The following is a 57,243-nucleotide window of genomic DNA, read 5'->3' as shown; positions in this document are numbered from 1 at the left end:
TGCGAACTACAGGTCTCGGTCATCCCGAGCTGTGCCACCCGCAACGACGGATCGGGCGTGCGTCGCTCCGGTGCCAGCAGCACCTGTTGGTAGCCCTCACGCAGACTCGACAGGTCGGTCGACGCGAAGTCGGGGTGATTGACCAGAGCCGGACCGATATGGGGGAATCCCGTTGTGTAGGTGGCTTGTTCGCTTTCCAGAAGCCGCAACACCGTGCCCGCGTCGAACTTGTGTTCCGTGAGGATCGTCGCGCCGACCTGCATCGGGCCGAGAAATCCGAAGACCAACCCCGCGACCCAGAAGAACACCATCGGCACGTAGATGCGGTCGCTGTGGTCCCAGTCGTGGGCCGTGGCGATGAACCGGGAATGCGTGATCGTCGTGCCGTGGGTGTGGATGATCCCCTTTGGATTTGCCGTGCTGCCCGACGTGTAGATGACAAGCAGATCGTCCGCGGTACGTACCGTCGCTTCACAAGCTCTTAGAAAGCTCTGCGGTACCGGGTCAGGCCAGGTGCTCGGCCATTCGCGGTGGGTGCCACCGAGCGGAAAGACGTTGCGCAACTGCGGTAGTCGTTCGATGCGCAGTTGTCGATCGACCACCTGCCAATCGCCGGCGGCGGTCGTGATCAGGTCGAGCACGTCGCGGCCGAGCAGCGTCTCGACGGCCAGCAGGGTGTGGATGTCGGCGTCGCGCAGCACCCAGTGCAACTCGGCGGGCTGGAAGAAGGTGTTGATCGGTACCGCGACGGCGCCGATGCGGGCGACGGCCAAGAACGCCGTGACGAAGTCGGCACCGTTGGGTGCGAGAATTCCGACTCGCACTCCCTTGGTGACTCCCGCGGCGAGCAGTCGCGCCGCCATGTCCGCGGCACGTATCTCGGCTTCGGCGTAGGTGATTCGTTCCACGGCGCCGTCCGCGGTCGCGGTGACCACGAGGTCGTTCGCGCCGTGCACGCCGGCCACCGCGGCCAGCATCGCGGGTAACACCGCATCATAGGGGAGCGGGTTGTATCGAAATACCGGTGTGGTCAACGGCATCGACGTCATTCGACCACCCAGCACGGTTCCCGCTTCTCGGCGAACGCGACCATTCCCTCGCGATAGTCGGGGTGGGTCATCTGGTGCTGCAGCACGTAGCGGTAGGCCACGTCGTGCGCGGCGTGCAGGCCGACGTCCAGGCTCGTCCACATCGCCTTGATCGACGCCTGCACGGTCGCCGGTGACAACTTGGTGATGGCCAACGCGATCTCGCGGGCCCGCTCCTGCAGTCGGTCCGTGGGCACCACCTCGTTGATCAGACCGATTTCGTAGCCACGCTGCGCGGTGATGCGGCCGTCCTTGGTCAGCAGCGCCAGTTGCATCACCATCGACAGCGGCATGCGCCGCAGCAGCACCGCGGGTTCGAGCGCGAACACGTTTCCGACCTGCAGATGCGTGTCGATCAGTTCGGCATGCTCGGCAGCGATGATCAGGTCGGCATCGGCCACCTGATGCAACGCCCCACCGACCGCCATCCCGTTGAGGGCGCAGATCACCGGCTTCCACACGTTGTGGTGCAGCCGAGACCCGGGGACCTTGTTGCGGATTCCGCCTTCGGCGGTCGCGCGGATGTCCTGTCCTGCGCAGAACGCCTTTTCGCCTGCGCCCGTAATGATCGCCACCCGGATGTCGGGGTTGTCCCGCACCTGCCCCCACGCCCATGCGAGCTCCGAGCGGGCCAGGTCGTCGGTGGCGTTGAGCCGCTCGGGGCGGTTGAGGGTGATCGTGGCGACGTGGTCGCTGACGTCGAACAGAATCCTCTTCAGATCCATCGAATCCCCTGGGCTCGAACCGCATGCGGTGATGAACAGGCTAGCAGTTTGTGTCTCATCGTTCGGTCGTTGGCGACTACGGCATCCATTGTCCGCCCGAGACCGAGATGAGCTGACCGGTGAGGTGTTTGGCCTCGGCCGAGCACAGGAACGCCACCGTGTGCGCGACGTCCTGCGGTTCACCGAGACGTCCCAGCAGAGTCGAGCCGCGCATGGCGTCGAGTTCCTCGTCGGTCTTACGGGACAGTAGCCACGGCGTGGCGGTGGTGCCGACGACCACCGTGTTGACCCTGATGCCCAGCGGACCCAACTGAACCGCCATCAGACGGCTGAGTCCCTCCACGGCCGCTTTCGCCGCCGCGTACGCCGGCGGGCCGGTCCGCACACCGTGTGCCGACACCGAACTGACGTTGACGATCGACCCCGTCTTCTCCTGCACCATGTGACGGGCCACCGCCTGCGACATCACGAACGTGCCTTTGAGGTTGACGTCGACGATGCGGTCCCAGTCGTCGTCGGTCTGATCGAGAAAGGTGCCGGGCAGCGTCATTCCGGCGTTGTTGACCAGGGCGCGGATCGGCCCATGCGCGGTGGCCAGCTCGCCCATCGCCCGCTCGACCGCCCGCCGGTCGGTGATCGACAGCTGCAGCGGGATCAGCCCGCCGTCGCGCGCGGCGTCTGAGGCTTGTGCGCGCGCGATCGCCTTCTCGTTCACGTCGATGACAGCCGTGCGGTAGCCGGCTTCGATCAGCGCCCCGGCGATCGCTTCCCCGATGCCACGCGCGCCTCCGGTGACGACCGCGACCGGCCGCATCTCATCCGACACGACGGTTCCGAATGTTCCTGGGGTTCTGCTCGATTCGGTCGACGGTCGGACGAACCAGGCCTACGGCCTCCGCCATCATCGCGACCAGATCGCCCACCCCTCCGCCAGATACCCAGAGGTCGATCGCGGCCCGGTTTGCGCCGTTGATCACGGTGGCCGCCAGGCGCGGCCGCACATCGACCGCCGGATCGGCCTTCAGCCACCGCGCAACTTCTGATGTCATCTGGTCGATCCAGTCGTCGTTGATCCGCAGCATCGTGGCGCGTAGCGCAGGTAGATCGCCGTACATCCTGGCCCGGACCAAGAAGATTCCGGGGTTATCGGTGATCGCCGTGGCCACCGCTTCGGAGGTCTCAGCGAGTGCGTCCCCCAACGAACCGCTGCTAACGGCGCGAAATCGACGGGTGGCTTCCGCGAGGCGCTCGGCATAGCCGTGAAAGAGGATGTCATCCTTTGCGGCGAAGTGGTGAAAGAACGTCCTCGGTGATACGCCTGCCAACTCGGCGATCTGTTCGACAGTGGTCTGCTCGTAACCGTTGGTGGTGAACAGTTCGATTGCGGCTGCGATGAGCGCCTCGCGGTTTCGCTGACCTCGCGCGCGACGTTGGTCCATGCTCAGCATCCTGCCAACGTCGCGGTCCCGGAACTGAGGGAAACGACATCGCCCTGCAGGGTCTGGAACCGAACCGGTCCGGCGCCGTCGCGCCAGATCTCCGTGCGCAGTTCGGACGCGAGCCCCACCGGTTTGGTGAAGCGGCAGCTGATCGAGGTGAGCGCCGACGGATCGCCGCCGCCGGCAACGTTGATCAGCGCCCTGGCCGCAAAGCCCAGCGTGCACAAACCGTGCAGGAACACATCGTCGAAGCCGAACCTGCGGGCCGCAGCCGGGTCGATGTGCAACGGGTTGCGATCTCCGCTCAGCCGGTAGATCGCCGCCTGCTCGGGACGAACCTCGTCGGTATAGATCCCGTCGGGAGCGCCGGCGGGCACCGGAGCGGTCGAGGCCGGACGCGTCCCGCCGAAGCCACCCTCGCCGAGCACCATCGTCTGCGAGGAGGCCTGAAAGAGGGGGCCGTCCGCGTCAGTGCCGGTCGATGTCACTTCGATGACCGCATGCTTGCCGGTGTCCCACAGCGCGGTCACCTCCGCTGACACGGAGATTTCGCCGCTGGCACCCAGTGGACGCTCGAGGTTCAAGGACTGCGCCGCATGCACGATGGGCGTCGTGCCGAGGTCGAGTATCGCGCGCAGATCCTTGACCGCCCACCAGTTGGCAACCAACGCGTAGGTCGGCAACACGGCGGGGCCGACATGTTCGTCGAGCAGATGGCGCTCCACCGGCGGACGTGCTCCGACACCGAGGGCGTAGAGGATGACATCGGTGGGCGTCCAGCGATGTGTCGTCGGGGGCAGCGCGATGCCGACCACGGCGGGGGAGAGGGTCGCACGTGCAGTCACGCGGCCTCCAGTGAGAGAACGGATTGACGATATTTGTTCAATCGTGCAATATAGTCGCAGTAACTGCAACTATATTCTCGGCGGAGGTAGCGGCGTGCGGTTCGGCGTATTCATCCTCGGTGACAAACCCAACCACCTCAGCCATGCTGAGGTGTTCGCCAACGTGCTCGAGGAGGCGCGCTGGGCCGAGGAATTCGGTTACGACGAGGTCTGGTTGGCCGAACACCACTTCTCGCCGTATGGCGCCCTGGCCGACCTTCCGCTGGTTGCGGCGGCGATCGCCGCGCAGACCGATCGGATCCGCATCGGCACCGCTTGCATGGTCGCACCATTTCACGACCCCATCCATCTCGCCGAACGAATCGCCATGGCGGACAATCTCAGCGAAGGCCGATTCGATGCCGGTTTCGGGCGTGGCTATCAGGCCCACGAGTTCAAGGGGTTCGGAATCCCGATGGACGAGGCCACCGCTCGGTATCAGGAATGCGTCGAGATCGTCAACCGATTGCTCACCGAGGAAAACGTCACATACGACGGAAAGTATTGGCAGCTGCAGGATGTCACTGTTCATCCCCGGCCGGTGCAACGGCCGATTCCGGTATGGGGTACGGTGATGAAGACACCGTCGAGCTTTGAATGGTTGGCGGACAAGGGATTTGGTGCCATCATCGGCAACCCGTACCAGGTCGATCCAGACCTGCAGGGTGCATTGGACATCTATCTGGAGACACAGGAGAAGAAGGGGCTCACCGCGGCCACCGGCAATGTCTGGGCGCTGCTGAATGCGTTCTGCCATGAAGACGACGGGTTCGCCCGGACATACCCGCGCGAGAGCGTCGAGCTGTCCATCGTGACGCACCGCAAGTATTCGAGTCCTTTCGAGCGCGGCGGGGACATCCCAGCCGATTACAAGGCGTACTCCGACTGGTTCGAGAAGCACGACAAGCAGAGCTACGAGCAGGTGCTCAACTCTCATCTCACCCTGATGGGCAATCCGGACCGAATCATCGAGAAGATGCGCACCGTCATCGACATGGGATGGCGCAACATCATATTGCGGATGTCGCGGGGCGGGGCGATGGATCGTGCGAAAGTCCGCGAATCCATGAAGCTGTTCGCCGAAGAGGTGATCCCTGCGGCGACCGAACTCGCGGCAGCGTCGGCTTGAGTCATCAGCTTCCGACCCGGATCCGTGCCGTACTGGCACTGGATCCGGCGGCAGAAGCCATCGAGTACCGGGGAGTCTGGACCGACTGGGAAACGATTGCCGACATCGCGACTGCCGTCGAAAGCCAGTTGACCGCCGCCGGGTTGGGCGCCGGTTCGCCGGTCGGTCTGATTTTGCGCAACCATCCGGCCATGGTGGCGGCGCTGCTCGGGGTGCTGCTCGTCAATGGCTGCGTCGTCACCATCAATGCCGGCAGTGGGGACGCCCGGTTGATCGCCGATCTCGAGGAGCTTCGGCTGCCCGCGGTGATCGCACTCGGCGCGGACTGGCGGCGACCGCCCGTCGTCACAGCGGTGACGGGCGCGCTCGGTCTTCACGTGGCCAGCGACCCGGCTTCGGTGCAGACAGTCGCCGGGCTCGAGCGCCGCGGCCCGGGCCCGTTCCGTTCGGCGCAGGATGGTGTGGCGGTCGAGATGCTCACCAGCGGCACCACCGGCCCACCGAAACGGGTTTCGTTGTCTTATAGGGCATTTGAGCACACTGTGGAGGCGGCGGGAGCCCACTACGGCGCCGGCGACGCCGGCCGTGTTCGGCTGCGGTCGGGTGTAGCGATCATCAGCTCACCGCTGGTCCACATGTCCGGGCTGTTCCGCACCCTGCTGAACATCTGTGAGGGGCGCAGGATCGCGCTCCTGGAGCGCTTTCGGGTGGACGAGTTCGTCGACCTCGTCGTGCGGCACCGCCCGAAGGCGGTCAGCCTGGTGCCGTCGGCGCTGGCGATGGTGCTCGACGCCGCGGTGCCGCCGGACGTCTTCTCCAGTGTGCAGGTCGTCACCTCCGGCACGGCGCCGCTGCCGGTCGACCTACAGGAAGCCTTCGAGGCCCGTTACGACGTCGCGGTGTTGCCGTCCTACGGGGCCACCGAGTTCGCCGGCGGCGTCGCAGGCTGGAATCTGGCGCTGCACCGCGAGTGGGCAAAGACCAAGCGCGGCAGCGTCGGCCGCCCGCAGCGTGGCCGCGAGGTTCGCATCGTCTCCCCGGATGACGGCAACCAGATGCCGATCGGAGCGCAGGGGCTGATCGAGGTGCGCACCCGCGGCGGCGGGTGGGTGCGCACAACGGACCTCGGCCGCCTCGACGAGGACGGCTTCCTTTACGTCGACGGGCGCACCGACGACGCAATCATCCGCGGAGGCTTCAAGGTCTCCCCGGCCGACGTCGTCGACGCATTGCGCAGCCATTCCGCGGTGCGCGACGCCGGCGTCACCGGACTCCCGGATGCGCGGCTGGGTGCGGTGCCGGTCGCCGCGGTGGAGCTCGCCGACGGCGCGGATGTCGAACCCGACGAACTGCTGGGTTACCTTCGTCAGCGGCTCACCCGATATCAGATGCCTGCACGGTTGTTGGTGGTCGACGAACTCCCGCGCACCCCGTCTCTGAAGGTGAGCCAGCCCGCACTGCGTGAACTGTTCGGACAGGAGCAGACGTGAATAACAACAACATTCGCGGTGCCGCTGCCATCGTCGGTGTCGCCGACGAGGTGTCGTCGTCCGGCGTCATCGACGTACCGCTACGAGAGCTCGAGGCCCGCGTGATCAGTGCGGCGATCGCGGACGCCGGCCTGTCGCTCAGCGACGTGGACGGCCTGTGCACATGCACCGGCGGCACCCTGATGCACTCGGTCGAACTGGCCGAATACCTCGGCATCACCCCGAGATTCACCGACGCCACACAGACCGGCGGCGCGAGCTACGGGCTGTACATCGAACACGCCGCCGCCGCGATCGCCGCCGGTCTCGCCGAGACCGTCGTCATCGTTTACGCGTCGACCCCACGGGCGGCCCGCAAGCGCGGCGAGAAGGGTCTCGGGGTGTTCGCCACACCCGAACGGCTGGAATGGGAGACCCCGTTCGGCGTCATGCTGCCGCTCAGCGCGTACGCGCTTGCCGCCAGCCGGCACATGGCGGTCTACGGGACCACCGCCGAACAGCTCGCGCAGATTGCGGTAGACACCCGGGCATGGGCGGCCCGCAATCCCCGTGCCAATCAACGTGATCCGATCACCGTCGACGACGTCTTGAATTCCGGCTACCTCGCCGAACCCATCCACAAGCTGGAGTGTTGCCTGGTCACCGACGGCGCCGCCGCGGTCGTGGTCACCAGTGCCGCGCGTGCTCGCGATCTCGGCAGGCCGGTTTACGTGTTGGGGGCGGCCTCGGCGGCATCGCACGCGATGATCACGCAGATGCCCGACCTGACCGTCACCCCGGGTGCGGTGTCGGGTCGCGCGGCGTTCGCCACCGCGGGCCTGAGTCCCGACGACATCGACGTCGTGCAGTTGTACGACTCGTTCACCATCACCGTGCTGCTCGCGCTGGAGGACCTCGGGTTCTGCAAGAAGGGCGAGGGCGGGCCGTTCGTCGGGGAGGGGGTGCTCGCGCCCGGCGGCGCGCTGCCCGGCCAGACCAGCGGGGGAGGGCTCGCCTACACGCATCCGGGGGCGTTCGGCGCGTTCCTGCTGGCCGAGGCGACCCGCCAGCTTCGCGGCGAATGCGGCGACCGACAGGTGGTCGACGCCCAGACCGCCCTTGCGCACGGCACCGGGGGCGTGTTGTCCGCGACCTCGACGGTAATTCTCGGTACGGAGGCGACACTGTGAGCAACGGAATGCCGGTGCCCGAACCCAGCACGGTTTCGGCGCCGTTCTGGGACGCGACCCGTAAGCACCAACTGATCATGCAGCGCTGCGCAGAGTGCCGTCACCTGGTCTGGTACCCCCGGCATGTGTGCCCGCACTGCGGAGAGTTCTCGCTGCAGTGGGAACAGCTGAGCGGGCAGGGCGTCGTCCACGCGGTCAGCGTGCACCACCGCGCCGCGCATCCGGCGTTTGCCGACCGGGTGCCGTACTCGGTCGTCCTGGTCGACCTGGACGAAGGTGCTCGGATCATGTCGAACGTGTTCGGATCACCGCCGTCGGTGGGCGACGACGTGTCCGTCGCCTGGATGCCGCTCGACGACGGGCGCAACCTTCCGGTGTTCGAGCCCCGATGAACAGCGCCGACGTGCGGCGAATCCGCGAAGAGATCGTGCTGCGCCACGTCGCAGGCGAGAACGCTCGCGATCTTGAGGCGGTCATGGCCACCTTCGCCCACCCGCGATACGAAATTGTGCCCAGTGCAACCGTTTACGACGGTGACACCGCCGTCCGGAAGATGATCCTGCGGCAGTGGGAGGAGCTGCCGTGGCTGCACTACTCGGCGGAGGCCATCTACCACGGTCCCGACGGCCTGGCGGTGGAGACGAGGACGACCTGCCCCGGTGCCGACTTCGACACGCTCAGCATGAATGTCTTCGGTTTCGACGGCGCCGGGCTGATCTTGGAGAGATGTTATTTCGACCGAATGCTGTTCGCTGAACAACTGAAAGGCGTCATAAAACGGAACGACTGAACATATTTCGTCATGTTGTAGAATCGCCGCAGCCGAAGTGCGCGGGCAAGGAGATTCAATGGCCACCCAGTTGGACACCGAGGCACAGTCATCGACCAATGATCGCGCGATCGAGTTGTACCGCCTGATGAGCAAGGTGCATCACGCCGATCAACGGGTCCGAAAAGGTCTGTCTTCAGGTGAGATCGCGATGAGCTATTGGCCGGTCGACGGTCAGGAGGCGATGTCGGCCGGTGCCGCGCTGGCGCTGTCCGACACCGATCAGCTCGTCAGCACCTACCGGGGCCTGGGCGATGTCGTCGCCAAGGGCATCGACCTGGCCGGCTATTTCGGCGAGATCCTCGGTCGAAACACCGGGCTGTCTCGAGGTAAGGCCGGTGCCATGGGAATCTCCGATCCCGACCACGGCATCGCGTGGACGACGGGCATCGTGGGGGCGGGTCCGCTGATCGCGAACGGCATCGCACTGGCCGCGTCGGTCCGCGGCACCGGGCAGGTGGTATTGGTCAGCTTCGGCGACGGCGCGACCAGCATCGGCTACGTGCACGAGGCGATGAACATGGCGGCGCTGTGGTCCCTGCCGGTGGTGTTCTTCTGCCAGAACAACGCGTGGGCGGAGTGCACGGCGATGTCGCGGTACACCCGGACCGCCAGGCTGTCGGACCGGGCCGCCGGATACGACATGCCGGGCATCACGGTCGACGGCACCGATCCGCAAGCCGTGCACGGTGCCGTGTCAGAGGCGGTCGCGCGCGCACGATCGGGCGACGGTCCCACGTTCGTCGAGGCGGTCGCCTACCGGCTGCAGGGCCACTACTTCGGTGACGGCATGGCCTACGCCGATCCCGACGAGCTGGCGGCCAAACGCGCCGACCCGCCGTTCGATCGCTACCGGCGGCGACTGGTCGACGAGGGGATCGCCACCGCCGACGACCTCGATCGGATCGACGCCCAAGTGTCGGATGAGATCGAATCCGCGTTCGCCGCCGCCCGCGACGCCGAGTCACTCGACACCGAGGAACTCACGCGCGATGTGTTCGCGGACAACGGGTTTGAGTTGGCCGCGGGCACAACGGCGCGTATGTCGCTGCCCGACGGTGAGACCGAGGACCTCGGGCTGGTGCAGGCGATTCATCGCACCCTCGACCGAGCGATGGCCGCCGACGACTCGATCATCCTGCTGGGCGAGGACATCGGCGATCGCTCCGGCGGCGGCATGTTCAAGATCACCGCGGGGCTCTCGGCCAAGTACGGCGAGCAGCGGGTGCGCGACACCCCGATCGCGGAGTCGTCGATCATCGGGGCCGCCCTCGGCGCATCGCTCGCCGGTCTGCGCCCGGTCGCGGAGTTGATGTTCATGGATTTCCTCGGTGTGGCGATGGACCAAATCGCCAACCACGCGGCGAAGGTCCGCTACATGTCCGGCGGCCGTCGAGGCGCGCCGTTGGTGATCCGGACAATGGTGGGAACCGGTGCCGGCCCCCAGCATTCGCAAGCCGTCGAGGCCTGGGCGATGCACACCCCGGGGCTCAAGGTCGTCTGGCCCAGCACCGCAGCGGACGCCGCAGGTCTGCTCAATGCGTGCCTGCGGGAAGACGACCCGTGCCTGTTCATCGAATCGATGAAGCTCTACTACGGCGGCGGCAAGGGGCCGGTTCCGGTGGCCGACTACGTCATTCCGCTCGGACAGGCCGATGTCAAGCGCGCCGGTAGCGACGTCACCATCTGCACGTACGGCGTGATGGTGCACGCGGCCCTGGAGGCGGCGACCACACTGGAAGGCGAGGGCATTTCGGTCGAAGTCGTCGATCTGCGGACCCTCGTCCCGCTGGACCTCCAAGCCGTTCTGGACTCGGTGCGCAAGACCAAACGCCTTGTCGTCGCGCATGAATCGGTCGGCTTCTGCGGCCCCGGCGCCGAGATCGCCGCCGCCGTCGGCACCGAGCTCTTCGGTGAGCTCGTGGCGCCGATCCAGCGCGTGGCGGGCACCTATACCCCGGTTCCGCGGGCCGCGACGTTGGAGGCGGCCTGCCGCCCCGACGCCGGGAAGCTCAGCGACGCCGTCAGGAGGATCATGTGACCGAGATACGAATTCCCAAGCCGGGCGACGCAATTACGGAAGCCGAACTGACCGAGATTCACGTCCCCGACGGCGGAACGGTCACCGAGGGTGAGCCGCTGTACGCAATCGCCACCGACAAGGTGGAAATGGATATCGAGGCCCCGGTGTCCGGTGTGGTGACCTGGAAGGTCGAGGTCGGCCGCACCTACAGCGTCGGCGAACTCGTTGCCGTGATCGCATGACCGGGCTGCCCGAGTCGCTGAGCGTCGATCTGGGTGCGCCAGAGCTGATCGGCGAAATCGTCGGCGACACACTGACCGTCACCATCAATCGTCCGGAGAAGCGCAACGCGGTCACCGCCGACGGTTACCACGGGATCAAGCGGGCTGCGATGATCGTCGCGGATGAACGAGCGCTGCAGTTCCTGGTGATCACCGGAACCGACGACGTGTTCTGCGCCGGCGGTGACATGAATGCGGTGGGGAACCCCGATCGTGACTGGGATGCGTTCACCGAGGCGTACGACGCGACGCCTTTCGAAGTGCTCGGCAAGATCCCCAAGATCGTGGTGTGCGCGGTCAACGGCATCGCGATGGGCGGCGGCCTGGTGATGACGCTGTTCGCCGACCTCGTGATCGCGTCGGACCGGGCCCGACTGCGGGTCCCCGACCTGACCCGCGGCGTCTACGAGGCGTACGTCGCCGCGCGCCTTCCGCAGCGCATCGGAACGTTGCGCGCCAATCACATGATCTATGGAAACGACTGGCTCGACGCCGTCGACGCCGAGCGTTACGGGCTGGTCGGCACGGTCGTGCCCCACGACAGCCTGGCCGCAGAGACACAGGCGCTACTGGACCGGGTCCGCAACACCGGCCCCGCAGCGCGCGCGGCGATGAAGCGCGAGATGGCACGTGCCCTGCCCGCGGTCGACGTCAGCGGCTACTGGTCGTCGATCGGAACCTCCGAGCAGATCGAGGCGTTCTCCGCCTTCCTCGAAAAGCGTTCGCCGCGGTGGTCGATCGACTCCGACCGCGACGCGTTCGTGCAGACCCGTCGGTCGGCGTGGATGCCGTCTGACTCCGGAAAGGAATAGCTGCCGTTGACAGATCTGCCGATCGGCTCTTCTGAACTCACTGGATGTGATGAAATCCTCGTCGCCAGTGACGGTCCCGTCCGGATAGTCACACTGAACAACCCCGGTGATGCCAATGCGGTCAACAACGCGATGCATGGCGCGTTCGCCCGGCTGTGGACCACGCTGGGCGAGGACTCCGAGGCCCGTGCCGTGCTCATCACCGGCACGGGTGACTACTTCTCGGCGGGCGGCAACCTGGTGGAGTGGCTGGAGACGCATGTCAACAATCCGGTCACCCGTCGCGAGGGGATGCGCGACGCCCGCCGGATCGTGCGGGACATGGTCGATTTTCAGCTGCCGATCGTGGCCGCCGTGAACGGTCCAGCGGTCGGATTCGGTTGCAGCATAGCGGTTTTGTGTGACATCACCTTGATGTCCGACCGGGCGTTCCTGGCCGACACCCACGTCGCCAGTGGACTGGTCGCCGGTGATGGTGGCTCGGTGCTCTGGCCGCTGATGATGAGCCTGATGAAGGCGAAGGAATACCTCCTGCTGGGTGAACGCATTCCGGCGGCCAAGGCCGTCGAGCTCGGGTTGGCCAACCGGGTGGTGCCGCACGAGTCGATCAAGCAGGAGGGGTTTGCGCTGGCGCACCGGCTGGCGGCCCTGCCCCCGCGTGCGGTCCAGGACACCAAGCGGACGTTGAACCTGCACGCCGAGCGCGCGGTGACGGCTATTCTGGACTACGGGATCTCCGCGGAAACGGAGTGTTTCACCACCGAAGAGCACCGGGCCGCGATCGACAAGTTTCTCAATCGGTGACTTGATGTCCGATAGCAGCACACCGCTGGTGGTACGCGAGGATAGAGGCGCCGTCGGGCTGCTGTTGCTGAACCGCCCGGCGCAGCGCAACGCATTGCGTTACGAGTCGTGGACCGAGTTGTCCGAGCAGCTGACGTCGGTGGCTACCGACCCCGATGTACGTGGCGTCGTGCTGGCCGGCGCAGCCGGATTCTTCTGTGCCGGCGGGGATTTGAAGAGCGGTCCGGCGCACGGTGCGGGTCCGCTCGGGCCCGCGGGCCGGGTCGAGCATGCACAGCGAGTCATGGATCAGCTCAAGGCCGTTCCGGTGCCGACCGTAGCCGCCGTGGAGGGCGCCGCGGTGGGCCTCGGGTGGAGCCTGGCGCTGTCATGTGATTTCATCGTCGCCGCGTCCGACGCCTTCTTCAGCGCTCCGTTCGTCGCGCGTGCCGTCGTTCCGGACGGCGGCCTGGCCTGGCGGCTGACCCATCAACTCGGCAGGCAGCGTGCCGCCGCATTGCTGCTGCGCGGGAACCGGCTTCGGGCGCCCAACGCCGCAGACGCCGACCTCGTCACCGACCTCGCCGAGCCCGGCAGCGCCGTCGACCGTGCGCTCGCCATCCTCGACGAACTCGCACAGGCTGATTCGGCGGCGGTGGAGATGACCAAGCGCCTGATCAACTCGGTTGAGGCCGCACAGCTGGCCGCCTTCCACCCGTTGGAGCTGGCGATGGCGACCGTCGCCCAGCAGCGGTCCGCTAGCGCGGCAGCCCGAGACCAGTGGTAGAGATCAGGTCCCGCTGAATCTCGCTGGTGCCGCCGCCGATGGTGTGCAGCAGCGACAGCAGCAGACCTTCCGAGAAGTGACCGTGCAGCACGGCCTCGGGGTCGTCGGGCATCAGCGCGCCCGCGGGGCCCAGGATTTGGGCGCCGAGTGCGCGAAGCTCGGCAGTCCGTTCCGAGTGGTACAGCTTGGACAGCGACGGCAGCGCCGGATCCAGCGATCCCGCCGCCTGTAGATGTGCGATCCGGTAGGACAGAATCCGTCCCACCTCCACCCGCTCGACCGCCCGTGCCAGCGCCAGCCGGTTGGTCGGATCCGCCAGCGGGTCATGGGGTTTCCCGCGCTGCGCATGGCACCAGTCGACGAGCTCGTCGAGATAGCGCTGCGCCTGCGCGGCACGGGTCACGTTCGATCGTTCGGCGTTCAGCAGGGCCTTGGCGACCTTCCACCCGTCACCCTCCGCGCCGACCAGGTTCGTCGCGGGCACCCGCACATCGTCGAAGAACTCCTCGGCGAACGTCGGGTAGCCCGTCATCGATCTGATGGGCCGGCGGGTGATGCCCGGGCTGAACAAGTCGACGAGGAAGAACGAGATCCCGGCCTGCCGTTTCTCGCCCACGGGCGAGGTCCTGGCGAGCACGAAGATCCAGTCGGCCAGCACGCCGTTGCTCGTCCACGTCTTCTGCCCGTTGAGCACGTAGTGATCGCCGTCGCGACGCGCGGTCATCCGCAACGCGGCCAGATCGGATCCGGCTTCGGGTTCGGAGTACCCCTGTGCCCACATCCGCTCCGAGCGCGCGATCAGCGGCAGGTGCTCCTGCTGTTGTTCGGGGGTACCGAAGCGAAAAAGCACCGGCGCCAGCATGTTCACCCCGTTGGTGTTGACCAGCGGCGCCCCCGCGTATGCGAGTTCCTCCCTGATCACCACCTGTTCGGCGACGCCGAGGCCGCCGCCCTCGTACTTCGCGGGCCAGTGCGGAACGAACCAGCCCTGGGCGTGCAGCTTGCGACAGAATGCCACCGCCCGTTCGTGGCCTTCCCGGGCCAAGTAGTCAGGGTTGGCGGCGGTGCGGCGGAACTCGTCAGGCAAGTTGTCGGCCAGCCAGTTGCGGACCGACTCGCGCAACCGCTCGACGTGTTCCCCGCCGCCGAACCGCACGATCGGCTTGAGCGGCACGCTCAGACCCGGTCGGCGGGTTTGGCCGCCCTTGTCATCAGCTCCCGCATGTACTCCTGGAACTCCTTCGACCCGGTGACCACCGCCTGCAGGTCGTTGGTGGCCTGCTGGTGGATGCGAAAGCCCATGGTCTCCCAGGCGCGCATGATGCCCGCCTTCGTGGCCTGCAGCGTGATCAACGGCGCCTTGGCGATCCTGGTGGCCAGTTCCTCTACCGTGCTCTCCAATTCATCGGCCGGCACGACGCGGTTGACCAACCCGAACTCGAGGGCCTGCTCGGCCGAGATCTTCTGCGCGGTATAGAGGTACTCCGCGGCACGCTTGTAGTTCATGAACACCCAGGGCTCGAACATCGTCTCGGCCCCCGGCAGCCCGAACCCTGGCACCAGCGGCATCTGGAACCAGGCGTCGTCGGAACAGACGGTGATCTCGGGCAGCAACGCCCAGGTGGTGCCGCCGCCGATCGCGTATCCGTGCACCTGAGCGATGACCGGTTTCGGGAACTCCCACAGCTTCAACACCGGCCACAAGAACAGTTGTGCAGCGGAGCGCCACACTTTGCCCGAGGCGTCCAGTTCGGCCTTGAACTCCGGGTAGCTGCCGTCGGGTACATGACCCGAGCAGAAGCCTTTTCCGTTGGCCTTGATGATGACTACCTTGATGTCATAGTCGTACTGCGCGTCGTCGAGCGCCTCGTTGACGCTGTGCACCATCTGGGAGGTCTGGGCGTTGGCACGTTCGGGATTGTTCAGAATGATCCGGGCGATCGGACCGTCCTTCTCATAGATGACATGGTCCAGGGTCCGCGTTTCCAACCTGCCCGTCCCTCCTCGACTTCCTTGTTGTACAGAATTACGCGGAGTGTACCATTGTTTAACGCCTGTCCACCCAGGAAAGGACCAGCCGATGGTGACAGCGGAGTTGCGCTGGGATCCGTTCGACCGTGCCCTGCACAAGAATCCCTACGAGGTGTGGCGACGACTGCGCGATGAGGCGCCTGTCTACTACAACGAGCAGTACGACTTTTACGCATTGAGCCGGTTCGACGACGTGTTGTCGGCCTCCCTGGACACCGAGACGTTCTCGTCGGAGCACGGCATCACCCTGGACGGAATCACCCCCGAGCCGTGGCCGTCGCCGAAGGCGATGATCATGATGGACCCGCCCGACCACACCGCGATGCGAAAAATGGTCAATCGCACCTTTTTTCGTAGCAAGATCGCCGAGCTCGAGGACCGGGTGCGCATGCTATGCCGCGGATATCTGGATCCCCATGTCGGCAGCGGGGGGTTCGACTACGTCCGCGACTTCTCGATGAAGCTGCCGGTCATGGTGATCAGTTCGCTGTTGGGCTTCCCGGAAGAAGACCATGACAATCTGCGCGAGTGGACGGATTTACAGCTCCACCGCGAGGAGGGCACGGCGGAGCTCAGCGAATTGGGCCAACAGGCCAACGAGAAGCTCTTCGGGTATTACAAAGAACAAATTCAGAAGCGCCGTGTGAACAGCACCAGCGATATCGTCAGTAACCTGATGGATTCCGACCTAGTGCAGCCTGGCCGAGCAACTCGTCGTCTCGACGACGGCGAAGTACTGTTCTTCATCGCGCTCATCAACGTCGCGGGCAACGAGACCGTCGCGCGACTGCTCGGCTGGACAGCGTTGACACTCGCGCGCTTTCCGGGTGAACGCGCAAAGCTCGTCGAGAACCCCGGCCTCATCGGCGGCGCGGTCGAGGAACTACTGCGATACGAGGCACCGTCGCCCGTGCAGGGCCGCTTCACGCTGCACGACACCACCTTTCACGACACCGTCATACCGGCCGGCTCCAAGGTCGCGCTGTTGACGGGCTCGGCCGGGCGTGACGAACGCCAGTATCCGAACCCGGAAGTCTTCGACGTCAACCGGACCGGCATCCGCCACGTCAGCTTCGGCCACGGCGCGCACTTCTGCCTGGGCGCCGCGCTCGCCCGACTGGAGGCCAGAGTGGCCATCGAGGAGACCCTGGCCCGCTTCCCGACGTGGGAGGTGGACGAGGACGCCGTCGAATATGTCCACACCAACTCGGTGCGCGGTCCGGCGAGCGTGCCGATCCTGCTGTGAGCGCCACCGGACTGACCTTGCGCACCGAGGACGGGGTCCGGTGGTTGGTGCTGGACCGCCCGGACGTCGGCAACTCCGTGACCCGGGCGATGCAGCGGGACCTCATCGACAACTTGGAGCGCGCGTCGAGCGATCCCGATATCCGTGCCGTCGTGTTCACCGGCGCGGGCACCAGGCACTTCTGCACCGGCCCCAACCTCCGCGACCCCGAGATGCGGCCGAGCCAGGACCGGGTCGCCGGCGACGCCGCGCGCAGGCTTCGCACCGGATCGCAGGCCGTGGTGTCGGCGATATTGGACTGCGAGAAACCGGTCGTCTGCGGACTGAACGGCGTCGCGGCCGGTGTCGGCGCGAGCATGGTCCTGGCGTGCGACCTGATCGTGGCCGCCGAAAGTGCGCGGCTGATTGAGCTGTTCGTGCGACGCGGCCTGGCGCCCGACGGTGGTGCCGCCTACCTGCTCGCGCGGAAGGTGCCGTTCAACATCGCCAAGGAACTGCTGATGTTCGGCGAGGAGATCAGCGCCCAGGAGGCGCATCGCATCGGGTTGGTCAACAAGGTCGTCGCCGACGATCAGCTCACCGCGGAAGTGACGGCCTGGGCCCAGCGCCTCGCGCGCGGCGCGACCCGCGGGATCGCCGCCGCCAAGGCGATGCTCAACCAAGCCCTCGACATGGACCGCGCGGCGGCCTTCGACACCGAGGCACTTCTCGTCGAGCAGGTGGCGGCCACCGATGACGTCGAGGAGGGGATGGCGGCCTTCATGGAGAAACGCGACCCGACGTTCCGCGGACGGTAGCGGCGATGGCAGGCATGCAGATCACTCCCGGGGTGATCGGGCCCTTCGCCAACGCGGTCCGGATGAATGTCGTTGCAGCCGTGCAGAACCGCGCGCGGGGCTATCGGGGGTGGACGGGCGCGGTCAACACCGACTTCGATCCGATGGATCCCGCGACGGCGTCTGCGCCGTTTGAGGCCTACCGGAGACTCCATCGCAGCGGTCGGGTCCACTACAACCCCCGGCGGTCCAATTTCATTCTGAGCCGACTCGACGATGTCCGGACCGCTCTGCGCGATACGGAGTACGTGACGAGCGCCGAAGGCGTCACCCGGCTCAAATTCTCGGCACCGCTCGCTGTACTGACCGACGGAGACGAGCATGCCCGGCTGCGCAAGCAGGTCCAGCCGGGCTTCAGTAAGGGCGCGATGGATAGCTGGAAGGGGATGACGGAGAAGCTGGCGACCGAACTCGTCACCGAGGTCATCGACGACCCCGGCTGTGATGTGGTGCAGCGGCTGGCAATTCCGATGCCCATCCGGATGATCGCGCAGATCCTCGGCATACCGGAGTGCGATGCCGACGACTTTCGGCGCTGGTCGGAGGCCGGCGTTGGCATCATGAACTTCTCACCCACGCCGCGCGGAGTGATCGATGCGGTGAAGTCGATGGCCGCGATGGGCGCCCTGCGTCGCTATTTCCTTAACCAGTTCGCCCACGGTGGGTTGAAGGGCTCCGGCACCGTATTGGGTCGCCTGCTCGAACACAACAGCGACGGCAGCCTCACCGATGAGCAGCTGTTCCTCATCGCGATTCACCTGCTGATCGCGGGCAACGAAACAACAACAAACCTGCTGGGCGGCATGTTCGACACCTTGGCGCACAATCCCGACCAGTACGACATGATCCGAGCCGACCCCGACCTCATCCCCATGGCGGTCGAGGAGCAGTTGCGTGTGACGACGCCGATCCAGAACCTCTACCGGTACACCTGCGCCGATTACGAGATCGCCGGCGTCACGATACCCCGTGGTTCTCGAGTTCTCCTGTTGTTCGGCGCGGCGAACCGCGACCCCATCGCGTTCGAGGACCCTGATCAGTACCGTGCGGACCGAAACCCTCAGACGCACATCGCCTTCGGCTACGGTGCGCACATGTGTCTGGGTGCTCCGCTGGCGAGGATGGAGGCTCAAGCGGTTCTACGTGAACTCGTTTCCCGGGTGTCGCGGATCGACGCGGTTGGCGACACGACGTGGTCGCGGCACAGCTCGTTGCGTGGGCCCACGCGGCTCGCGGTCCGGCTCACCCCGGTGCGGTGAGCTCAGCGCAGCCTGGCACGTAATACGTTGAGCGTCAGATAGATCGGGTACGCGATCGACAGTGCGACATTCGCCGTGCGGATTCTGCTGCTCATCAAAGTCAAGCCCAGCACGGTCTCGAGGCCGCCATTGACGAAACATGCAATCGTGTGTTGTGGGTGAAACCGAGACGTACGTCATGCTGACCGCTTAGCCGAGCAGTTCGCTCAGCGGTGTCACGTGCCCGATCCGACCGCCGGTCAGGAGCGGTTCCATGAGCAGGAGTTGTCGCATCACCCGACGGTGTAGCAGTGCAATCAATGCGGGGTCGTGATGCGGCGCCCCGGTGCGGACGAACTTCTCGAGGGTTTCGTCGCCCTCCGCGCGGTCGGCGGGTCGACTCCCGAGCAGATCCTGGATGTCATCGAGGTCGGCGGCGTCGATGGCGTGTGCGTACTCGCTCACGCGGTGACACAATCGCGCAACCTTCGCCACGGCGGAACGCTGGTACTCGGCGATACCGGCTGGCACTTCGAGTGACTCCACCATAGATGCCAGGCCGACGATCGCGCCGGGGTAGGCCGTGGGCATCGGCTCGGGTAACGACACGGCCGATAGCTGGACGTCGGCCTGTCGGGCGATCGATTCGATCGCGTGCAGCGATAGGAGATGGAACCACTCGATGTACTGGACGATGTCAGTCAGCGGTAAGTCCAGATGCAGAACGATCGCGACACCGAGCGGCGTGCAGAGCGCGAACTTGGCGGTGTGGAACTCGATCGCGGCCCGGTCCAACGGTGTCCCGGAGGCCGCCTCGTAACGCCTCAACACCCGGCCGAGGTCGCCCATCGGCTCCGTCACGTTGCGCAATCGCAGGCCCGCGAGATCGTGGCAGACGTCACCGATGTGGGCGAGTTCGACGTCGATCAGGCCGGTGATCCGACCGTCGGCTGCCATGTACTGCCCGGTGTCACCGAGAACGAACGACGGGGTCGACCGGTGGGCCGGGGCGTTGCGCCGCAGCCATCCGAGTGCGAACTCCAGTAACGGTTCCGGGCGCCGCTTGTTGTTCCGATAGCGGGCCACGAATGTCTCGAAATGGTCGAGGGCAAGCGCACGTGCACCGTCGGGGATGCGCAGGTTCGCAGCCGCGAACGCCGCCGGGTCGATGGAGTGGGTACGCACGAGTGCGTCGACGTAGGCGTCCATGATCGCGTCGATGCCGTGAGCATCGTCGGTGTGACACGGATTCGGCGCTCCCGGCAACAGGTCCATCACGACCGCCGATGCCTCGGGGATCTCCCCGTGTACGTGGGGGACGGGGATCTGGTGCGCCTCCATCACCCGCAGGATCGCTGCCTCCGCCGCGACGCTGGCGAACCCGAACCCCTCGCGATCTCCCCGGACGTAGAGGCCGACCTCCCGACCGCCGCGGTCTGCGGTGACGAACCACGCGGGCCGCCAACGGTGGTGGCGTTCGATGGTGCGCACCGGTCCGATATTCGCTGAGATCCAGTCCTCAACGACGGAGTCCACGCCGTGTTCAGTCACTGGACAATAGTACAGATAGTGTGCTCTCGTAATATCTGAAAGACTCCGCCGCCGAACGGCAGCGACCACACTGGAGGCATCATGAGCCTGTTCGACGCCTTCTCCTATCGAGACAAGCGTGTCGTCGTCGTCGGTGGCGCCACCGGGATGGGCAATGCCACAGCTCGGCTCGCTCAGGACGCGGGTGCCGACGTCGTCGTCATGGACTACGCCGACTGCGACCTGCCCGGCGTCACTGCAATCCGAGTGAATCTGGCGGACCGGAACAGCATCGACACTGCGGTGGCCGAATGCGGGGGCACCGTCAACGCCCTCTTCGCGTGCGCGGGCGTGGCGGACGGTCCCGGCATCGAGCGCATCAACTTCATCGGTCACCGCCACCTCATCGAGCGACTGCGCGCCGAGGACATGCTCCCCCGGGGCAGTGCGATCGGGTTCATCTCGTCGGCGGCCGGGCTCGCCTGGCGGTCGAACCTGCCGCAGCTCACCGAGTTCCTCGACATCGTGGACTTCGACACCGCCGCCGCGTGGGCGGTCGACAACGGTTGTGCGCACTACATGTTCACCAAACAGGCGGTATGCGCGTACGTGGCGCGCGAGGCCATGGATCTCATCTCCGACGGCATCCGCATCAACGCCATCTGCCCCGGTCCCACCGACACGCCACTGGCGCAGGCCAATGCGGAACTCTGGCTCGACTTCGGTGCCGACTACCGCGCGAAAGTCGGCGTGGACGCCGCCACGCCGATGGAACAGGCCTACCCGCTGCTGTTCCTGTGCAGTGATGCGGCGCGCGTCGTCAACGGCATCACAATGGTGACCGACTCGGGATATCTCAGCGCCGGTATCACCGAGGTGTTCCCCGCAGGCACGCCGATGGCGAAGATGCTGTTGGACGGGTAGTGGCCATGAGTGCGGACTTCGCGAACAGCGTCGTCGTCGTCACCGGCGCGAGCGGCGGAATCGGCCGTGTGATCGCGCGGCGGTACGCGCGCAGCGGCGCCACGGTCGCGTTGGTCGCGCGGCGGCCTGACCAACTGGCGGTGACCGCGGACGTGATCGCCGAGGACGGTGGGCATGCCTCGGTGCACGTCGCCGACATCCGGGACGAGAGTCAGTGCGGGGACGTCGTTTCCGCGATCATGTCCCGCTGGGGGCGTCTCGATGTCCTGGTCAACAACGCCGCGGTGCCGGGCACCGATCAGCCGGTCGCGGAGGCGACCGTCGACAACTGGAACGAGGTGCTTACAACGAATCTCGTCGCCCCGATGGTGTTGTCGCGAGAGGCACTGCGGCAGGCAATGATTCCGGCCAGGAGCGGCAATATCCAGTTCCTCTCTTCGGCCGCGGCGCGTACGGTGCAACCGCAGAAGGCCCATTATGCCTCGGCCAAGCTGGCATTGAGCGCATTGGGGCAGACGCTGGCACTGGAAGTGGGGACCGCCGGGATCCGGGTCAACACGCTGGTGGTCGGCACGGTGGAGGGTCAGTTGGTCGACAACTACCTGGCCCGGCGGGCGGCCGCCGATGGGGTGAGTCCGGACGAGGTGCGACGCAGGCTGGTCGCGTCGACCAAGATGGGCCGGCTGATCCGCCCGGAAGAGGTCGCGGACGTCTCCGTCTGGCTGGCCTCCGACGCCGCGTCAGCGATCACCGGCCAGGACATCAAAGTGACAGGAGGCTGATGCGGATGGCTCACCCCGATCAGGTCGCAATGTTGATGGCACGCGACGAAATTCGTCAGCTTGCATACAGGTATGCGGCCGCACTCGAGTCACGAGACATCGTCGCGATGGTCAACCTGTACTCGCCCGAGGCCCGCTTCGGCGACTACGGCGACGGCTCCGACGGACTGCGGCGCCTGATGGCACACAGCCTCGACGGATGCGTGTTTGTGGTGATCTTGGTCGCCAACCATCTGATTGACTTCGATGACGACGCGCGAGCCCACGGCCAGGTGTGGGCACACTGTTTCGCCCAAACCGAGGCCGACGGCTTCGTCGAGCAGCTCATCAAATACGAGGATCGCTACGAACTGCGCGACGGTCGGTGGCTGTTCCTGCATCGCAGTCACCGCCTGTGGTACGGCCTCGGTCACGCCGAGTCACCCCTGCGGCAACCGGCAGCCAACTGGCCCGCCGGCCAGATCGGAGTCGGCGATATCCCCCTGGCCGATCCTATGTTCCGCAAATGGTGGGATTCCGGGTCATGACTTTCCGTTGCCTTGCTGATGGCCTTCAATTTCCGGAAAGTCCCGTCGTCTGTGAGGATGGCTCCGTTCTGGTATCCGAGATCGCCGGTGGGCGCATCACGCTCGTACATCAGGACGGCTCGACACAGACGTACGCTGACACGGGAGGTGGCCCGAACGGTCTCGGCCGGCTTCCAGGAGGCAAGCTTGTAGTGTGCCAAAACGGCGGGAGCAGATTCGAAATCGGGCCGTGGCCCTACGAGTTCGACGGTTGCGCGATGCTCTTCCGGCCTATCGGGCCGGCCGAGAGTCCCGTGACGCCGCAGTTACAGCTTGTGGACGTGACGGGCGCTGTCTCGACGCTCGCAACGGAGTTCGTCGCCCGTGATGGCAGCACGCAGCCACTTGTTCGGCCGAGTGACATTTGTGTCGATGGTCTAGGCGGCTTTTACATCACCGACGGCGGAGCCGTGTACGGCCGCACTCGCAGCGTCACCGGACTGTTGTACGGAACACTCGGCGGCGAGATACGTGAAATCGTCTATCCGTTGGAGATGCCCAACGGAGTTGCGTTGTCACCCGATGGCGCGAAGGTGTACGTCGCCGAGACGAGGACGCGACGCATCTGGGAGTTCGAGCTCGAGGCGCCAGGAGTCGTCGGCCGGGGCCGTGGATTGGCGACGGTTCCAAGCGGCGGTCCGCTCAATGTCGGTGGCGCCGACGGCGTTTGCGTTGATCGCGACGGCCGCATCCTGGTGGCGACACTGGGAACAGGCGGCGTGTCGGTGTTTTCCCCAGAAGGTGATTTGCTGGGGAGGATTCCGGCCGATGACCCTATGACGACGAACATGACGCTGAGCGCAGACGGCGACACGCTCTATATGACATTGGCGTCGTCGGGTCGGTTGATCATGGTCGATAATTGGCTGGACGCCGCCCGGATCGCGTCAGCGTGAGCCGGTGGTCGATGCGGCGCCGCAGGCAGTTTCCGGTCGGATGGGCGGCCCAGGCACTGCTGGTTTCGGGCGCGATCGTCCCGACAGCACTGGGCGCCACGGCGATTGCGGTGTTGACATTCTGGGCACTGCCCACCGGTGCTGCCCTGGGCGAGCGGCACGTGCTGATGCTGAACGTGATCGTTTGTGTCATCTACACGGGAGTCGCCATTCCGTTGGGTGTCGTCTGGGGCTATTTCTGGTTGACCCTTCCTCCGGACGCCGATGAGGCGAAAGGTCGGCGCACACTCCTCGTCGTTCCGGTACGGATGGCGGTGATCCACGCGACGGTGTGGACCGCGGCGGCTCTCTTGTTGGTGGTGATCAATCTCGGCACACCCTGGTTAGCCGCAACGTTGGGCGTCTCCGTGCTCCTCGGTGCAGCGGTGACCGCACCGTTGTCGTACTGGATGTGTGCGCGCGCCCTGCGAGAGGCTGTCGCGGAAGTGCTGACCAGCAACCCACCGACGAGGCCGCGCGGACCGGGCCTTCGCGCACGCGCGGTCGGTGCGTGGGTCGTGGGTACCGGCATTCCGATGATGGGGCTGATGCTGGTTGCCGCCAGCGCACTGGCGGTCGAATATCCCGGAGACCGATTGGCTTGGGTGGTATTGGCACTTGGAGCGCTTACCGTTGCCAGCGGTCTGGCTGTGGCAGCTTTGATCGGGGCGACCACAGCGGATCCCATCGACGAGGTCAGGAGTGGTATGCGCCGTGTCGAGCGCGGCGAGTACGACGTATCTGTTCCCGTGTTCGATGCATCGGAGCTCGGGCTATTGCAGGCCGGATTCAACACCATGGCGGGCGGCTTACGTGAACGCGAGCGACTCCGCGACCTGTTCGGGCGTCATGTCGGCCGTGACGTCGCCCGACTAGCCGAGGAGAACGCTCACGTGGCGATGGGTAGCGAGAAGTGTGAAGTAGCAGTGCTGTTCATCGATATGGTCGGCTCAACACAGCTGGCCGCCGCGCTTCCTCCTGAAGACGTTGTCTCGATCCTCAATGACTTTCTTGCCGTCGTCGTGGAAGTGATCGAGAATCACGGCGGTCTGATCAACAAGTTCGAGGGTGATGCCGCGCTGGCTGTCTTCGGCGCCCCGATATCCACTGGCGATGATGCCGGCCACGCGTTGGCCGCCGCGAGGGAGATCAACTGTCGGCTGAACCCGTCGGGCGGCGAAGTCAAGTTCGGCATCGGCGTGTCGGCCGGCATGGCCGCGGCGGGCAACGTCGGCGCACATAGTCGCTACGAATACACAGTGATCGGCGATCCGGTCAATGAGGCGGCGCGCCTAGCCGATATCGCGAAGGAGTCGGGTGGCGTGGTGGCCTCCGCCGCTGCGCTGCAGCGTGCATCGCATTCGGAGGCTCAGCGATGGCGCGTCGTCGACACCCGAGTCCTGCGTGGTCGTGACACCGCCACCGAAATCGCCGCGCCGAGTTAGCCTCGCGCTCAGTTCTCCTTGTTGGTCATCTGGTCGGCGAGATTCTGGATGAAGGCGCCGTACCCGACGCCGCCGTGATCGGACATCACGGCGTCATAGTCGTACTCCGGCGGATTGCCATCGTTGGGTCGCCAGCCGGAGTCAGCCGTGCAGGAGGCGAACCCCTCCTCTGGAAAGGCGTACCACCGGCGGGTATTCAGTTCGACGATCTTGTGCGCTTCTTCGTCGGGAACGCCGGCCAGCATCTCCTCGGCGCGAGCCCGGCTCTTCGGCCAGAACGAGTCGGAGTGCGGGTAGTCGCACTCCCAGGTGATGTTGTCGATCCCGATCAGATGGCGCAGTCCGACTCCGACCTCATCCTCGATGAAGCAACCGGTGATGTTGCGGCGGAACAGCTCTGACGGCGCGATCGTCGGATGGATGTTCTGGTAATACTTGTGTTTGCGCCACACGTAGTCGGCCCGCTCAATGATGTACGGCATCCACCCGATGCCGCCTTCGGAGAACGCGACTTTCAAGTTGGGGTGCTTGTGAAACACCGGGGAGAACATCAGCTCGACCGCAGCCGACATCGACGTCGTGCCCATGAGCGTCACCATCACCGCGAACGGCGCTTCGGGCGCGGTGGCGGGTGGCATGCCGCCGGAGCCGAAGTGCATGACCGCGGTCAAGTTGGTCTCCTCCAAAGCGGACCAGACCGGATCCCAATGCGGGGTGTGGAAACTCGGTAGACCGAGATTCAGCGGGTTGTCGGGCAGACCGACGGCGCGACAACCCTTGGCCGCCATGCGCTCGATCTCCTTGACCATGAGCTGGGTGTCCCACAGTGGGGTGATCATCATCGGGATGAACCGCGCCGGATCGGTGGCGCACCACTCGTCGATCGAGAAGTCGTTCCACGCCTGCACGCACAGCAATGCCAGTTCCTTATCGGTGCCCTCGAGGAAGACCGTGCCGCAGAACCGCGGAAACGACGGGAAGCACAGCATCGCGTGGACTCCGTCGATGTCCATGTCCAGCAGGCGCGCCTTGGGGTCGTAGCACCCGGGGATCATGTCGTCGTATCGCACCGGGTCCACGCCGAACTCCTCGGGGCGCTTGCCGGCGACGGCGTTGAGCCCGATGTTGGGATACGCGCGCCCCTCGTACACCCACTGGTGCATCGGCGGCTTGCCGTCCCGCGGGAACTCGACGATGCGCGGGCCGTCGTGCCGATACTTCTCGGGCAGCCGGTCGGACCAGACGTGCGGAGGTTCGATGAGGTGGTCGTCGACCGAGAGCAGCTTCATCGACGGTTGCAGTGGCATAGCTGGTCCCCCGTCCTTCCGGCTGATAGTCTTTATAGAACAATTGAACAGATTATGCTTAGTTGACTATAGCGCCCGGTGGTGTGGGACTCAACCGTGGCAAGGAGGCACCGATGGACCCCAGTGATCGCATTCCCCACGACGACTGGGCCGATCAGGACCTGCTGACCCGCGCCGAGGCAGCCGAACGGTTGGCCGCCGAGATCTCCGACGTCAAGGCCAGGGTGGACGGCGGCGAGACCGACGAGGTCACGCTGCGCCGCCTCGCGGCGCTTCAAGAGGCGCATGCCCAACTCGTTGATGGACGGGCGCCGAACTGAGTCAGTTCGATCGCGGGAGGCCGAGCACCCGTTGCGCGACGATGTTGCGCTGAATCTGCGCGGTCCCGCCGTAGATCCCCGCGGCTCGCGACCATACGTAGATATCCCACTCCAGTCCCTCGCGCAGCAGCGGTTCGCTGTCGGTGAGATCCATCATCGTGTGGCCGAACACCTGGTCGGCGCGGGTCATCAGCAGCTTGTCGACGGATCCTTCGGGACCCGGGAGGGCGCCGCGCTGCCGCTCGCTCAACGACCGCTGCACCTTGAGCTGCAGGGCGCGCAATTCCGCGTACGCGCGACCGAGGCGGACTCGGGTCATCGGGGAGTTCTCCAGCTGCCCGGAGCGCACCTGCTGTTCCAGGTCGCGCAATTGCCTTGACAGCCTGCTGATCCAGTTGATGTCGCTGGGGCCGCGTTCGTAGGCGAGCAACTGGTTGGCGATCGCCCAGCCCTGCCCGCGCTTGCCGAGCAGGTTCTTCTCGGGCACCTCAACATCGTCGAACGTCACCTCGGTGAATTCGCGGTTGCGCGCGGAGTTGACGATCGGCGTGACGGTGATACCGGGTGTCGACATCGGCACCAGCAACACCGAGATGCCCTGATGCTTCGGGACGTCGGGTTCGGTGCGGCACAACAGAAAACACCAGTCGGCGACCGCGGCGAAACTTGTCCAGATCTTGCGCCCACGGACTTGAAACACCCGCCGACCGCCGGTCTCGACGAGGTCCGCCCGGGTCTTCAGGCCGGCCAGGTCCGATCCGGCCTCGGGTTCGCTGAACCCCTGACACCACCGCACCCGGCCCGAGAGCAGGCCGGGCAGCAGTTCGCTGCGCTGGGTGTCGGACCCGAACAGCCGCAGTGCGTTACTGAGGTGGCCGACCCCCTCGATCGGCGCCGCGCCGGCGCGGCCCAACTCGTCGTTGAGAATGGCTTCGTAGATGGGGGGCAGGCCGTGGCCGCCGTACTCGACGGGAAACGACAACCCGATGTATCCGGCTTCATACAGCGTCTGGTGCCAGGCGTTCTGGGCGTCCGCGCGAGACGCGGGGTCGTCGGGGATTGCGGCGTCGGCGCTGTGGTCGCGCAGCCACTGGCGCAGGTGTGCCCGGAATTGTGCTTCCTCGGGGGTGTCGTTGAAGTCCATCGCCTACGCCAACCCCTCGTTCGCCAACCGCAATTGCGCGATCGCCTCGTACTGGTCCGTCTCGTCGCCGAACAGGCGGCGGTTCAACAGAGTTCGGCGCACACGTAGGTGCGAGACGTGCTCCCAGGTGATGGCGATCCCGCCGAACACCTGAACGGCGGTCTCCACTACGTCACGGCCGGCCGCGGCGGCGTATGCCTTGGCCGTCATGGCGGCCAGCAAGGCCTCCTCGGTGGGTAGGTGGTCGACGGCCCACGCCGCGTGCCACACGCAGCTTCGCGCGCCCTCGACGCCGACCAGCGCATCGGCCAGCATGTGCTGCACCGCCTGAAACGAGCCGATCTGGACGCCGAATTGGCGTCGTTCCCCGGCGTAGCGGACCGCCTCATCGAGGGCGCCCTGCATGACCCCGAGCAGATCGGCGGCGACGACGGTCAGTGCGAGTGCATCGACACGACGCCAGCGCTCCTCGGAGATCGGCTCGCCGACGGTGTCGATCGGCGCCGCGCTGTCGGAGGGCAGTCGGCGCAGAATCCGGGTCAGATCGAGGCCCTCCTCAGCCGCTACGCCATCCAGTGGGGCCGTGCCGAGGTGGCGGAGCCCGTCCGCCTGATTGACCACCAGAACGTGGGTCGCGCCTGCGGCGTCAAACGCGACCGCGCCGCCGTCCAGGGCGCCGAACCGGCGCAGGTCGACGGTCAGCGCCGGGGCGAAGCGCAGTTGTCCCTCGGCCAGAAGATCCAATTCCTTCTCGGCGCGCGCGGCTTCCAACAGCTCGGCGGCGAGCACCGCTTGACCGGCGACCGGCACCGCGCACAGCGTGCGGGCCAACTGCTCGATCGCCAGGACCGTCTCGACCCCACTGGCCTCCAGGCCGCACAGGGCGGGGGAGCGCAGGGTGGGAATGCCGATCTCGACCACCTGGCGCCACTGCCGCGCCGGGGAGTCACCGCCACCGATGTCGCTCGGATCCGTGGTCGCCAGCTGATCCGCCAGCGCGGATACGGTGTCCTGCAGGAGCTTTTGCTCGTCGGTCAGACTGATGTCCATCGAGCGATCAGCCGTCGTGCAACGTCAAGGCGACGTTCGGGCACAGCGCGACCGCTTCGCGTACTCCACACACCGTATTGGATTCGCAGAGGTCGCGATCCACTTCGACGCGCATCCGGCTTCCTTCCTGGACGTTCGGATACCATCATGAATGATAGAACGAATATTGTTCAACTGTTCACTCGAGGAGGCCCGTGTTGTCGCGGCTGGAGAATCGAAACGCCCTCGTCACGGGTGGTGCTCAGGGGCTCGGGCGGGCGGTCGCCCGGCGACTGGCGGCCGAAGGCGCGCTGGTGACGATCGTCGACCTGAACGAGGAGAAGGGCCGCGAATGCGTCGGGCTCATCGAATCGGCAGGTGGTAGGGCGGCATTCGCCCGGGCGAATGTCGCCAAGCGCGAGGACATCGAGGCCGCCGTGCACGGGGCCGCCGTCGACGGGCGCCTCGACGTTCTGGTGAACGCCGCCCAGTACTTCGCGATGCCCAAGGCGCTGGAACTGGTGTCGGACAAGGACTGGGAACTGTCGGAGGCCACGGGCCCGAAGGCGACGTTCCGGTTCATGCAGACGGCGTTCGGCGCGCTGAAGGAATCCGGTAAGGCGTCGGTGATCAACTTCGTATCGGGCTCCGCGCTCGGGGGAATGGCCTACACCGCACCGTATTCCGCTGCCAAGGGTGCGATTCAGGCGTTGACGAAGGTCGCTGCCAACGAGTGGGCCCGCCATGGTATCCGGGTGAACGCGGTGTGCCCGTTCGCGCTGACCGACGTGCAGCGCAAGATGATCGGCACCGAATGGGACAACTACACCCGCACCGCGGACGCATCGCCGATGAAGCGCGGCGCCGATCCCGACACCGAGATCGCACCGGCCGTGACGTTCCTCGCCAGTGACGACGCGGCGTTCGTCACCGGAACCGTGCTGCATGTCGACGGCGGCATGACCGAGTTGTCGACTGTGGACTATTCGCAGTCGCCGGGTGTGTTCAGCGCTACCTGAGCGTCATCTCCACGCTGGTGTATCCCCGCACGGTGGCGGTAAGCACGCGCTCGTGCGCCCCGATCGAGTAGTTCGGAAACTTCTTGGCGATGTACTCGAAGACGAGTTGGGCCTCCCGCCGGGCCAACCACTGGCCGAGGCAGATGTGGATGCCCCAGCCGAAGTACACGTCCGTGCCGCGTGGGCGGTCGATGATGAAGCGGTCGGGGTCGGGGTAGCGGCGTTCGTCGCGGTTGGCGCTGCCGAGCAGCAGGAGTACCCAGTCACCGGCCGCCATCGACACACCGTGTGTTTCGACAGGACGGGTGAGGGTGCGCGCGACCCAGTGGCTGGGGGTGTCGTATCTGAGTGCCTCGTTGACGGCGGCCGGGATCAACTTGGGGTCGTTGACAATTCGGCGCCACTGGTCGGGATGCTCGTGCAGCGCGACCAGCCCGTTGGAGATCAGCTTCTGGGTGGTTTCCGAGCCCGCCGCCGACAACAGGTTCGCGAACATCAGCACCTCGTGGGGGGTGAGCGAGCGTTCGCCCCCGGCCTCGGGGTCGTCGAAGGTCGCGTTGAGCACGGTGCTGATGAGGTCTTCGCCGGGATGCCGGCGGCGATGGTCGATGAGATCGCCGATGTACGCGCTGATCTTGCGGTTGGCCTCGATGGCGGTGGCCGGCATCGCGACCTCGCCCTCGTGCCGGGTCAGGAACGCCTCCCACCACACTCGGAGTTGTTCGCGGTCTGCCTGCGGAACGCCCAGCAGGTCGCCGATCACATCGGTGGGGATGGAGAAGGCGAATGCCTCCATGGCGTCGACGGTGGTGTTCGGTCTCAACTTGTCGAGGTGGTGTGCAACGACCGCGCGCAGCGCATTCTCCAAGGCCGCGACCGCCTTCGGGGTGAAGAATCCCTTGATCACTCCGCGGATCCGGTCGTGCCGTGGCGGATCCATGGAGATGATCGAGTACTTGCGCCCGTCGTCGTCCGGGTTCTCCGGCGCCGGACCCTGCTTGGAGGAGTACGTCGACCAATCCCGCAGCGCGCCGGAGACGTCGTCGAATCGGGACAGCACCCACCACCGGTCTTCGGGATCCCGGTATACCGGCGCCTCGTCGCGCAACCGGCGGTACACGGGATAGGGATCATCGAAGATCGCCTTGGAGAACGGCGAATACGTCAACTCGTTGGTCGCTGGCACCATGATTTCGTCACCTGTCAGCCGGAGGAGTTCGTTCGATGAGCTCGAGCAGGTTGCCGTCGGGGTCGGTCGCGATCAGGCCGCGGTTGCCGGCGCCGAACGCGACGGTGCGGTCTGGAAGTGCGCGGCCCCCGTGCGCCACGATCGCGTTCACCACCCGGTCGGCGTCGTCGACCCGAAACGACAGGTGGGTGAAGCCGAGGGTGTTCATCGGGCGCGGCCCAGGTGCCCCCACGGTTCCCGGACGGGCGTAGCCGAGCAGTTCGAGGCGAAACCCGTCGCGTTGCAGGTAGACGAGTTCGAGCAGCAGGTCGGGCACGTCGAGCAGCCGGGCGGTGGCGTCGTCGTCGATCGTCATCCGGCCGACGACTTCGAAACCCAGTGCAGAGCAGTAGAACTGCTGGGCAGGACCGATGTCGCGTACACACAGTCCGATGTGGGTGAGCCGGTGCCCGGCGCTCATCGCGGTCGTTCGGCGAGGTCGTCGAGCAGCGCGTTGTGCTCACCCAGCAGCGGCGGCCGCGTGGGTGCGTCGGCCGGTGTCGCGCTGAACAGGTACGGCGTGCCCGGATAGGTGATGGCCCTGTCCAGTTCCGGGTGTGGCACCGCGACGTGAAGACCCCGTGCGACGGTGTGCTCGTCGTCGAACGCCTCGTTCGGGGGAAGCACTGCGCCGCAGGGAAAGCCGCGGCGCTGACTGGTCACGAAGAACTCCTTGGCGGGCAGTCTTGACGCGATGAGGCGGATCGCGTCGCGCGCGGCGCTGAGGATCGCCGTGGTTTCGTCGTCGACACCGATCAGGGCCAGGTCGACTGGTTCCTCCCGGCCCGCCGCCAGTTCGAGGAACACGGCTTCGGGCAGTTCCTCGGCGAGGCCGAGTTCATCGAGCCACGCCAGCAGCCGGGCGAAGTCCTCCTGCTTGCGCGGGAGAACCCCGGTGGTGGCGTAATGCCCGTCGGCGCAACGCACTTGGACGGGAGAGCTGGGTGTCGGGTAGGCGTGTCTGCCCGTCTGACGCAGACAGATGTCCTGATTCACCAGCCAGTGATACGTCGTCTGCTCGCTGGTGACGTTGCACGCCGCATTGACGTTGACGTCGACCAGTTGGCCCTGCCCGGTTCGATCGCGGTGTGCGAGGGCCAAGAGAGCACCGATCGCGCAGTACATTCCGGCGATGTTCGCCGACTGATCGCCGGCTCCCCGGATGGGCGGCAGGGTGCGGTCGTCGTATCCGCAGTTCCACACCGGGCCGCCACCCGCGAGCATCGTCAGATCGGTCGCTGGTTGGCCGCCGCGGACGCTGCCCAGCCCAAACGGGCTCACCGACACCCAGACCAACCGGGCATCGCGGGACGCGCACGCGTCATAGTCGACGCCCTCACACCGGTCGCTGCCCGCGATGACGACGTCGGCAGTGGCGATCAGCGCCGCAAGATCCCGCTGTCCGGCATCGGTGCGCAGATCGATTGTCACCGAGCGCTTCCCGACGTTCCCCGCCCACCAGCGCAGACTCCGATCCACACCCGGCTGATCGTCGACAAATGGCGGCCGGGCCCGGTGAGTCGATCCGGTCGGCGGCTCGACGACGATCACGTCGGCGCCCAACTCGGCAAGCACCCGACCGCCGACCGGAGTGAACTGGTCGGCGATCTCGATGACCCGCAGGTCGCTCAGCGCGGTCAGATCACACCTCGCTGTGCCCAGTCGTCGAGTTCTGCCTCGGAGTGGCCGAGCAGATCCACGAGCACCTCGCGATTGTGTTGGCCCAGCCGGGGTGCGGCCGAGGTGATCTGCCACGGAGTGGCAGAACATCGCATCGGGATGCCCTCGACACGCACCTCGCCCATATCGGGATGGGTCACCGAGGGGAAGAGCCCCATCGCGGCCAGATCGGGGTCGTCATCGATACGTTCCGACGGGCTTTTGACCATGCTCGCCGGTAACCCGGCGGTCACGAGGTCGTCGGCGAGCGTCGCCGCGTCTCGGGTGGCGGTGACGTTGCCGATCAGCGCGTCCAGTTCATCAGCGGCGCGCACACGCTGCTCGAGGGTCGCGAACCGATCCGACGACAGCTCGGGTTCGTTGAGGATCTTCGCCAGCACGCCGAGTTCACGCTCGTCGCGGCAGGCGATCGCGATCCAGCGGTCCGCGCCCGCACAGGGGTAGATGCCGTGTGGCGCCATCTCTGCGAAATCGGCGCGATTGCCGCCGGCGGTGGCGGCGCGCCCGTTGACCGTCCAGTCGAGCACCTCCGTCGGCAGCATCGCGATGCCCGCGGGCACGGTCGCCAGGTCGACGTGCTGACCCTCCCCGGTCCTGTCGCGGTGGTGCAGCGCTGCGAGGATGGCCGTCGTCATGTACAGCGCCGACATGTGATCCATGTAGGAGAAGCCCCACCCGGCGGGTTCGGTATCGGGTAGGCCGGCGGTGAACGTCAAGCCGCTCATCGCCTGGACGATCGGACCCCATGTCTTGAAATCCCGATACGGGCCGGTGTGGCCGAACCCGCAGTTGGACACGTAGATGATGTCGGCCTTGATCTCCTGCAGCTCCGCATAGCCGAAGCCGCGCTTCTTCAGGACGCCGGCCGCGAAGTTCTCGCAGACGATATCGCTGATCGAGATGAGCTCGCGCAGCAGGTCTTTGCCCTCCGGTTTGCGCATGTTGATTGTGACGCCGTACTTGCCGACATTGTGGTTGTTGAACCCGGCGCCGAAGTTCACCCCGCGGCGCCCGTCGACGTACGGGCCGACGCCGCGCAAGGCGTCCCACAGTCCCTGTGTGGCAGGGTCTTCCACCCTGATGACCTCCGCTCCGAACGCAGCAAGGATCTTGGTGGCTCCGGCGCCCGCCAGCTGACCACTCAAATCGCACACGCGTACGTGGGACAACGCGCCCGTCACAGAAGCGACAATAGCAGCTGGACATAAAGTGTTCTATTGTTCAGCCCGATGGTGTTGACCACAACCGGAGGCTGTGCAGATGACAGAAGGTGCCCCTGCGCCGATGAAGGGTGTCCGCGTGCTGGAAGTCGCGCAGTGGACGTTCGTCCCCGCCGCGGGGGCGGTGCTGGCCGACTGGGGTGCCGACGTCATCAAGGTCGAACATCCGCGCACGGGCGACTCTCAGCGCGGGCTGCGCAGCCTCGGCCACATCACCATCAAAGGCGACCGAAACCCGGTGATGGAACACGCCAACCGCGGCAAACGGTCGGTGGCCATCGACATGTCGACCCCGGAGGGTCACGCGCTGCTGATGGAGATCGCGCGCACCGCCGATGTGTTCCTGACCAACTTCCTGCCTGAGGCCCGCAAGAAGCTCAAGATCGACGTCGATGACGTACGTGCGGTCAATCCTCGCATCGTCTATGCGCGCGGCAGTGCGTACGGGCCACTCGGCGCCGAAGCCGACACCGGTGGTTACGACATGACCGGATTCTGGAGCCGCGCGGCGGGGGCCATGGGGTCGACTCCGTGCGACCTGGAAGGCGTTGTCCCGCAGCCGGGTCCGGCCTACGGTGACTCGATCGGAGGCATGACGGTCGCCGGCGGGATCGCGGCGGCCCTGTTCGAGCGTGAGCGCACCGGACATGCCCGCGTGGTCGACATCTCGCTGCTCGGCGTGGGTGTGTGGGCCTCGGGGGTGGCGATAAACGCAGCCCTGGTCAGCGGCGAACCCTGGGTGGCCAACCCCGCCGGTGCGAACGTCGCGCCGAACAATCCGCTGGTCGGCTTCTACCGGACTGCGGACGGCCGCTTCCTCGGCCTGTCGATGATGCAGGGCTTCCGCTACTTCGGGGAGTTCTGCCGTCGCATAGGAGTGGGTGACTTGGCCGACGACGAGCGCTTCGCCAGTCATGAGGCTCTGACCGAGAACGCCGCGGCGGCCACCGAGATCCTGCGGACCGCGATTGCCGCGCGGCCGCTGTCGCACTGGCGGGCGACTCTGGAGGGTTTCGACGGCCAATGGGCGGTGGTGCAGAACACCGTCGAGGTCGCCGTGGATCCGCAGGTGCGCGCCAACGGCGGCATCGTCGACGTCGAAACCGATGGCGGTCGAGCCGAACTCGTCGCCAGCCCGGTGCTGTTCGACGAGACCCCACTGCGGTTGCGCCCGATGCCGGAGTTCGCCGCCGACACCGAGCAACTGGTTCTCGAACTCGGCGGAGACTGGGACCGCATCACGGCGCTGAAGGAAAGCGGTGCGATCGCGTGAGATCACCCACGCAGTAGGGCCACCACGCACGAGCCGCCACCGCCGACGGCCTGCGCGAGGCCGATGCGCGGTTGTGGTATCTGTCGCGAACCCGCCTCTCCGCGCAGCTGGGTGGCGATCTCGGCGGCCTGCGCCAGGCCGGTCGCACCGATCGGATGGCCGCGGGCGATACAGCCGCCGTCGGTGTTGGTGGGCAGGGAGCCGTCCGGCGCCAGACCCCCGGACTGGGCGAGCTTTACCGCACCCTTCGCGTCGGTCAGGCCCATGGCGATCAGCGCGGTGATCTCCTCGCTGGCGCACATGTCGTGCAGTGACACCACCCCGATGTCCCGTGGATCCACGCCCGCGTTGGCATAAGCGCGTTTGGCCGTCAGGGTGATCTGCGAGGGTGGGCCCACGACCGGTCCGACCAGGGGCCAGTCGGGGTCGGCCGGCCAGCTGGTCTGCTCGATCGACAGCACCGACACCGAACGCGGTGCCGGATCCGCCGAGACGACGACGGCCGCCCCGCCGTCCACCGAGGCGTGGCACATCATCTTTGTCAGCGGTTCGGCGACCATTCGGGAGCCGAGCACGTCGTCGACCGTCACCTCGCCTGGGTTACGGCGTGCCGCAAGGGGATTGTGCCGGGCCTGGTTGTATGACTTGGCGGCGACGGCGGCGACGACGTCTGGCCCGCAACCCGTATCGTGCAGGAAGCGGGCGGCCTCGATGGCGTAGTGCAGTTGCGGTGGGAAGCTGTCCCAGAAGCCGACCGCCGCCGGGACCACCCCGCCCGGTTCCAATGCGGTGGTCTTCTCGTACCCGATGGCCAGCGCGGTACGACAGCGACCGGAGGCGACCGCCCAGACCGCATGCCGCAGGGCGACCATTCCACCGGCGGACGCGCTCTCCGTCGCGGTCACCGGTATTCCCGTGCGGCCCAACCGCTGTGCCACACCGATGCCGGTCTGCGGTCCCGCCAACGCCGAGGAGGTGAACACCTCGCCGACGGCGTCGTACCCGACGCCCGCATCCTCGAGCGCCTTCTGGGCCGCGGCGACGCCGAGGTCGGCCAGCGGGGTCTGGCCGTGCTTGCCGAACTTGGTGACGCCGACACCGGTGATGTGCACGCCGGTCACGATGGATCCGCCACGAACATCTCGACGGCGTCCTCGCCCAGCGTTGCGCGAACCAACCGACCGGTCGTGCCCGGCGCGGGCCGGGCACCATCGACCAGAACCTGGAACCGGCCGGCGTCGGTGTCGACCCAGGCGACGCTGTAGCCGTCCTGACCGTAGTCGGGGTAGGGCGATTTCGACGGCACGAACGTCGATGACCACACGGTCGCCATCTCGGACATCGTCAGACTGTCGTCCTCTCGTAGAGCGCACTGGCGGGTGTACTGCCCAGTGCGGGAGGTGGTCTCAACGGCAGCGGTCCCGCACCTGCGAACCGCCACGGCAGACCCACCAGCCGCCCGGTGCGCAAATCCGGGTCGGGGTGAGCGATTTCGGGGAAGAAGCCCCGCGCCGCGAGATGCGGATCACCGACCAGTTCGTCGGCGCCGCGTACGACGGCGGCGCGGACACCGGCGGCGGCGAGTTTCGCCGCGACGATTTCGGCGCGTGACGACCCGATCTGTGCGGTGAGTTCGGCGTCGTCAAGGGAGTCGTCGTCGGTCGACTCGACCGCCACCCACCGCTCGTCGGCGCTGCGGTACACCGCGCGGCGCACGGCCGAACCCGATTCCGACAGTTCCGCCGATGCCGCGGCGAGATACTCGGCGACGGTGTAGGCGACCACCTCCGACATCGACAGGTCGATGACTGCACCGGTGTCGGCGCGCGGCCCGACCGCCCACGCGGCGATGACGACCGCGGCCACCACGGACGACAGCGGATCGGCCAGCACGGTGCCCAGCCGCGCGGGCGTCCCGTCGTCTTCGGTCGTCAGGCCCGCCAGGCCACCGTAGGACTGAACATTGTTGGCGTATACGCGATATCCGGCGAGCGGTCCGTCCGATCCGAAGCCCGACACCCGCATCATGAGCCGTCCCGTCGCGGCCAATTGCTTTGGTGACACGTTCAGCCGATTCAGCCGGGACGACCCGACGTTTTCGATAACGACGTCGGTCTGCGACAATGCCGCGGCGACGTCGTCGATCGCGTGATTGGGGTCGATCAGCACGCTCCGTTTGGAGTGGTTGGCCACTGCGTAGTAGGCGCCGCGTTCCACCCCCGCGATCCCGTCGGCGAACGGGCCGCTGCGCCGGTAGATGTCGAGCCGGTCGGGATCCTCGAGGCGTACCACCGTCGCACCCATCGCACCGAGCAGCGAGCCGACGATCGGGCCCGCCAGGACGTGGGTGAGTTCGGCGATGCGCAGCCCACGTAGGCCATCGGGCCGGCGAAGACCGCTGTTTCCGAGGTCGGTACGCCACGGCGGACCCAGCACGGTGACGTCGCGGTCACCGATTCGCGCCGTGGCCAACGACTTCCGGTGGGCCAGCTGCGGTGAGGTCAGCAGCTCGCCGGGCAGATTCACCGGTGTCGAGGGGACGCCGTTGGCCTGCAGGGTGTGGGCACATTCGGCCTTGTGCCGGTCGCGGGTCCACTCGGTGACCTTGGCGTTGATCAGGTCGGCGTGTTCGACCCGGGCGGGACGGTCGTCGAGGCCGACCGCCCAGTCGGGCTGGCCGAACGCCTTCAACAGGCCCTTCCACTGATGGTTCTCCACCGCCGTGATCCGCACCAGCCCGTCGCGGCACGGAAACACCCCCGACGGCGCAAGGTACCGGCCGCTGCCTGCGCGGCCCGGGCAGCGGTACATGACATGTGCGCACTCCGGCAGTGCCGAGGTGTAGATGACCGCTTCCTGGATCGACACGTCGATATATACCGGCGTCGACGATTCGCCACGGTCCAGTCCGTGCAGCGCGGCCAGTGCCGCGACGGCCCCCGCGGACTTGAGGGCGACATAGCCCGGAGCGGGCACTGGCCGCCCGCCACTGTCTTCGATCGTCGCGAGCAGCCCACCGCTGGCCTGGGCGACCAGCTCGCCCCCGGGATGCGCCGGCCCGTCGGCGCCAAACGGGGTGAGTGTCACCACCACCGCGGACCCGTCGACGGGTGGGGCGGCGGCGCCGTCGACGATGACGATGTCTACGTCGCGGGCGTGCTGGGCCGGGTCGGCGGTGGAGTCGAGTATTCGCTTGCGGTGGTCGAGCACGAAGTCGACCGCCGCGACCGGCCCGGCGGGCCCCGCCAGCTGCGGGCCCACCTGGTGCCCGTTCTCGCCGGGAATCCTGGTGACGTCGGCGCCCAGGCTCGCCAGGAGTGCGGCGGCGGCCGAGCCGGCGACGCCGTCGCCGACCTGCAGTACAGCCACGCCGACCAGGAAATCCGTCGTCGCGGGACGTTCCTGGCTCACCGTGTGCGCTCCTTCCCGAGCTTGCTGAACAATTGAACAGTATTCGTTCTGTTGAGTCCACAGCGGCCCGATACAAGCGCGGTGTGCCGTGGGTTCACAGATTCACATGAAGTGTTCTATTGTTCATAATATGTCGACGATCGCCGGCCTATCGGAAGCCCGCTTCGATGACCCCGCGTTCTACCAAGGCGACCCCAACGCGACGTTCCGGCGGTTGCGCGAGACGGATCCGCTGCATTGGTACGACGAAGGTCGGTTCTGGGTCGTCACCAAGTACGAGGACATCAAGGCGATCTCGGCGCGGCCGGAGAAGTTCAAGTCGGAGCGCATCGGGATCATGATGGACCTGATCGCGCACCGGCAGGGAGTCGATCCACAGGGATTCGGCAGTCGCGGAATCATGTTCATGGATCCGCCCGAACACCGTGCGCATCGCAAGGCGATCGGGGTCAGGTTCACCCCGGCGGCGGTCGCCAAGATGGAGGATCGCGTGCAGCAGGTCGTCGCCGAGGCGTTCGACGGGCTGCCCGACGGTGAGTTCGACTGGGTCGAGCACATCGCCGAACCGATTCCGGTATACGTCTTCTCGCACTTCCTCGGCGTGCCGGAGTCGGACTGGTCGAAGGTCGCGTCGTGGGCGACCACGATCGCCAAGGCCGGCAGCGGGCAGGCCAGCGACGAGGACTTCCAGCTCATCTTCGATCAGATCGGGCCGTACCTGTTGGGCCTGGCCGCCGAGCGCGCCAAGAACCCGCGTGACGACCTGCTGACGATGCTCACGCAGGTGCGCATCGACGGTGAGCCGTTCAACGAAGTCCAGATCATGGTCTACGCGCTGACGCTGCTCGCGGCGGGCAGCGAGACGACACAGAGCCTGCTGGCCGGGCTCATCCATTGTCTTGATGCGCATCCCGACCAGGCCGAGGCGCTGTTCGCCGATCCCTCGCGGATCGAGAATGCGGTGGAGGAGACGTTGCGGTGGTGGACCCCGGTGATGAGCATGGCCCGGCAGGCCGCCCAGGATGTCGAGCTCCGGGGCAAGACGGTGCGTGCGGGTGACGGCCTACTGATGGCGTACGCCTCGGCCAATCGTGACGTCGACCACTGGGGCCCGACGGCCGAGGACTTCGACATCACCCGCCCTGATGCGGCCGGCCATCTCGGTTTCGGTGTCGGGGAACACTTCTGCATGGGGGCGGCATTGGCCCGCCGCGAGGCGCGGTTCGTGCTTGCCGAGGTGATCAAGCGGGCGAAGCGAGTTCGCGTCACGGGGCAGCGGGTCAAACGGGAGTCGTCCTTGGTCAACACCTTTGACCGGCTGGACGTCACGCTCGACTACCGCTGAGGCTTCCGCGAGATTGCAGCCATGCAGGGGAAGTTCGAGTAGCGGCCTGCTGGGAATGCCATTTCGCGAGAAATTCAGCCGCGGCCGGCCAGCCAGTCGGTGACGGCTCGGCGATGCTGCGCACGCGAACCCAGGGCCACGATGAGCGTGGTGGCGCGCCGTAAGTACACGTGCGCGTCGTGTTCCCATGTGTACGCGATGCCGCCGAAGACCTGCATCGCCCCTTCCGGGACTGCGCGTAGCGCGTCGATGGCCCAGAAGGCCGCCAGCGACACCAGCGCTTCCGCGTCGGGCCGATCGTGGTCACAGGCATCGGCGGCCCGATTGACCAGCGCGCGACCGACTTCGACCGCTGCGCGCTGGTCGACGAGCCGATGCTTGATCGCCTGAAAGGCACCGATCGGCCGGTCGAACGCGACGCGGACCTTCGCGTACTCGGTCGCGGCGTCGTTCGCGGCGGCGGCGACACCGACGACCTCGGCCACCTCCGCCACGCGCATGCGCATGACGGCTTCGCGGTGGCGGCGGACCGCGTCCCCGCCACGGGCGATCAACTCGAGTGGCGCCCGATCGAGGCCGATGTGCGCCGCGGGACCGTGATCGAGGGCGGTGACCGGCGTGCGCCGCACCCCCGGGCCCGCGAGGTCGACGACACCCAGCACCTGCTCGCCGTCCACCTGGGCGAGCACGACAAGGCGGACGGCGATGGCGCCATATGGGACGCAGTCGAATGTGCCCGACACCGTTTGCCCGACGAGCGTGGCCGGCTCAGGAACCACGAGCGCGACGCCGTCGGCGCTTCGACCCTCGGACCATGCCGCGGCCGCGGTCGCGGCCAGCGGTAGCGCTGCCGCGACCGATCCTGTCGCCTCGGTCAACACCGCCAGCTGGCGCAGGGTGCCACCGGCGCCGCCACCGCTTTCGGGCACCAGCACCTCGGGCCAGCCCAGCTCGCGGATGGTCGCCCATAGTGCGTCGTCGAACGCCGGGTTCGGCCCGTCCAGCAGCGCGCGGCTGCGGTCGACCGACCACGCCCGGTTCACGATGTCGAGCGCGGAGTGGCGCAGCTCCGCCAGTTCGGCTGCCGTGTCGGCGATCTCGGCGAGTGAAGCGGTGGTCTCAGGGGTCACGGGGCAGCCCCAGCAGTCGTTCGGCGATGACGTTGCGTTGGATCTCCGAAGTGCCGGCGCCGAAAGTGGCCGCCCGCATGAGCACATAGCTTGCGGCGACGTTGCCCCGCTTGGCGGCGCCGGGCGACCCACGCTCCAAAACCCCTGGCGCTCCGGTTAGTTCGACACCGAAGTTCGCCATCGACTGGTCCACCTCCGAGGTGAGCAGCTTGGCGACGGAGGCTTCCGGACCAGGAGCGACACCCCGCACCCCGGCCGCGGTGGCCTGTGCGGCGATCTGGCGCAACGCCTCGACCTGCGCCGCATACCGGGCGATCCGGTCGGCGACATAGCTGTCCTCGAATCCGCTGTCGGTCAGCGCATTCGGCTCCTGCGCCATCTTCACCAGGATGTCGAGGCGACGCTCGATCCTGTGCGTGCGGCTTTGGCCCACCCGCTCGTAACCCAGCGTCGACTTCGCCACCTTCCAGCCGCCGTGCAGCGGTCCGAGCACATTGGCTAGTGGCACTCGCACCGCGTCGAAGAACACCTCGCTGAACTCGGTGGCGCCGGTGATCTGCCGAATCGGCCGTACCTCGATGCCCGGCGTGGACAGCTCGGCCAGGATGTAGCTGATTCCCTCCCGCTTCGGCGCGTCCGGGTCGGTCCGGGCCAACAGGTAGATCCGGTTCGCGTAGGAGGCTTTCGACGTCCAGATCTTCTGCCCGGTGATGACGAGTTCGTCGCCGTCGATGACCGCCCTGGTCTTGAGCGCCGCGAGGTCGCTGCCGGCCTCGGGCTCCGAGAATCCCTGGCACCATACATCTTCCGCCGACAGGATGCGGGGAAGGTAACGCTCACGCTGCTCATCGGTGCCCCACTGGATGATGGTGGGGCCCAGCTGGTTGATCGCGCTGCGGTTGATCGGTTCCGGGGCGTGCGCGGCCGCCATCTCGGTGTTGAAGATGAGCTGCTGGGTCGGCGTCGCGGCGCGCCCGCCGTATTCGGTCGGCCACGAAATGGCCGCCAGCCCCGCGGCGTGCAGGCGATACTGCCACCGCCGCAGACGATCGAGGCGAGCCGTTTCGTCTCCGTCGCGGCTGAGCAGATCGGGGGTCAGCGAAGACGACAGAAAGGCACGCACCTCGTCGCGGAAGGCTCGATCAGCATCGGTGAGGACGACGCCGTAATCGCGATCGGTCACGTGCCGCCGCGGATGATCGACGCCATGCGCTGCTTCATTTCGCCGTAGGTGATCGCCGTGGTGCCGGCCTTTGGCGCGCGACCCGCATCGACCTTCGGCGCGGACAGGTCGAGCCCTGTGATCTTCTCTCGCAGCGCCCTCACGGTGCAGTTCTGCCGTCCGAGACGCTCGACGGCGTCATAGCCGAAGGCGCGCGCGGCATTTCGCCAGGTGATGTCCTCGACCTCATCGGGTGAACAGCCCTCCAACTGGTCGGCGAGCTGCTCGGGTGCGTCGGGCCAGCTGCTGTCGGAATGCGGGTAGTCCATTTCCCAGCAGATGGTCTCCACGCCGATGCGGTCGCGCATCTCGACACCGACCCGGTCGCGGATGAAGCACGACATGAAATTGCGCCGGAAGACATCGGTCGGGCTCAGGCCGTCGCCGAGGTCGTCGCCCGTCCACGCGCGCTGGCGGGAGTAGAGGTCTTCGAACCGTTCGAGCATGAACGGAATCCAGCCGATGCCGCCTTCGGAGAGGGCGAACTTGATCGTGGGGAACTTGACCACGACGGGAGAGAACAACAGGTCTGCAGTGAACCGCATGGTGTCGATGGCCAGCATCGAGTTGTACGCGAGGTAGGTGGTCTGGTCGGAGGGGACGGGAACGCCGCCGCCGGTGCCGATGTGAATGTTGACGATCGTGTCGTGCTCACAGACCGCTTCCCACAACGGATCCCACTGCGGGTCCTGCCACGGCGGCTGCCCGTAGTTTCCGATGTGTTGGGGCACCGTCACCGCGTGACAACCGTTCGCGGCTAGCCGCGCCACCTCACCGGCCGCGAGAACGGGATCCCACAGGGGAAGTATGCCCAGTGGGATGAAGCGGTCCGGATGCCGGCCGCACCAATCCTCCAGATGCCAGTCGTTGTAGGCGCGGACCATCACTTCGGAAACGTCGCGCTCACCGCGGTAGGTGAACAGCGCCCCGGAAATGGTGGGGAAGGACGGAAAGCACAGAGAGGCCATCACCCCGGCCGCGTTCATGTCATCGACGCGGGCGTCGACGGCGTAGCAGCCAATGCGCATGTCCTCGAAGCGCGACGGTTCGAAGCCCCACTCGTCGTTAGGTCGGCCCGCCACGGCGTTGAGCCCGATGTTCGGCATCTGCAGGCCCGCGTACTCCCAGAAGCAGACGCCGTTGTTGTCCTGCACGATCTTTGGCGCCTGGTCTGCGTAACGCGACGGCACCCTGTCCTTGAACATGTCGGGTGGTTCGACAGTGTGGTCGTCGACGCTGATCAGCACGAGGTCCAGAGGGTCGATCACCGGCAACATTCTAGACTATTGAACAAACTATGTATATCTGTTCCAGCTATGCGGTGGAGTTCACCGCGGCCGCCGCCAGCCAGTCGGCCATCATCCCGTAGACCAGTTCGATGCTCTCCCGCGCGCTGGCGTCATCGCCAGACGGTTCGTAGTCCACTTCCCACTCGACCCGGCAACCGTCGGCACCGGACCCGGTGACCGAGACGACGGCCTCGAAGCGGCTGACCGGCAGCGGGTTGTTGGTGATCCGGTAGGAGATCTGTCGCTGCTCGGGGTGAACCCACAACAGCGTCTCGACCGTCGGCTCCCCGTCTGTGGAGCCGCGGATCTTGCGGCTCATGCCGGGGCCGGCGCCTTCGACCTCGACGTCGTTGACCACCGGAATCCACCGGACGTCGGCGAAGTCGGCGAGTAGCCCCCAGACCGCGTCGGCTCTTGCTGCGACGTCCCTGCTGACCGTGATGGACGGCATGTGGCGACCCTACCACCTATGTAACAATAGAGCGCGATATGTTCAGATGTGCAATCTGCTGCAGGGTGGAATCGGGGTGTCGTGAGCGCTGACGACAGGGCCGCGGGCGATTTCGAGGTCGACGAGAATTGGGTGCGCTACGACGTTGTCGAACCGCACATCGCACAGATCACGATCAGCAGGCCCGACCGCCGCAACGCGATCCTGTCGCCCGACATGCACGCCCTGTTCAAGGCTCACCTCGACCGCGCCGAAGCCGACGACGAGGTGAAGGTCGTCATCCTCGCTGCCGACGGCAAGGATTTCTGCAGCGGCGACGATGTCCGGCGGCTGCCCGTCGAACAGGCTGGCCTGAAGAAGGGCCAGAAGCTGCCGCAGACCGCGCGGATGGGCAATGCCCGCCGGTTGCACCGCCACCTGACCAACTGGCTGGAGTTTCCGAAGACGGTCATCGCCGCGTGCCAGGGTGCGACGTTGGGAGCCGGGATGAACTTGGCGCTGGCCGCCGACATCCTCGTCGTCTCCGACGACATGTACCTGGCGCGGCCGCAGGCGCGGATCGGGTTCGCCGGGTTCTCCACCGCGATGCCGTTGATCCTGCTCAAGCTGGGTCCGAACCGTGGCTACGAGGCGATGATCACCGGGCGGAAGGTGCACGCCGCGGAGCTGCGCGACTGGGGGGTGGCCGCGTCGGTCGTGCCGGCCGACGGTCTGCGGGACGAGGCGCTGCGCTACGCTCGCGCGATCGCCCACCACTCGGCCGACGGGCTGATGGTCGGTAAGCACGGGTTGATCGCGTTCTGGCACGCGGTGGGCATAGCGCAATTCGGGGACTGGGTTCCCATGGCGCACACCGTTTTCAGCAATCTGTGCTGGCGGGAAGACGAGTTCAACTTCATGAAGGAGCGGTCGGCCAGGGGCGGTCGTGAGGCGATGGCCGAACTCGAGCGTCGGTACCGGGAGTGGGGCTTCGACTAGGTAGAACAGATATACAGATATCGTCTCTATGTTCTGTATGATGGGCTTGCGGTGAGGAGAGGTCAAATGGGTGTGCTGGACGGACGTACGGCCTTGGTCACCGGCGCAGGTCGAGGCATCGGTGCCGCCGTCGCCGAGGGTTTGGCGGCCGAAGGGGCGACCGTCCTGGTCTCCGACGCCGGCGTTGCGGTCGACGGCACCGGGCACGACGCGGGGCCGGCGGAGACGGTGGCCGCGGCCATCAATCAGCAGGGCGGCAAGGCGTTCGTCGACGCCACCGACATCACTGACTTCGCCGCCTGCGAGGATCTGATCGGCCGCGCCGCCGATACGCTCGGCGGTCTGGACGTGATCGTGAACGCCGCGGGCATACTGCGCGATGGCATGGTCTTCAAAATGAGTGAGCGGGACTGGGATTCCGTCGTCGCCGTCCATCTCAAGGGCACGTTCAACATCACCCGGCATGCCGCTGCATGGTGGCGGGAGAACCGTGGCGGCCAGTACCGGCTGATCAACTTCACCTCGATGTCCGGCCTGCAGGGCGCGCCCAGCCAACCGAACTATGCGGCCGCGAAGATGGGCATCGTCGGTCTCACGTTCTCCTGCGCCAACGCCCTGCGCAACTACGGTGTCACGTCGAACGCGATCGCACCCATCGCCGGAACCCGAATGACGCAGGGCATCAAGGGCGGTGGCAGCATGGACTATTCCGAGTCCAACGTTCGGCTGTCGCCGAAGAATTGCGTGCCTCCGGTGGTGTACCTGGCGAGTCCACAGTCAGACTGGCTCAATCGGCGTGTCATCTTTGCCGGAAACGGCCGCATCAGCCTGATGTCGAATCCCGTCGTCGAGCGAGAGATCGTCTCCGCCACCGGCACCTGGGACATCCCCACTGCCTTCGCCGAGATCGAGACGTCGTTCAAGGAAGCCGTACTGTGGCCCAACATCTTCGACAAGCCACCTGCCCGGTGACCCGACGGGGGAGGTGACGAATGACTGAGCTGACGACCCACCGCGTGCCTCAGAGATACGCCTGCGGCGAGACTTTCGTCCCCAAGAGCCGCTACATCGACCCGGAGTTCCTGCAACTCGAACTCGACCGGCTCTTCACCCAAGTCTGGCAGCCCGCCTGCCGCGATGAGGAGATACCCGACCCCGGCTGCTACTACGAGTACTGCATCGGCAGGCAGTCGATCGTGGTGGTGCGCCAGAAAGATCGCAGCATCAAGGCGTTCTACAACTCATGCGCACACCGCGGGATGAAGATCGTCTGCGGTACCGGCGCGGCGACCGAGGGAGACCTGCGGTGCGGATTTCACGGCTGGCGCTACTCGTTCGACGGCCGGTCCTCCTTTGTGCCGTGCCGTGAGGAGTTCGCCTCTCGGCCACGCGAACAGTGGGGGCTGACGCCGGTTCACGTCGGGAGCTGGGGTGGCTGGGTGTTCATCAGCATGGCGGCCGATCCGCCGGACCTGCTCGACTGGCTCGATCCGCTGCCCACCGCTCTCGCCCCGTTTCGCCTACAGGACATGCGATATGGATGGCGTAAGCGGACGACACTGCCGGCCAACTACAAAACCGTCATCGATGCGTTCATCGAGGGCTACCACACGCCCGGCACGCATCCGCAGACTTTGCGCACCGCACAGACTCCTCACCCGACTACCGAGCCCGCACAGCCCCAGGAGTTCGTCTACGCGCCCTACACGCCGACAATCGCGTACAAGAACCACTCCCGGTTCATCTACACGCAGCGTCCCGCGACCACCGAACGCGACAAAGGCCGTCAGCAGCAGGCCTCCCGCCCGGAGGTGTTCGCGAATGCGATGCAGTACAACTACCTCGGTGTGAACGCGCTCGTCACCGAGCGTGATTACCGAGCCGCGCAGCGGTTGGCGACGATGGAGCCCACCGAGATTCCGCCGTTCGTCCTTTACCACCAAATGTGCGAGGAACTGGCGCTGGCCGAAGGTGTCGACTTCCCGCGGATGTCGATGGAGGAGTATTTCGCGGGCAACGGCGATTGGCACATCTTTCCCACGTTGGTCATCCTCGTCGAGAAGTCGTGTCTGCTCGGGTACCGGATGCTGCCCGACGCGACGGATCCGAACAAGTGCACGTTCGAGATGTTCACGCTCGAACACTTCGCTCCCGGTGAGGTTCCCGAGACCAACTGGCAGGAGTTCGAGCGCTGGCAAGATCATGACGGCTGGGGTGAACTGCCCACGCAGGACCTTCAGAACATCGCCGCGATCCACGCGGGCATGCACTCGAACGGCTTCGAGGGGCTCTGGCTGAACACCGCCCAGGAGATGACGATCCGCAACGAGCACGCAATCGCCGATCGGTTCCTCTTCGGCGTCGACGAGCGGTGAGCGCCGGGACGAGCGGAGCGACGGGGATGAGCGAGGCGATGCAGCGGCCGGTGCCGCTGCTCACCGAGCTGAACCGGCCGTATTGGACGGGCGGGGCCGACGGCACCTGGCGGCTGCAGCGCTGCCTCGACTGCGAGCGTCTGGTCCATCCGCCCGCCCTGCGTTGCCCGCACGATCACGGCGTTCTCGAGTACGTGGCGCTCAGCGGCCGGGGAAGAGTCGAAACCTGGACCGTCAACGAGCATCCGTTCTTCCCGGGTTTCGCGCCGCCGTACCTGGTGGCGTTCGTGAATCCGGTCGAGGACAGCCGCGTTCGGGTGCTGACGAACGTCGTGAAGGTGCGGCCCGGGGACGTCACCGTCGGACTGCCGGTACGCGTCACGTTCGAACGGCACACCGACGGTGACGACGAGGTGTTCATCCCGCTGTTCGAACCGGACCTGTGATGGCTTCACCGCTTGCCGACAAGGTCGTCATCAGTGGGGTCGGCCAATCCGAGATCGGTCGGCGGCTGGGCCGAGACGCCTTGCAACTCACCGCCGACGCGTGCCTGGCCGCCGTAGAAGATGCAGGACTCACCCTCGCCGACATCGACGGGTTGACGACGTATCCGGGTGCGTCCCAGGCCGGTCCGGGGTTTTCGGGAGCGTCGCTGCGCGACATCCACGACGCGCTCGGCGTCAAGCCGAATTGGGTAGCCGGAGGGGTGGAGTCTCCGGGCCAGCTGGGCGCCGTGGTCGATGCGATGCTCGCCGTCGCCGGTGGCATGGCCAACCATGTGCTGTGCTGGCGCAGCATCTGGGAGGGCACGGCCCAGGGCGCGGGCCGACGGCAGGGCTACGGCGCGCGGGGTGGTCGGCCGAGCGGGATGATGGCCTGGCAGCTGCCTTACGGCGCCACTGCGGCCAATCTGGCTGCAATGCAGTTGCGCGCCAGAATGATTCGATACGGCCTCACGCGCGAACAGCTCGCCTCGGTTGCGATTGTCGAGCGCGCCAATGCGCAACGAAACCCGTCGGCGATATACACCGATCAACTTGATCTCGATACCTATCTGGATGCGAGGATGGTGTCCGAGCCGCTGTGCATGTACGACTGCGACATCGCCTGCGACGGAGCGACCGCCTTCGTCATCTCGCGGGCCGAACACGCTCGAGCACTGGACCATCACGCGGTCACGGTCGAGGCGCTGGACTGCGCTCATCACGACCGCTTCACCTGGGAGGGCGGGGAGGACATCACCCGGATCAGTTCGCGTTGGTCGACCATCTGGGACCGAACGGATTTCACCGTGGTCGATGTCGATTACGCCTCGTTGTACGACGGGTTCAGCGTATTCGTGCTGTGTTGGTTGGAAGACTTCGGCTTCTGCAAGGTGGGCGAATCCGGTGAGTTCATTGCCGACCCGGCACGCATCTCGCTCGGCGGTGACCTGCCGATCAACACCGCGGGTGGTCAATTGTCCGGGGGGCGGCTGCACGGGTTCGGTCACTTGTACGAGGCTTGTTTGCAGATCCGGGCCGAGGCAGACGGGCGGCAGGTTGACGAGGTATCACTGGCAGCGGTCGGAGTCGGGGCTGCCAACAGCGGAACGACAGCCATGCTGCTGCGACGGACGCTGTAGGTGCGCAGGACATTGGCGCGTGCTTGGACCGGCCTGAGGAGTTCCGTCAACGTAGAGGAGCCACTTTGCAAATTGATCTACAGGCTTGTTTCGAACTGGAGCAGGCCAAATCGAGATACTGCCGGCTGATGGACACCAAGGACTGGGCCGGATTGGCTGAGCTGATGACCGAAGACATCGTGTTCGATCTAGGCGGCGGCGATGAAGTGCCGGCGATCATCGGACGCGACGCCACGCTTGCGGCAGTGCAGGCGTCTGTGACAGATGCGGTCACGGTCCACCAGGTGCACAGCCCGGAGTTTCACCTCGACGGCGATGGGGCCCATGTGATCTGGGCGGCTCAAGAGCGAGTGAAGTGGAACAACGGGACCGGGTTGACTGCGTACGGTCATTACCATGACCGATGGGTCCGACGCGACGGAGAATGGCGTATCGCGGAGCTTCGGCTCACCCACCTACTCATCGACGTCGACTGATCAGTGATCTCGCCTGCATCCTGCGCGGGATTCGGCTTGAGCCGAACCGAATCATTGGACTGCCAGTTCCAGACGTTCCAATCTGCGGACCAGGATGCTGGTCAGCCAATCGCCGACGTCGACAGCCTCGATCCATTCGGTCCGGTCAAGCAGCATGCGCAGGACGATCCGGGCCTCCAGCCTGGCAAGCGCTGCGCCCACGCAGAAATGAGCACCCTTGCCGAATGTGACGTGCCCCTTGCCGCTGCCGCGGTCGAGCCGGAACTCGTGCGGTGAATCGAAATGTGCGGCATCGCGATTGGCTGCGCCCCACAGCAGCAGCAGATGTGAGTTTGCGGGGAGGTCGACGCCGCCCAGCGTGGTGTCGTGCAGCACGTGGCGGTAGTGGCCACGGAATGGAGGTTCGTAGCGCAGCGTCTCCTCGATGAAGGGCATCAGGAGGTCACGATCTTCACGGACCTGCTTCTGGATGTCCGGTCGGCTGACGAGAATCCATGCGGCGCTGCCGAGCAGCGAGGCCGTGGATTCCCCGGCGGCGCTGAAGAGCGTGAGCATGATGCTCAAGGCGACCGGCTGTTCCACCTCACCGGACGCGCAGCGCGCAGCGAGATCACTGATCAGTCCCGGTTGCGGATCGATGGCCGCCGCTTCGAAATGTTCCAGAACGTAGCCGCCCAGTTCCATTGCCGCCAGACCGGCGGCTTCGAGTTGTTCCGGGGTGACGATCCCGTCGAGCAGCGTGGTGGTGGCGTAGCCCAGCCTGATGAGTTTGTCCACATCGTCGTGGGGCAAGCCGAGCAGCTGAGCGACCACCTTCATCGGAAGCCGGTTGGCTATGGCGCTCATCCATTCGATTCGCCCGTCGTTCACCGACTCCGTCCACAGCTGGTGCGCTGTCTCCTCCGCGAACTCCTCGATCACCTGAACTCGTTTAGCCGACAGGTGCGGCAACAGAATCTTGCGATGCACGGCGTGCGCGGGATCGTCTGCGGTGGCGAGCGCGTGCGACGGGTCGCCGAGCGGCATCATGGGAAACGGGTTCACCGCGCCGCTGTGGTCGTACACCACGGTCGCGGTGAGATTCGAGGAGAAATCCTTCACCCGGTTCGTCGCCTCGACGAGCGCGTCCCAGCCGCAGACCACATAGAAATCGGACCCGCCGATGCGGTGCACCGGTGCTTCTGACTGCATACGTTCGTAGAGCGGGTACGGATCCTGTATGCCGTCAAATCCGAAGAACTGAGCAGGGTCATCCAAGATCGCCACGGTCCCAGCGTTGGCCTCCTGATCGCGCTCGTCAATGCCGCCGGACGAGGTTGAAATGCTTCTCATCGCGCCGCCGGACGTGGCCTTCTCGCGAATGGGCCCTCATCTGCGGCATTCCGTGAGAGAGTCGGGGCTGTTCTTCTCATCCTGAGAGACAGGAGCTTGAAGGCTGTCGGCGAGAGGAGACGCGTGCGGTGGCTGGTACTGATTGGCTGGTCGGTCGAGATCGAGCGTCCGAGGCGACGAAACGCATACACGCCGCCGCCGCCGAACTGATCGCCCGTCAGGGATGGGAGGCGTTCACCATCGACGCGCTAGCTGCGAAAGTGCACTGCTCACCCGCCACGATTTACCGGCACGCCGGTGGCAAGACCGCGATCCGCGACGCCGTCGTGGCTATCCACGCGGCCCGCACGGTCAAAACAGTGCGCGAAGCCATCCGCGGACTCACCGGTGCCGAGCGGGTGGTGGAGGCGACGGCGTTGGCTTTGGAGCACGTCCGGTCCGACCCGTTGACCAAGGCCCTCCGGTCCGCCCATCCGCTCGTCGAAAGTGAATGGCTGCCGACGTCCGACGTCGTCGCGCAGTTTGCCGGCGAGATGCTCGGACAAGAGGAGCCCGACCCCCTCGCGCAGCAATGGCTGATTCGTGTCTTCTTGGCACTGCTGACCTGGCCCATGAAGGATTCCGCCGCCGAGTACCGGATGCTGCAACGATTCCTCGGTCCGCCCTATCGTGACGGCGCCTAGCCTCGCAGCGAACCGCCATCGCAGTCGGCGGCATGACAACATCCGAGGCCCAATTTGACCGTTCCCCCCGGCACCTCGTGCGCATGGACATAGGCTGTGCGCGTCCAGCCCGAGGCGACTGTCCCGATCGCGGTGTCTCGCTACGGATTTCCGTTTCAGATCGCGCGACCGCTCGGTCGGGTTCACGTCTATCGCGTCGGCAACGTCGGCGCACAAGGGAGGCTCGTAACGTTGTTGACCAAGGCGATGGCCAAGCTGTGACCCATGAAGTTGGGCGTCTCCACGGGAAGACCGCTGTGATCACCGGGGCGGCGTTCGGCATCGGACGGGCGACGGCCGTGCGTTTCGCGCGCGAGGGAGCACGTTTGGTCGTGACCGACATTCGGAGCGAGCCGCTGATTGAACTCGCCGAAGAACTGCGGCACGCCGGAGCGGAAGTCGAGACAGTCGTCGGTGACGTCTCGGTCACCGACGATGCGGAGCGGATGATAAGGGCCTCGACCGAGAGTTACGGACGGCTCGACGTGCTTGTCGCCAACGCCGGGATCATCCCGCTCGGCGATGCGCTGGAGGTCTCCGCCGCCGACTGGGACGAGGTGATGGCGATCGATGGGCGTGGGATGTTCCTGACGTGCAAGTTCGCGATCGAGGTAATGCTGCCCACCGGGGGTGGAGCCATCGTCTGCCTGTCTTCGATCTCTGGAATGGCAGGCCAGAAGCGACAGGCCGCGTACGGGCCCGCCAAGTTCATCGCAACGGGCATGACCAAGCACCTGGCGGTCGAGTGGGCCGACCGGGGGATCAGAGTCAATGCCGTTGCCCCCGGGACGATTCGAACCGAGCGAGTCAAACAGCTTCCAGATGAGCCGGGTGGCTCGGAGTATCTGGCGGCAATCGAGCGCATGCACCCGATCGGCCGTATCGGCGAACCGGCCGAAGTCGCCAGCGCCATCGCCTTCCTCGCCTCCGACGACGCTTCGTTCATCACCGGTGCCGTGCTACCCGTAGATGGGGGATACCTAGCGCAATAGTGTTCGACACCCCGTCAGACGCGCATCGATATCGATGGAGCAGGCACCTCCGCTCGAGCAAAGGAGCTCCGAGGATGAGAGTGACACGAACCGGCTCTGGTGGCCCACCCTTGGTCTTCGTGCACGGCCTTGCCTGCGATGCCACGGACTGGCAGGCCCAGGTCGACTGGTTCGAGGAAAGGACCACCGTTGTCGTATGCGAACTGCCCGGGCACAGTTCCGTACCGGGCGCACCGGCGGACTGCACGGTCGAGGCGTATGGCGCTGCGGTAGCCCGAGCCGTGGTGGAGATGTCGCTGCCACCGGCGATCGTCGTGGGCCACAGCATGGGTTGTCGCGTCGCTCTTCAGGCGTACCGGTTACAGCCCGGCGCCGTGGCCGGGCTCGTACTCGTCGACGGCAGCCGGATCGCCGAGGGTGATCCCGCAGTCGCCGAGCGGGCCATGTCCGATGAACTCACCGGGGATGGCTACGGGCGATTCATGAAGCGGTTTTTCGAATCGATGTTCGTCGCGTCGAGCGATCCCGTTCTGGCGAACCGGATCGTCGATCGAGGGCGTGGCTTTCCCGCGCCCTTCGGCAGGACGCTGCTGAAAAGCCTGGCCGGTTGGGATGCCGGGGAGGTGGAGAGGGCACTCGACTCTGTGCGCCTTCCGCTGCTGGCGATTCAATGCACGACACTCGACGCGGCACGCGAGCGTGTCTCGCTCGAATCGGGACAGAGTTCAGCCTGGATTGATCTGGTCCTCGCGCATGTGCCACAGGCCACCGCTGTGGTGTTGCCCGGTGCTGGCCACTTCCCGCAGATCGAACAGGCCGAGGAGATCACCGCGCTGATTGCCGACTTCTGCGATGCCATCTGAGTGCCACCGATGCCGAATGTCAGTAAGTGTCTCCGAATCCGTCACCGCGGCTCCCTCAACGACAGAAGACAAGGCCTGGGTGTTGCGTGGGTATGGGTGCTGCGTCGGCTCAGCCGACGTGTGTGGGGTGCCGGGGATGACGTGTGCACCATCGCTCCGTCCTCAGCAGCAGTGCGCGCTGCCGCGTGGCGGACCGGGACGTGCAACCGGGTGGGTGTGCGGGTTGCGATCGGTACACCGGGCAGCGTCGGCTGGCGCCCTCCGCGCGAGCTGAAGTCCGCCGTCCCGCACTAGGCGGTCCGCGGTGAGCCTCGCTGAAACGTCAAAGATGTCGAACGAGACCACGGATTGGCAGCAAGCAGCGGTGACGACGCTTGCGGGCTGCGCCATCGCTCTAACAGCAGCGCTAGCCGAGGCTGATCCCTTCCCCCACCAATTTGGAATTCATAGAGGCTACCGACAGGGTGATTTCTGCGGCTACGAGCTCTGACCCAGCCGGAGGTTGGGCTGGGTGGCGCGGCACTCAACAGTGACCTTCCACACCGCGGCAAGATCGTAGGCGGACATTGCCTCGGGTTCAGGTCTGACAAGCCGCCCGGCTTTTGTCGACTTCCGGACTTCGCTGAGGAACTGCGAGGTCCGAGACCTGACCGCCTCGAAGTGAACTGGACGTTTTTCAGCCTCGAAGAAATCAACCGTCAAGAGGGCAAGAAGCACCCGTGGGAGCGGAAAGGGTCCAGCGGGTGGTCGACGGCCGGGGGTACGCCGTCGGCTGCTTACCGATCGGACAGGAAACCCTTCCCATTTGTGACCGAAGTACAGCCCCGCGGCGATTACGGTGCGCCCGCGGAAATTCGAAGATTCTCCTTGAACCCCTTGTTCGGCCGAAGGCCGCAGGAACTAACGACAAGGAGCAGAGATGGTCACCCGCGAACAAGCACCCACTGCCACGCGACCCTCACTCAAGCGGGGCACCGGCGCAGCCTTGTCGCAGCCGAAGGCGGTCAAGTGCCCGTTCGCGGTAAAAGCCCCCATGGAGTCGGACGGCTCGATCGCCCCCACGGTGAGATCGCCTGCCGACTTGTGGCGCGATCAGCCTGTGATCGACGCGATCGATCGTTGGTCGGCGAGCGACACGCCCGACAGCTTGACCCTGGCGAAGCTCATCTCCGATCATGTTCGTGCCGTTGGGAAACACTTCCTTTCGGTTCCAATCTTGTTGCGACTGACCGAAATCAGGCGTCAGTATGGCACGTGCGATGCTTTTCTCGACGGGTTCCTCTACAGCATGCTCGACAAGTTCGAAGGCCGTTACTACAACCGCACATACCTCGCACTACCGCTGCTGGAGAAGATCATCGCCGATGCGCCGTCGGGTCTCGACCCTGAGCGCATGTCGGCCCTCTTGATGGCAGACGTCGTCAGATTCGAAACCGCAGCCGCGGAAGAACCCAATGGTGACAGTCCGGACCCGTCGACGTCGCGTAAACGAATCACCCACGCTCTGCGCTTCCTGGCGAGCTTCCGGGACACAATCAGCAATGACGGCGGCCGCGACCCGAGCCCCGCCGAGGTGCTCGAAGCCTTGCCGGCCGTTCCCGAAACGCAGGCCGGTAAATGGTTCGATATGACCATTGCGCCGGTGTACGTCGCCCACGACGAATACTTCTTCATGCGGTCCTTGCAGGCCCACGAAGTTGTTTTCACCACGCTGGCCGCGGATCTGCGCGCGGCGACGGCGGCCCTTCGCGATGGTTGTTTCGAGAACGCGGTGTCCAGCCTGGAGCATGCGAATAAGGTCTACCCGCGGGCGGCGATGCTCTTCCGACTGGTCGCCACGATGCGCCCGGAGCATTTCCACGCCTTCCGCGAGTTCACGCAGGGTGCCAGTGCGATCCAGTCCGAACAGTACAAGCGCTTCGAAATCGCCTGCGGCGCACCGTCGGCCGAACGCCTTCAGTCAGACGCCTTCACCAACGTGCCCGCGGTGCAGTCCGATGCGATGGCAGGCCACGACGATTTTTCGCAGGCCTATCTCGATGCCCGTCGCGACGGCGCATTCACGGCTGACGAGTGGAGCGTCCTTGACTCCGCGCTGAACAAGCTCGAGGGCGGACATCAGCGATGGAAGGCCACCCATCACTCACTTGCCGCGCGGATGCTCGGTGAGGCTCACGGCTCCGGTTACACCGAAGGCGTTCCGTACCTTCGCAAGTGCTTGGACAATCGGCTCTTCTGGCGGCTTGCCGACTACTTGGAAGACTCGAAGGCCAGTTGAGCCGTGGGTGGCCGGCCAGTCACCTCAAAGGTCCCTCACGGATCACTCCCCGGACCAAGTCCACGGTTGTCGACGCCCAGGGAAATTCCACGACCCACCATGTCGCCCCCGCCGCGATGTACGGGGCCGGATCCGTCCCAGGCGACAAGGGAACTACGAAATCGAAGTCGTCTCTCGGTCCGAGCGCATTGATATCGGCGACCGCATCGGCCACCTGGTCGGGAGTCTCCAGGAATACCGGAAAATAACCGTCGTAGCGCGCGGCGCGGCGCCGCGGCCGACGGTTGTGGATCAGTCCTGCCACCCATATCGGGATCCGCGGTTGTTGGACCGGTCGCGGTAGGAAGCACACTCCGTCGACGGTGTAGTGCTTGCCCCGGTGAACGACCTCTTCGCCTGTCCAGGCGCGGGTGATCACCTCGAGGGATTCATCGAGCATGGCGGCGCGCTCACGGTCGTCGATCTCTTCACCGGTCTTGGTGTATTCGACACCGTATGCGTCACTGCCCAGGCCCACACCGAGTGTCAGGCGACCTGAACTGAGGCGGTCAAGAGACGCGGTTTCCTTTGCGACCTTCGCCGGTCGGCGCCGGGCAAGTGGCGTCACCATCGGGCCGAGCCGAATGCGGGAGGTGACTGTCGCCATCGCCGCCAGCGTGATCCACGGGTCTGCGATCGCCGATATCGGTTCGCACCATCGCAGGTGGTCCCATACGAATACACCAGTCCAACCCGCTTCTTCGGCCTCGGCGGCCAAGTGTGCCACCGTGAGCGGATCGGCGAGCTCCTCGAACGGGGGCAGGAATAATCCGGAGCCAACTGTTGTCATCGAGTAAGCGTCCTCCATATCCCGCGGCCTGTCACTCCCCGAGAGCGGACGATGCGAAGCCGTGTGCACGGCGACGTGTGTGGGCCGAGTGCTTAACCTGCTGTGTGTCTTCAACGAACGGGATTCCGATCGTCGCAGAGCAGCGATCGCCGACACCTACTCGGCGGATCACGACGGCGCCGAAATGATGACGGTGAACAGACGGTGATGCGGTCTTCGTTGACTAGAAACGCGCCAGACGCAGAGCCTCAGTCACCATGCGAACGCGGCCGTTCGCAAACCGAGAACTTTCCGAATCCGTGCTCCGCTCGCGAGCGATCGTGTTTCACTGACCTCCACGTAAATCTTGACGGGGCGTCAGGAGGAATTGGTGGCTGATCAAAGCGTCGACGATCGGGAGCAAGGCCACGACTCGGAGTTGGCCGTGGACGTCCGTGTCCGCGTCAACCCGGACACGGACGCCGAGGCTCGCGGCGTCATCGTCGAAGACTTCGGTGAGATGACCGCCGTGCCCGTCGATATCGGCTCCAACCACATCGCAGATGCCGCCCGCCGCTGGGCGGTAATGCTCGACGAGGGCACGCTCTTGTTCGCCGACTCCGATCAACTCACGCCCGAATAGCTCCGACCGCTCCTAGCCGGTCAAACCTCAAGCCGGCGGCGGCGGGCGGCATCTGCGATGTGGTTGGAGCCGATATCGACGGGCACGGCGGTCATCTCACCGAAGTCTTCGA

General features: G+C 65.9%; 58 protein-coding genes (1 of these 58 only partly in view). 34 read left to right on the top strand and 24 right to left on the bottom strand.

Translation table 11 applies throughout. The annotated features are described in order from the left end of the window. From AU193_RS06540 to AU193_RS06520, 5 genes are all read right to left on the bottom strand, one after another. Positions 1-1,049 carry the 5' portion of a class I adenylate-forming enzyme family protein gene (locus tag AU193_RS06540; protein WP_064421547.1) on the bottom strand. 601 nt of this gene lie to the left of the window's left edge, so only the first 1,049 of its 1,650 coding nucleotides appear in the window; it begins with the start codon at positions 1,047-1,049; its stop codon lies beyond the left edge, outside the window. Then, a complete protein-coding gene (locus AU193_RS06535; protein ID WP_064421546.1) occupies positions 1,046-1,813 on the bottom strand; it encodes an enoyl-CoA hydratase-related protein in 768 nt (255 codons plus the stop codon). The genes AU193_RS06540 and AU193_RS06535 overlap by 4 nt, the downstream gene beginning before the upstream one ends. Positions 1,814-1,889: 76 nt before the next feature. Further along, positions 1,890-2,639, bottom strand: coding sequence for an SDR family NAD(P)-dependent oxidoreductase (locus AU193_RS06530; protein WP_064421545.1), 750 nt, complete (start codon positions 2,637-2,639; stop codon positions 1,890-1,892). Next, the gene (locus AU193_RS06525; RefSeq protein ID WP_064421632.1) at positions 2,629-3,252 is read right to left on the bottom strand and encodes a TetR/AcrR family transcriptional regulator; all 624 of its coding nucleotides are present in this window, start codon (positions 3,250-3,252) and stop codon (positions 2,629-2,631) included. Before AU193_RS06525 ends, AU193_RS06530 begins: the two co-directional genes overlap by 11 nt. 2 nt (positions 3,253-3,254) lie before the next feature. Next, positions 3,255-4,097, bottom strand: a complete 843-nt coding sequence (locus AU193_RS06520; RefSeq protein WP_172798232.1) for a MaoC/PaaZ C-terminal domain-containing protein — start codon at positions 4,095-4,097, stop codon at positions 3,255-3,257. On the opposite strand from AU193_RS06520, the gene AU193_RS06515 reads away from it, so the two are divergent. From AU193_RS06515 to AU193_RS06470, 10 genes are read left to right on the top strand one after another with little or no spacing between them, the layout of a single operon-like run. Next, positions 4,057-5,265, top strand: coding sequence for an LLM class flavin-dependent oxidoreductase (locus tag AU193_RS06515; RefSeq protein ID WP_253867663.1), 1,209 nt, complete (start codon positions 4,057-4,059; stop codon positions 5,263-5,265). The two genes, AU193_RS06520 and AU193_RS06515, sit on opposite strands and share 41 nt — an antisense overlap. Next, positions 5,262-6,755 carry a class I adenylate-forming enzyme family protein gene (locus AU193_RS06510; protein ID WP_064421542.1) on the top strand — a complete coding sequence of 498 codons (1,494 nt, stop codon included), beginning with the start codon at positions 5,262-5,264 and terminating at the stop codon, positions 6,753-6,755. The genes AU193_RS06515 and AU193_RS06510 overlap by 4 nt, the downstream gene beginning before the upstream one ends. Next, complete coding sequence (locus AU193_RS06505; RefSeq protein WP_064421541.1) at positions 6,752-7,924, top strand: acetyl-CoA acetyltransferase; 1,173 nt, start codon at positions 6,752-6,754, stop codon at positions 7,922-7,924. Before AU193_RS06510 ends, AU193_RS06505 begins: the two co-directional genes overlap by 4 nt. Beyond that, complete coding sequence (locus AU193_RS06500) at positions 7,921-8,316, top strand: Zn-ribbon domain-containing OB-fold protein (RefSeq protein ID WP_253867661.1); 396 nt, start codon at positions 7,921-7,923, stop codon at positions 8,314-8,316. Before AU193_RS06505 ends, AU193_RS06500 begins: the two co-directional genes overlap by 4 nt. Beyond that, positions 8,313-8,714, top strand: a complete 402-nt coding sequence (locus AU193_RS06495) for a nuclear transport factor 2 family protein (protein WP_064421540.1) — start codon at positions 8,313-8,315, stop codon at positions 8,712-8,714. Before AU193_RS06500 ends, AU193_RS06495 begins: the two co-directional genes overlap by 4 nt. A 58-nt stretch (positions 8,715-8,772) precedes the next feature. Then, positions 8,773-10,794: a thiamine pyrophosphate-dependent enzyme gene (locus AU193_RS06490; RefSeq protein ID WP_064421539.1), complete on the top strand. Its 2,022-nt coding sequence runs from the start codon at positions 8,773-8,775 to the stop codon at positions 10,792-10,794. Continuing rightward, on the top strand, positions 10,791-11,018 hold the full coding sequence (locus tag AU193_RS06485; protein ID WP_064421538.1) for a biotin/lipoyl-containing protein: 228 nt from the start codon (positions 10,791-10,793) through the stop codon (positions 11,016-11,018). The genes AU193_RS06490 and AU193_RS06485 overlap by 4 nt, the downstream gene beginning before the upstream one ends. Further along, positions 11,015-11,869 carry an enoyl-CoA hydratase/isomerase family protein gene (locus AU193_RS06480; protein WP_064421537.1) on the top strand — a complete coding sequence of 285 codons (855 nt, stop codon included), beginning with the start codon at positions 11,015-11,017 and terminating at the stop codon, positions 11,867-11,869. Before AU193_RS06485 ends, AU193_RS06480 begins: the two co-directional genes overlap by 4 nt. 6 nt (positions 11,870-11,875) lie before the next feature. After that, positions 11,876-12,673 (top strand): enoyl-CoA hydratase/isomerase family protein, encoded by a 798-nt coding sequence (locus AU193_RS06475; protein ID WP_064421536.1) that lies wholly within the window; start codon positions 11,876-11,878, stop codon positions 12,671-12,673. Between the two features lie 4 nt (positions 12,674-12,677). Further along, positions 12,678-13,439 (top strand): enoyl-CoA hydratase/isomerase family protein, encoded by a 762-nt coding sequence (locus AU193_RS06470; RefSeq protein ID WP_064421535.1) that lies wholly within the window; start codon positions 12,678-12,680, stop codon positions 13,437-13,439. Here the strand turns inward: AU193_RS06470 and AU193_RS06465 are convergent. Both AU193_RS06465 and AU193_RS06460 read right to left on the bottom strand, forming a co-directional pair. Beyond that, complete coding sequence (locus tag AU193_RS06465) at positions 13,411-14,613, bottom strand: acyl-CoA dehydrogenase family protein (protein WP_064421534.1); 1,203 nt, start codon at positions 14,611-14,613, stop codon at positions 13,411-13,413. The two genes, AU193_RS06470 and AU193_RS06465, sit on opposite strands and share 29 nt — an antisense overlap. Positions 14,614-14,615: 2 nt before the next feature. Then, entirely contained in the window at positions 14,616-15,428 is an 813-nt protein-coding gene (locus tag AU193_RS06460) for an enoyl-CoA hydratase/isomerase family protein (RefSeq protein WP_064421533.1), read from the bottom strand. Positions 15,429-15,519: 91 nt separating this feature from the next. Here AU193_RS06460 and AU193_RS06455 point away from each other — a divergent pair, with 91 nt between their 5' ends. The 3 genes from AU193_RS06455 to AU193_RS06445 are packed head-to-tail and all read left to right on the top strand — an operon-like array spanning position 15,520 to position 18,811. After that, positions 15,520-16,716 (top strand): cytochrome P450, encoded by a 1,197-nt coding sequence (locus tag AU193_RS06455; protein ID WP_064421532.1) that lies wholly within the window; start codon positions 15,520-15,522, stop codon positions 16,714-16,716. After that, positions 16,713-17,513, top strand: a complete 801-nt coding sequence (locus tag AU193_RS06450) for an enoyl-CoA hydratase/isomerase family protein (protein WP_064421531.1) — start codon at positions 16,713-16,715, stop codon at positions 17,511-17,513. Before AU193_RS06455 ends, AU193_RS06450 begins: the two co-directional genes overlap by 4 nt. A gap of 5 nt (positions 17,514-17,518) precedes the next feature. Continuing rightward, positions 17,519-18,811, top strand: a complete 1,293-nt coding sequence (locus AU193_RS06445) for a cytochrome P450 (RefSeq protein WP_064421530.1) — start codon at positions 17,519-17,521, stop codon at positions 18,809-18,811. A gap of 189 nt (positions 18,812-19,000) precedes the next feature. Here AU193_RS06445 and AU193_RS06440 read toward each other — a convergent pair whose 3' ends face one another. Next, on the bottom strand, positions 19,001-20,341 hold the full coding sequence (locus tag AU193_RS06440; RefSeq protein WP_064421529.1) for a phosphotransferase: 1,341 nt from the start codon (positions 20,339-20,341) through the stop codon (positions 19,001-19,003). Positions 20,342-20,422: 81 nt separating this feature from the next. Between AU193_RS06440 and AU193_RS06435 the strand changes: the two genes are divergently transcribed. From AU193_RS06435 to AU193_RS06415, 5 genes are read left to right on the top strand one after another with little or no spacing between them, the layout of a single operon-like run. Next, positions 20,423-21,244 carry an SDR family oxidoreductase gene (locus AU193_RS06435; RefSeq protein ID WP_064421528.1) on the top strand — a complete coding sequence of 274 codons (822 nt, stop codon included), beginning with the start codon at positions 20,423-20,425 and terminating at the stop codon, positions 21,242-21,244. 5 nt (positions 21,245-21,249) lie between these two features. Next, positions 21,250-22,026 (top strand): SDR family NAD(P)-dependent oxidoreductase, encoded by a 777-nt coding sequence (locus AU193_RS06430; RefSeq protein ID WP_082682865.1) that lies wholly within the window; start codon positions 21,250-21,252, stop codon positions 22,024-22,026. A gap of 5 nt (positions 22,027-22,031) precedes the next feature. Continuing rightward, positions 22,032-22,553, top strand: coding sequence for a nuclear transport factor 2 family protein (locus AU193_RS06425; RefSeq protein ID WP_064421629.1), 522 nt, complete (start codon positions 22,032-22,034; stop codon positions 22,551-22,553). Continuing rightward, positions 22,532-23,488 (top strand): SMP-30/gluconolactonase/LRE family protein, encoded by a 957-nt coding sequence (locus AU193_RS06420; RefSeq protein WP_371259151.1) that lies wholly within the window; start codon positions 22,532-22,534, stop codon positions 23,486-23,488. Before AU193_RS06425 ends, AU193_RS06420 begins: the two co-directional genes overlap by 22 nt. Continuing rightward, positions 23,455-24,972 (top strand): adenylate/guanylate cyclase domain-containing protein, encoded by a 1,518-nt coding sequence (locus AU193_RS06415; RefSeq protein WP_216637269.1) that lies wholly within the window; start codon positions 23,455-23,457, stop codon positions 24,970-24,972. Before AU193_RS06420 ends, AU193_RS06415 begins: the two co-directional genes overlap by 34 nt. 8 nt (positions 24,973-24,980) lie before the next feature. On the opposite strand, the gene AU193_RS06410 is transcribed toward AU193_RS06415, so the two are convergent. Further along, complete coding sequence (locus tag AU193_RS06410; RefSeq protein WP_064421526.1) at positions 24,981-26,279, bottom strand: amidohydrolase family protein; 1,299 nt, start codon at positions 26,277-26,279, stop codon at positions 24,981-24,983. 113 nt (positions 26,280-26,392) lie between these two features. Here AU193_RS06410 and AU193_RS06405 point away from each other — a divergent pair, with 113 nt between their 5' ends. Beyond that, a complete protein-coding gene (locus AU193_RS06405) occupies positions 26,393-26,599 on the top strand; it encodes a hypothetical protein (RefSeq protein ID WP_064421627.1) in 207 nt (68 codons plus the stop codon). A 1-nt stretch (position 26,600) separates the two neighbouring features. Here the strand turns inward: AU193_RS06405 and AU193_RS06400 are convergent, their stop codons facing one another. Then, positions 26,601-27,743 (bottom strand): acyl-CoA dehydrogenase family protein, encoded by a 1,143-nt coding sequence (locus tag AU193_RS06400; protein ID WP_064421525.1) that lies wholly within the window; start codon positions 27,741-27,743, stop codon positions 26,601-26,603. 3 nt (positions 27,744-27,746) lie between these two features. Further along, complete coding sequence (locus tag AU193_RS06395) at positions 27,747-28,793, bottom strand: acyl-CoA dehydrogenase (RefSeq protein ID WP_064421524.1); 1,047 nt, start codon at positions 28,791-28,793, stop codon at positions 27,747-27,749. Between the two features lie 194 nt (positions 28,794-28,987). On the opposite strand from AU193_RS06395, the gene AU193_RS06390 reads away from it, so the two are divergent. Then, positions 28,988-29,791, top strand: coding sequence for an SDR family NAD(P)-dependent oxidoreductase (locus AU193_RS06390; RefSeq protein WP_253867659.1), 804 nt, complete (start codon positions 28,988-28,990; stop codon positions 29,789-29,791). Here AU193_RS06390 and AU193_RS06385 read toward each other — a convergent pair. From AU193_RS06385 to AU193_RS06370, 4 genes are read right to left on the bottom strand one after another with little or no spacing between them, the layout of a single operon-like run. Beyond that, positions 29,784-30,980: a cytochrome P450 gene (locus AU193_RS06385; protein ID WP_064421523.1), complete on the bottom strand. Its 1,197-nt coding sequence runs from the start codon at positions 30,978-30,980 to the stop codon at positions 29,784-29,786. The two genes, AU193_RS06390 and AU193_RS06385, sit on opposite strands and share 8 nt — an antisense overlap. 7 nt (positions 30,981-30,987) lie before the next feature. Next, positions 30,988-31,440 (bottom strand): VOC family protein, encoded by a 453-nt coding sequence (locus AU193_RS06380; RefSeq protein ID WP_064421522.1) that lies wholly within the window; start codon positions 31,438-31,440, stop codon positions 30,988-30,990. Continuing rightward, positions 31,437-32,642 carry a CoA transferase gene (locus AU193_RS06375; protein WP_256364330.1) on the bottom strand — a complete coding sequence of 402 codons (1,206 nt, stop codon included), beginning with the start codon at positions 32,640-32,642 and terminating at the stop codon, positions 31,437-31,439. The genes AU193_RS06380 and AU193_RS06375 overlap by 4 nt, the downstream gene beginning before the upstream one ends. 14 nt (positions 32,643-32,656) lie before the next feature. Next, positions 32,657-33,880, bottom strand: a complete 1,224-nt coding sequence (locus AU193_RS06370; RefSeq protein ID WP_253867656.1) for a CaiB/BaiF CoA-transferase family protein — start codon at positions 33,878-33,880, stop codon at positions 32,657-32,659. Between the two features lie 79 nt (positions 33,881-33,959). Here AU193_RS06370 and AU193_RS06365 point away from each other — a divergent pair, with 79 nt between their 5' ends. Beyond that, entirely contained in the window at positions 33,960-35,192 is a 1,233-nt protein-coding gene (locus AU193_RS06365) for a CaiB/BaiF CoA-transferase family protein (protein WP_253867655.1), read from the top strand. 2 nt (positions 35,193-35,194) lie between these two features. Here AU193_RS06365 and AU193_RS06360 read toward each other — a convergent pair whose 3' ends face one another. The 3 genes from AU193_RS06360 to AU193_RS06350 are packed head-to-tail and all read right to left on the bottom strand — an operon-like array spanning position 35,195 to position 38,603. Further along, a complete protein-coding gene (locus tag AU193_RS06360; protein ID WP_064421520.1) occupies positions 35,195-36,313 on the bottom strand; it encodes a thiolase family protein in 1,119 nt (372 codons plus the stop codon). Then, positions 36,310-36,534 carry a hypothetical protein gene (locus tag AU193_RS06355; RefSeq protein ID WP_064421519.1) on the bottom strand — a complete coding sequence of 75 codons (225 nt, stop codon included), beginning with the start codon at positions 36,532-36,534 and terminating at the stop codon, positions 36,310-36,312. Before AU193_RS06355 ends, AU193_RS06360 begins: the two co-directional genes overlap by 4 nt. Before the next feature lie 2 nt (positions 36,535-36,536). Beyond that, positions 36,537-38,603, bottom strand: coding sequence for a CoA transferase (locus AU193_RS06350; RefSeq protein WP_253867653.1), 2,067 nt, complete (start codon positions 38,601-38,603; stop codon positions 36,537-36,539). A gap of 130 nt (positions 38,604-38,733) precedes the next feature. Here AU193_RS06350 and AU193_RS06345 point away from each other — a divergent pair, with 130 nt between their 5' ends. Then, the gene (locus AU193_RS06345; RefSeq protein WP_064421518.1) at positions 38,734-39,948 is read left to right on the top strand and encodes a cytochrome P450; all 1,215 of its coding nucleotides are present in this window, start codon (positions 38,734-38,736) and stop codon (positions 39,946-39,948) included. 74 nt (positions 39,949-40,022) lie between these two features. Here the strand turns inward: AU193_RS06345 and AU193_RS06340 are convergent, their stop codons facing one another. From AU193_RS06340 to AU193_RS06325, 4 genes are read right to left on the bottom strand one after another with little or no spacing between them, the layout of a single operon-like run. Continuing rightward, entirely contained in the window at positions 40,023-41,078 is a 1,056-nt protein-coding gene (locus AU193_RS06340) for an acyl-CoA dehydrogenase family protein (RefSeq protein WP_064421517.1), read from the bottom strand. Continuing rightward, entirely contained in the window at positions 41,068-42,261 is a 1,194-nt protein-coding gene (locus AU193_RS06335; RefSeq protein WP_064421516.1) for an acyl-CoA dehydrogenase family protein, read from the bottom strand. The genes AU193_RS06340 and AU193_RS06335 overlap by 11 nt, the downstream gene beginning before the upstream one ends. Continuing rightward, the gene (locus AU193_RS06330) at positions 42,258-43,577 is read right to left on the bottom strand and encodes an amidohydrolase family protein (RefSeq protein ID WP_253867652.1); all 1,320 of its coding nucleotides are present in this window, start codon (positions 43,575-43,577) and stop codon (positions 42,258-42,260) included. Before AU193_RS06330 ends, AU193_RS06335 begins: the two co-directional genes overlap by 4 nt. Before the next feature lie 37 nt (positions 43,578-43,614). Next, positions 43,615-44,040, bottom strand: a complete 426-nt coding sequence (locus tag AU193_RS06325) for an SRPBCC family protein (protein WP_064421515.1) — start codon at positions 44,038-44,040, stop codon at positions 43,615-43,617. A gap of 81 nt (positions 44,041-44,121) precedes the next feature. On the opposite strand from AU193_RS06325, the gene AU193_RS06320 reads away from it, so the two are divergent. The 6 genes from AU193_RS06320 to AU193_RS06295 all read left to right on the top strand — a co-directional run bounded on the left by AU193_RS06320 (position 44,122) and on the right by AU193_RS06295 (position 49,493). Beyond that, a complete protein-coding gene (locus AU193_RS06320) occupies positions 44,122-45,018 on the top strand; it encodes an enoyl-CoA hydratase/isomerase family protein (RefSeq protein WP_064421514.1) in 897 nt (298 codons plus the stop codon). Positions 45,019-45,084: 66 nt separating this feature from the next. Continuing rightward, a complete protein-coding gene (locus tag AU193_RS06315) occupies positions 45,085-45,990 on the top strand; it encodes an SDR family NAD(P)-dependent oxidoreductase (protein ID WP_064421513.1) in 906 nt (301 codons plus the stop codon). A gap of 20 nt (positions 45,991-46,010) precedes the next feature. Then, on the top strand, positions 46,011-47,393 hold the full coding sequence (locus tag AU193_RS06310) for an SRPBCC family protein (RefSeq protein WP_064421512.1): 1,383 nt from the start codon (positions 46,011-46,013) through the stop codon (positions 47,391-47,393). A 26-nt stretch (positions 47,394-47,419) separates the two neighbouring features. Continuing rightward, complete coding sequence (locus tag AU193_RS06305) at positions 47,420-47,839, top strand: Zn-ribbon domain-containing OB-fold protein (RefSeq protein ID WP_064421511.1); 420 nt, start codon at positions 47,420-47,422, stop codon at positions 47,837-47,839. Next, entirely contained in the window at positions 47,839-49,017 is a 1,179-nt protein-coding gene (locus AU193_RS06300) for a thiolase family protein (RefSeq protein ID WP_064421510.1), read from the top strand. Before AU193_RS06305 ends, AU193_RS06300 begins: the two co-directional genes overlap by 1 nt. A gap of 23 nt (positions 49,018-49,040) precedes the next feature. Then, entirely contained in the window at positions 49,041-49,493 is a 453-nt protein-coding gene (locus tag AU193_RS06295) for a nuclear transport factor 2 family protein (protein WP_371259150.1), read from the top strand. A gap of 51 nt (positions 49,494-49,544) precedes the next feature. Here AU193_RS06295 and AU193_RS06290 read toward each other — a convergent pair whose 3' ends face one another. Continuing rightward, complete coding sequence (locus AU193_RS06290; protein ID WP_064421508.1) at positions 49,545-50,759, bottom strand: cytochrome P450; 1,215 nt, start codon at positions 50,757-50,759, stop codon at positions 49,545-49,547. Between the two features lie 194 nt (positions 50,760-50,953). On the opposite strand from AU193_RS06290, the gene AU193_RS06285 reads away from it, so the two are divergent. The 5 genes from AU193_RS06285 (at position 50,954) to AU193_RS06265 (ending at position 55,680) form a co-directional block, all read left to right on the top strand. Beyond that, positions 50,954-51,508, top strand: coding sequence for a TetR/AcrR family transcriptional regulator (locus AU193_RS06285; RefSeq protein WP_064421507.1), 555 nt, complete (start codon positions 50,954-50,956; stop codon positions 51,506-51,508). A gap of 96 nt (positions 51,509-51,604) precedes the next feature. Next, on the top strand, positions 51,605-51,769 hold the full coding sequence (locus tag AU193_RS23065) for a hypothetical protein (RefSeq protein WP_156425141.1): 165 nt from the start codon (positions 51,605-51,607) through the stop codon (positions 51,767-51,769). Next, a complete protein-coding gene (locus AU193_RS06280; RefSeq protein WP_064421506.1) occupies positions 51,766-52,539 on the top strand; it encodes an SDR family NAD(P)-dependent oxidoreductase in 774 nt (257 codons plus the stop codon). Before AU193_RS23065 ends, AU193_RS06280 begins: the two co-directional genes overlap by 4 nt. A gap of 74 nt (positions 52,540-52,613) precedes the next feature. Beyond that, the gene (locus tag AU193_RS06275; RefSeq protein ID WP_064421505.1) at positions 52,614-53,402 is read left to right on the top strand and encodes an alpha/beta fold hydrolase; all 789 of its coding nucleotides are present in this window, start codon (positions 52,614-52,616) and stop codon (positions 53,400-53,402) included. A 919-nt stretch (positions 53,403-54,321) separates the two neighbouring features. Further along, on the top strand, positions 54,322-55,680 hold the full coding sequence (locus tag AU193_RS06265; protein ID WP_064421503.1) for a tryptophan 2,3-dioxygenase family protein: 1,359 nt from the start codon (positions 54,322-54,324) through the stop codon (positions 55,678-55,680). A gap of 19 nt (positions 55,681-55,699) precedes the next feature. On the opposite strand, the gene AU193_RS06260 is transcribed toward AU193_RS06265, so the two are convergent. Beyond that, positions 55,700-56,509 carry an LLM class flavin-dependent oxidoreductase gene (locus tag AU193_RS06260; RefSeq protein ID WP_064421621.1) on the bottom strand — a complete coding sequence of 270 codons (810 nt, stop codon included), beginning with the start codon at positions 56,507-56,509 and terminating at the stop codon, positions 55,700-55,702. A 370-nt stretch (positions 56,510-56,879) separates the two neighbouring features. Here AU193_RS06260 and AU193_RS06255 point away from each other — a divergent pair, with 370 nt between their 5' ends. Beyond that, positions 56,880-57,131: a hypothetical protein gene (locus AU193_RS06255; protein ID WP_064412658.1), complete on the top strand. Its 252-nt coding sequence runs from the start codon at positions 56,880-56,882 to the stop codon at positions 57,129-57,131. The last annotated feature ends 112 nt before the right edge of the window (positions 57,132-57,243 follow it).

Origin of the sequence: Mycobacterium sp. GA-1285, from assembly GCF_001499905.1 — a bacterium.
Taxonomy (GTDB): domain Bacteria; phylum Actinomycetota; class Actinomycetes; order Mycobacteriales; family Mycobacteriaceae; genus Mycobacterium.
The sequence above is the reverse complement of the archived record's forward strand: the minus strand, read 5'-3'. Positions and strand labels throughout refer to the sequence as shown.

Bases quoted from the DNA above. Each gene is read 5' to 3' on its own strand.
- AU193_RS06535 (WP_064421546.1), bottom strand. From the start codon at position 1,813: ATGGATCTGAAGAGGATTCTGTTCGACGTCAGCGACCACGTCGCCACG.
- AU193_RS06525 (WP_064421632.1), bottom strand. From the start codon at position 3,252: ATGGACCAACGTCGCGCGCGAGGTCAGCGAAACCGCGAGGCGCTCATC.
- AU193_RS06515 (WP_253867663.1), top strand. From the start codon at position 4,057: ATGCCGACCACGGCGGGGGAGAGGGTCGCACGTGCAGTCACGCGGCCT.
- AU193_RS06495 (WP_064421540.1), top strand. From the start codon at position 8,313: ATGAACAGCGCCGACGTGCGGCGAATCCGCGAAGAGATCGTGCTGCGC.
- AU193_RS06490 (WP_064421539.1), top strand. From the start codon at position 8,773: ATGGCCACCCAGTTGGACACCGAGGCACAGTCATCGACCAATGATCGC.
- AU193_RS06480 (WP_064421537.1), top strand. From the start codon at position 11,015: ATGACCGGGCTGCCCGAGTCGCTGAGCGTCGATCTGGGTGCGCCAGAG.
- AU193_RS06470 (WP_064421535.1), top strand. From the start codon at position 12,678: ATGTCCGATAGCAGCACACCGCTGGTGGTACGCGAGGATAGAGGCGCC.
- AU193_RS06455 (WP_064421532.1), top strand. From the start codon at position 15,520: ATGGTGACAGCGGAGTTGCGCTGGGATCCGTTCGACCGTGCCCTGCAC.
- AU193_RS06445 (WP_064421530.1), top strand. From the start codon at position 17,519: ATGGCAGGCATGCAGATCACTCCCGGGGTGATCGGGCCCTTCGCCAAC.
- AU193_RS06435 (WP_064421528.1), top strand. From the start codon at position 20,423: ATGAGCCTGTTCGACGCCTTCTCCTATCGAGACAAGCGTGTCGTCGTC.
- AU193_RS06430 (WP_082682865.1), top strand. From the start codon at position 21,250: ATGAGTGCGGACTTCGCGAACAGCGTCGTCGTCGTCACCGGCGCGAGC.
- AU193_RS06425 (WP_064421629.1), top strand. From the start codon at position 22,032: ATGGCTCACCCCGATCAGGTCGCAATGTTGATGGCACGCGACGAAATT.
- AU193_RS06420 (WP_371259151.1), top strand. From the start codon at position 22,532: ATGGTGGGATTCCGGGTCATGACTTTCCGTTGCCTTGCTGATGGCCTT.
- AU193_RS06410 (WP_064421526.1), bottom strand. From the start codon at position 26,279: ATGCCACTGCAACCGTCGATGAAGCTGCTCTCGGTCGACGACCACCTC.
- AU193_RS06405 (WP_064421627.1), top strand. From the start codon at position 26,393: ATGGACCCCAGTGATCGCATTCCCCACGACGACTGGGCCGATCAGGAC.
- AU193_RS06400 (WP_064421525.1), bottom strand. From the start codon at position 27,743: ATGGACTTCAACGACACCCCCGAGGAAGCACAATTCCGGGCACACCTG.
- AU193_RS06395 (WP_064421524.1), bottom strand. From the start codon at position 28,793: ATGGACATCAGTCTGACCGACGAGCAAAAGCTCCTGCAGGACACCGTA.
- AU193_RS06385 (WP_064421523.1), bottom strand. From the start codon at position 30,980: ATGGTGCCAGCGACCAACGAGTTGACGTATTCGCCGTTCTCCAAGGCG.
- AU193_RS06380 (WP_064421522.1), bottom strand. From the start codon at position 31,440: ATGAGCGCCGGGCACCGGCTCACCCACATCGGACTGTGTGTACGCGAC.
- AU193_RS06365 (WP_253867655.1), top strand. From the start codon at position 33,960: ATGACAGAAGGTGCCCCTGCGCCGATGAAGGGTGTCCGCGTGCTGGAA.
- AU193_RS06355 (WP_064421519.1), bottom strand. From the start codon at position 36,534: ATGTCCGAGATGGCGACCGTGTGGTCATCGACGTTCGTGCCGTCGAAA.
- AU193_RS06345 (WP_064421518.1), top strand. From the start codon at position 38,734: ATGTCGACGATCGCCGGCCTATCGGAAGCCCGCTTCGATGACCCCGCG.
- AU193_RS06330 (WP_253867652.1), bottom strand. From the start codon at position 43,577: ATGTTGCCGGTGATCGACCCTCTGGACCTCGTGCTGATCAGCGTCGAC.
- AU193_RS06325 (WP_064421515.1), bottom strand. From the start codon at position 44,040: ATGCCGTCCATCACGGTCAGCAGGGACGTCGCAGCAAGAGCCGACGCG.
- AU193_RS06315 (WP_064421513.1), top strand. From the start codon at position 45,085: ATGGGTGTGCTGGACGGACGTACGGCCTTGGTCACCGGCGCAGGTCGA.
- AU193_RS06310 (WP_064421512.1), top strand. From the start codon at position 46,011: ATGACTGAGCTGACGACCCACCGCGTGCCTCAGAGATACGCCTGCGGC.
- AU193_RS06305 (WP_064421511.1), top strand. From the start codon at position 47,420: ATGAGCGAGGCGATGCAGCGGCCGGTGCCGCTGCTCACCGAGCTGAAC.
- AU193_RS06300 (WP_064421510.1), top strand. From the start codon at position 47,839: ATGGCTTCACCGCTTGCCGACAAGGTCGTCATCAGTGGGGTCGGCCAA.
- AU193_RS06275 (WP_064421505.1), top strand. From the start codon at position 52,614: ATGAGAGTGACACGAACCGGCTCTGGTGGCCCACCCTTGGTCTTCGTG.
- AU193_RS06265 (WP_064421503.1), top strand. From the start codon at position 54,322: ATGGTCACCCGCGAACAAGCACCCACTGCCACGCGACCCTCACTCAAG.
- AU193_RS06260 (WP_064421621.1), bottom strand. From the start codon at position 56,509: ATGACAACAGTTGGCTCCGGATTATTCCTGCCCCCGTTCGAGGAGCTC.